Raw genomic sequence first — 54,391 nt, forward strand, 5'->3', positions numbered from 1 at the left:
AATTTCATTCGGCTGAACTACAGCAGCCCGTGGTCGCCGGAGATCGAACGCGCGATCGTCACGGTCGGCAAGCTCGCGTTATGACCTGAATCGCGTCGCGCACGTGATGCGGCGGATAGCCGTCGACCGGGTCGGGATAGAGCACGCATAGAACGGGTCGCCGTCGGGTCGCTCCTCGTGACGGGATGAAGGCGGGGCGGTACGCGGATTGCTCGGCTCGCCGGCCCCCCGCGCACGCGCATGCGGCGTGTTGCGCCGCAGCGTCGATGACGTTCTACGCCGGTCGCGGATCGCGTACAAGCCACAGTCCGTGTTTGAGTGCGCTGCGGGGTCGTCTGCACCTGTTCTTTTCGGGAAGGACGCCGATAATGGGATCGTTACCCCACACTCCGGGAGCCACGCCATGTCCGGAAGCGACGCCTCGTCTTCACGTCCCGATCTCGCGCAGGGGATCGCGCTCGACGACCTCGCCGACGGCGCGATGATCGAGGGCCAGGTCGGCGACGCCACGGTGCTGCTGGTGCGCCGCGCCGACGAACTGTTTGCCGTGGGCGCGCAATGCCCGCACTACGGCGCGCCGCTCGCCGACGGGCTGCTGGTCGGCGATACGATCCGCTGTCCATGGCATCACGCGGCGTTCTGCCTGCGCACCGGCGCACTGCTGCGCGCGCCGGCGCTCGACGGCCTGACGTGCTGGCGCGTCGAGCGGCGCGACGGCCGCGCGGTCGTGCTCGATGCGCGGCCAGCCGCATCGCCGCCCGCGCTGAATGCGGCGGGGCTGCCCGCATCGGTGGTGATCGTCGGCGGCGGTGCGGCCGCGATCGCGGCGGCCGTGACGCTTCGCCAGGAAGGCTATCCGCATGCGATCACGCTGCTGAGCGCGGACAGCGAGCCGCCGTACGACCGTCCGAACCTGTCGAAGGACTATCTGGCCGGCACGGCCGAAGCCGACTGGCTGCCGCTGCGCGGCGCGTCGTTCTATACCGAGCAGCGCATCGACGTGCGCTGCGGCACGCGCGTCACGCGGATCGATCCCGCGCAGCACGCGGTCGAGCTCGCGGACGGCAGCCGCGTCGGCTACGGCGCGCTGCTGCTCGCCACCGGCGCCGAGCCGAACCGGCTGACCGTGCCGGGGGCGGATCTGCCGCACGTGTGCGTGCTGCGTTCGCGGGCCGATTGCGATGCGCTGATCGGCAAGCTGAAGACGGCGCGGCGCTGCGTCGTGGTCGGCGCGAGCTTCATCGGCCTCGAAGCGGCCGCCGCGCTGCGCACGCGCGGGCTCGACGTGCAGGTGGTCGCGCCCGACGCGCATCCGATGGCGCGCGTGCTCGGCGAAGCGCTCGGCGACACGATCCGCGCGCTGCACGAAGCGCACGGCGTGGTGTTCCATCTCGGCGCGACGCCCACGCAGATCGCGCCGGAGCGCGTGACGCTGTCGAACGGCGACACGCTGCCGGCCGATGTGGTGGTGGTCGGCATCGGCGTGCATCCGGACCTCGCGCTCGCGCAGGAGGCGGGGCTCGCCGTCGATCGCGGCGTGACGGTCGACCGTTTCCTGCAGACGAGCGCACCGGACATCTACGCGGCCGGCGACATCGCGCGCTGGCCCGATCCGTTGACGGGCGAACGCATACGCGTCGAGCACTGGGTCGTTGCTGAGCGGCAGGGCATCGCCGCGGCGCGCAACATGCTCGGCCAGCAGCGGCCGTTCGACGCGGTGCCGTTCTTCTGGAGCCAGCACTACGACCTGACGGTCCGTTATGTCGGACATGCGGAGCAATGGGACCGCGTCGAGATCGACGGCGACCTGCGCGCGCATGACGCTTCGGTCGCGTTCTGGCGCGGCAACGCACGGCTGGCGGTCGCGACGATCGGCCGCGATCTCGACTGCCTGCGCGCGGAAGCGACGCTCGAGCAGCAGGGCACGACGCGCGCGTGAACGGGCTGCCGACTGTGCGCTGACCGGTACACGCTCTGGAAAAATAGTTGCGCACACAACTGTCATCGAATCGTCGCGACTTGCACAGAGACCGCCGAACCTGACAGGCGCCCGTGACTCTCGACGGCGGTTTCTCGACCGAGGTGATCGCGGCGCCGTTCGCGATCATGAACCCGAGCGCGAACAATCCGGCATTTCCGGTGCCGACATGGAGGCGCAGTCGACACGATGCGCCGCACGGCCGCGCTGGCCGCCGCAATCGGCGTGTCGATCGACGACGACGCGCCGACGGGCTGATAACCCACCGCACCCACCCCTGCGCGCACGGGCGCGCGCCTTGCTCGAACAGTGTGACGGTACTTGCACCGTTACCGCTTTCGACAAGGAGGGCCTGACATGAAAGCAGTCGTATTTCACGGCATCGGCGACATTCGCATCGATACGGTACCCGACCCGCAAGTCGTCGACGTGACCGATGCGGTCGTGCGCCTGACGGCCAGCGCGATCTGCGGCACCGACCTGCACATGGTGCGCGGCACGCTCGGCGGGATGAAGCCGGGCACGATCCTCGGCCATGAGGGTGTCGGCATCGTCGAGACGGTCGGGCGCGACGTGCGCAACCTGCGGCGCGGCGATCGCGTGCTGATTCCGTCGACGATCGCGTGCGGCAGCTGCGTGTACTGCCGCGCGGGCTACACCGCGCAATGCGACGTCGCGAACCCGGGCGGGCCGCGCGCGGGCACCGCGTTCTACGGCGGCCCGGCCGACACGGGGCCGTTCGACGGGCTGCAGGCCGAATACGCGCGCACGCCGCTCGCGAACGCGAGCCTGATCCGGTTGCCGGACGCGATCGACGACGACCGGGCGATCCTGATGTCCGATATTTTTCCGACCGGCTACTTCGGCGCGCAGCTCGCGGAAGTGAAGCCGGGCGACACGGTGGCCGTGTTCGGCGCCGGGCCGGTCGGCCAGTTCGCGATCGCGAGCGCGAAGCTGATGGGCGCCGGGCGCGTGATCGCGATCGACCGCATCGCGTCGCGGCTCGAGATGGCCTGCGCGCAAGGCGCCGAGACCATCGACTTCTCCGAGGAAGACCCCGTCGACACGGTGCTGCGGCTCACCGGCGGGATCGGGGTGGATCGTGCGATCGATGCGGTGGGCGTCGACGCGATGCGCGCGACGCATGGGCCGGCCGCCGCCGACCACGACGCGGCGCGTGCGTTCGATGCGGAAGTCGACGCCGTCGCGCCGCGCCGCAAGCCCGACGGCCGCTACTGGACGCCCGGCGACGGGCCCTCGCAGGTACTGCAATGGGCGGTACGTGCGGTCGCGAAGGCGGGCACGGTCGCGGTGATCGGCGTGTATCCGCCGCAGGCGCGCGTGTTTCCGGTCGGCGAGGCGATGAACCGGAACCTCACGATCAAGATGGGCAACTGCAATCACCGGACCGTCACGCCGCACCTGATCGAGCTCGTGCGCAGCGGTGCGTTCGACCCGGCGTCCGTGCTGACGCGCTGCGAGCCGCTGACGAACGCGATCGACGCGTATCGCGCGTTCGACGTGCGCGAGCCGGGCTGGCTGAAAGTGAAGCTGACGCCATGACGCTGCGAACCGCAACGAGGAGTGCTGCCATGAACGGGTTCCATGATCTCTACGACAACTGCATGGCCGCGTGTGACGCGTGCGCGCATGCATGCGACGCGTGTACGGCGGGGTGCCTGGCGGACCCCGACACGCACGCGCTGGCCGCTTGCATCGCGCTCGACATCGAGTGCGCGCAGCTGTGCCGCCTTGCCTCGGCCGCGATGGCGCGCGACAGCGTGCTCGCGCCGCAGGTGTGCGCCCTGTGCGCGCGTGCGTGCGAGGTGTGCGCGGCCGAATGCCTGCTGCATGCGCACGACCATTGCCGGCGCTGCGCGCTGGCATGCGATGCGTGCGCGGCGATGTGCCGCGCGATGGCATGAGCGGCTACGGCGCGCCGTGGACCTTGCGCGCGACGCGCTCCAGCAGCGCGTCGAGCACCGCCATCTCGACGGGCTTCACGAGGTGATCGTCGAAGCCCTCGCTCGCGGTGCGCGCGAGATCGGCCGGGCTCGCATGGCCGGACAACGCGACGCAGGTCGTGCCGGCCAGCGCATCGATCGCGCGCAGTTCGCGCAGCAGCGTGAAGCCGTCGACGTCGGGCATCGACAGGTCGACGAGCATCAGGTGCGGAACGATGTCGCGCGCGAGCGCCAGCGCGTCGTCCGCGTGGTACGCGACGCGCGGCGCGTGGCCCTTGATCTGCAGCAGCACGGCGAGCGTGTCGGCGGAGTCGCGGTTGTCGTCGACGATGACGATGCGCAGCGGCGCGCCGGCCGGCGGCTCGGTCGTGCGCGGCGCCGGCGCCGGCGCGTCGCCGGGCGTCGGGCGCATCGCGCGCTCGAGCGGCAGCCGTACCGTGAACGTCGCGCCATGGCCGGGGCCGGCGCTTTCCGCGGCGATCCTTCCGCCATGCAGCTCGACGAATGACCGGCAGATCGCGAGGCCGAGCCCGAAGCCGTCCGACGCGCGCCGGCCCGGCACGCTTTCCTGTTCGAACAGGTCGAAGATCGATTCGAGCGAACCCGGCGCGATGCCGACGCCGTGATCGGTGATGCGAATCGCGACGACCGACCCTTCGGCGCTCGCGCTGACGTCGATGCGCGCGCCCTGCGGCGAGAATTTCGACGCGTTGTCGAGCAGGTTGTGCAGCACCTGCACGAGCCGCGCGGCGTCGCCGCGCACCACCAGCGGATCGGCCGGCAGGTCGACGCGAATGTTCTGCTCGCGTGTGGCCAGCTTCGGCTGGATGCTTTCCACGCCGCGGCAGACCACGTCGCGCACGGTCACCGGCGCGTGGTCGAGTTGGACCTTGCCGGCGGTGATGCGCCCGACGTCGAGCAGGTCGTCGACCAGCCGCGTCAGCTGTCCGACCTGGCGATGCACGGCGTCGCGGCATTGCGCGAGCGCGGGCGCCGGATCGGGCAGGCTCTGCAGCACGCCGACCGAATTGCGCAGCGGCGCGAGATGGTTGCGCAGCTCGTGCGCGAGCATCGCGATGAACACGCTGAGCCGGTGCGTCGACACCTCGAGTTCGGCGAGCCGCTTGCGCTCGGTCATGTCGCGCGTGATCTTGATGAAGCCGGCCAGCTGGCCCGCATGGTCGTGCACGGCCGTGATCGTCACGCTGGCCCAGAACAGCGAACCGTCCTTGCGCACGCGCCAGCCTTCGTCCTCGAAGCGGCCGTGCGCGACGGCTTCGCGGAGCCCGAATGAGGGCCGCCCGGCGGCGATCGCATCGGGCGGATAGAAACGCGAGAAATGGTGGCCGACGATGTCGGCCGTGCGATAGCCCTTGATGCGCTCCGCGCCCGCGTTCCACGTCGCGACGTTACCGTGCGCGTCGAGCATGAACACCGCATAGTCGGTGATCGCCCCGACGACGGTCTCGAAACGGAACTCGGCGAAGCGGTGCAGCAGGTCGCGTGCATCGGCGGGCCCGAGCGGCGGGTGGAGATCGGAAATGGCGTCGTCTTTCTTCATCGGAACGGCAAGTCGGATGCGGGCGGAGGAACGCCGCGCCGCCGCGGCCGGACGAGCCGGCTGCGGCCATTCAAATCGGATTGACACCCCGAAAGCATAAGGGAGGTCGAATCGCCTGATCAATGGGGGCGCATGGCCTGTGCCGCGTCGCGCCCGCAGTGCGAAATCCTGCCGGTGGCGGCCCGGCGACGGCGGCGCGGCATGCCGATTGCGTCGCCCTCCGGTCCGCACGCCGCGGCCGGCCCGGCGCGAAAGCCGGCCTCCGGCGGCGGCGCGCCGCTTCACGGCTACCCGAGGGCATCGACATGAACAGCACCCTGAACCCCGACAACGAACCGGCCGGCCCGGACGACGACAACGTACGGCGCGGCCGCGACGGCCGCGCGCTGGGTCCGAGCGATTCGTCCGACAGCGGCAGCGACACGGCCGGCGCGCGGCGCCATCCGTTCGACGTCGATTCGCCGCTCGACGAGCACGCGCTGGAGCGCGGCGACGCGGCCCTCGACAGCGATACGGACCGCGCGGGCACCGGCGAGCGCGCGTCGGCGGACGGCGACGCGGGGCTCGAGGAAGGCGCCGATATCGAGCCGGATCGCACGGAACGGCTGAGCGAGCCCGGCGGCGCCGAGGATCCGGATGCGCCGGACGAACCGGGTGCGGGCGGCGCATAGGGTCGCCGCACGGCGACCATTCGCGCAAAAACTGCAATTGCGTTGCAGATAGGGGCGTCCGGCCAGGGGCACCGCGCAAAGGGTGCCCGGCCAAGTGCGCCTGGCCAGGGACACCCGCCGAAGCGCGACGATCCGCATTGCCCCCGTCAGCGCGCTGCGCGGCGATCGCGACGTGGACCGCGATCGTCGGCGCGGGCGTGCCGCCCTGGGCTTCGCCGCGCCCCCGCGGTGTGCTGGTCAACGGGCGGCACGCGACTTGCATCAACCTGACCGACGTGCGCCGCGACGCGACATGGGTCCCGGTCCGCACGCGGCACAGGCGCGATCAGCACAGGCGCGATCAAGGAGGGACACGATGCAACGACGATCTCCCGGACGGCAAGCCGAACGGAGCGGCCCGCCCGACTGGCAGGAGCGCGGCGAACGCGCGTACCGGGACACCGGCGAGCGCGATTTTCGCGGGGACGAATCCCGGCGCCACGATGCCGACTACGAATCCGCGTACCGGCGCTTCGCGAGCGAGGACGTCGGCCCGGAAGACTGGGGCAGCGAATGGAGCGAGCGCTCGGCCCGCTCGTCGGCCGAACAGCGCGGCGCAGACGCCGGCGCCGACTGGCGCGGTGCGCCGGGCGGGCCGGGCGGCCCCGGCGGTTCGCGCGATCCGGCGTGGGAGTCCGGGCGCGGCTACGGCAACCGCGGCCGCACAGCGGAAGGCGGCCAGGGACGTGAAGGCGCCCATGCCGACCAGCCGCGGTTCCGCGGCCAGCACCGGACGGGCTGGCATGGCGGCGACGGCGACTACGACGCCTACAACGGGCGCGACCAGCGCCGTGCCGATGCATCCGGCCTGTCGCGCTTCGGCGACGCCGCGCAACGCGAGGCCATGCGGCATCGGCGCGGCCCGAAAGGCTATACGCGTTCGGACGAGCGGATTCGCGAGGACGTCTGCGAGCGGCTCGCGCATGCGCTCGACATCGACGTGAGCGATGTCTCCGTGCAGGTGCGCGACGGCCGCGTCGAACTCGACGGCACCGTGCCGCAGCGCTGGATGAAGCACGACATCGAGGACATCGCCGACGGCTGCATGGGCGTGCGCGACGTCGAGAACCGCGTGCGCGTGCGCCGCGACGGCGAACAACCCGATACGGGCATGGTGCTGCATCCGTCCCAACGCACGGTCACGCCGACGCAGCCTGCGGCGCGCGATCCCGAACCGGGTAGCGGCGCCGGTCGCGAGCGCGATCCGCGCCGTTGACGGTCGATGCGCGGGACGACCCGGCCAAGGCCACGGACACAGCCAATGCGCGCATGACGACCGGCTCTGACGACGGACCGCGTGACGACGGCGACATTCGCGACATTCGCGACGATCGCGACTCGAGCGCCAGCGCGCCGCGCGACGGTCGTGGCCGCGACGCACGTGGCCTGCGCGCGCGCATCGCGGTCGAGCTGTGGCGCGCGATCCGGCATTACCGCGCGCGCGTGCTGGCCGCGCTGGCGCTGCTGCTGCTCGCGAAGGCGGCGGCCGTTTCGGTGCCGCTGCTGCTGAAGGACATCGTCGACGGGCTGGGCCGCGCGGCCGGCCAGCCGATCGCGCTGCCGGTTCTGCTGCTGTTCGCGTATGCGGTCGTGCGCTTCGCGGCGAACGCGCTGAACGAAGTGCGCGACATGACGTTCGTGCAGGTCACGCAGCACGCGGTCGCGTCGTTTACGGTCCGCACGTTCGGTCATCTGCACCGGCTCGGCGCGCGCTTTCATTCGCAGCGCGAGACCGGCGCGGTCGTGCGCGACCTCGAGAAAGGCACGGCCGGGATCGGCTACCTGCTCGGCGTCGCGGTGTTTACCGTCGTGCCGACCGCGATCGAGATCGGCTCGGTGCTGGTGATCGTGATCGGCAAGTACGGCGGCGGCTTCACCGCGATCATCCTCGTCACGTTCGCCGTCTATGCGGGCTACACGACCGTCTTCACGCGCCGGCGGATGCGCTACCAGCGTCGCGTGAACGTGCTCGAGGCCGAATCGAACGCGCGCGTGGTCGACAGCCTGCTCAACGTCGATACCGTCAAGTACTTCGCGCGCGAAGACGTCGAGCGCAGCCGGCTCGAACGCGTGCTCGACGCATGGCGCGAGGCCGGCGTCGACAACCAGTACGCGCTGTCGACGCTGCATATCGGGCAGAGCGCATGCATCGGTGCGGGCATCGCGGCGGTGATGCTGCTCGCCGGCCAGCATGTCGCGCGCGGCACGATGACGGTCGGCGATCTGGTGCTGATCAACGCGTACATCATCCAGATCAGCCTGCCGCTGAATGCGCTCGGCTTCGTGTTCCGCGAGGCGCACGACGCGATGACGAACATCGAACGATTGTTCGGCCTGCTCGACGCCCGCGGCAAGCCGGGCGAGGAGGGCGACGCGCCGGGCGCGCAGCCGCTCGCGGTGCGCGGCGGCGCGATCGAGTTCGAGCACGTCGACTTCGGCTACGAGCCGAGCCGGCAGATTCTGTGGGACGTGTCGTTTCGCGTCGAGCCGGGACAGTCGGTCGCGGTGGTGGGCGGGAGCGGCTCGGGGAAGTCGACGCTCGCGCGGCTGCTGTTCCGGCTGTACCAGCCCGATGCGGGGACGATCCGGATCGACGGCCAGGACCTGCGCCTCGTGACCGAGCGCAGCCTGCGCGATGCGCTCGGCATTGTGCCGCAGGACACGATCCTGTTCAACGACACGCTGGCCTACAACATCGCGTACGGCAAGCGCGACGCGACGCGCGGCGAAGTGATCGCGGCCGCGCGCGGCGCGCAACTCGACGCGTTCATCGAGCGGCTGCCCGATGCGTACGACACGCGTGTCGGCGAGCGCGGCGTGCGGCTGTCCGGCGGCGAGCGGCAGCGTGTCGCGATCGCGCGCGCGCTGCTGAAGGCGCCGCCGATCGTCGTGTTCGACGAGGCGACATCGGCGCTCGACACGCGCTCGGAGCGCGCGATCCAGCAGGAACTGATGCGCGTCGCGCGGCACCGCACGAGTCTCGTCATCGCGCACCGGCTGTCGACGATCGTCGATGCGGACCGGATCCTCGTGATGGAGCATGGCCGGCTCGTCGAGCAGGGCACCCACGACGAACTGCTGGCGAGCGACGGCGTGTATGCGCAGATGTGGTCGCTGCAGGCGAAGCAGCGCGAACTGGAGCGCACCGAGGCGAAGTTCGCGCTGCAGCCGGTGCGGATCAACCCGCTGGTGGCGCAGGTGCTCGATGCGCTGGCGGAAGCCGCCGCGCGCCGCGGCGTGCCGGTGTTCCGCGAGCTGTCGAACGAGGATCTGGTCGTCAAGGCCGATCCGGCCGCACTGCGGCGCTTCGTGTGGGAGCTGTGCCGCGGCGGGATCGATACGAGCGGCGGCGGGCGGGTCGAGGTGCGCACCGCGCGGCACGACCCCGACGCGCGGATCACGATCACGTGCACCGGCGTCGACGCGCCGGAGCTGTCGCTGGCCGATCTCGAACGGCTGCAGGGCGCGATCGAGGACGCGGGCGGCTACGTCGTTCGCGAGCGCGACGACGTCGGCGTGACGTTGCACCTGTCGCTACCGCTGTGCGCGGTCGCGCCGGCGTCGCTGCAACCGGCCGACGCGGCCGCACCGAATTCCGGGCCGGGCGCCGTTGCGGCCGCGGACGTGAAGCCGCTGGACGGCGTGCGCATCGCGTGCGTCGACGATCACGACGAGGCGCGCGAAGCGCTTGCCGCGCTGCTGCAGGTCGCCGGTGCGGAGGTGCGCGTGTTCGCGTCCGGCCACGCGCTGCTCGACGAGATGCGGAACATGCGCCGCGCGGACTGGCCGGCGCTCCTGGTATGCGACATCGACCTCGGCGCCGACGAGGAAGACGGCTACACGGTGATGCGCCGCGTGCGCCAGCTCGACGCCGAGCGTGCGCGCGACGGCCGGGCGCCGCTCGAAGCGCTCGCGTTGTCGGGCCATGCCCGCGAGCGCGACCGCACGCGCGCGGTCGAAGCGGGTTTCCACGCCTATCTGACCAAGCCCGCGGCAGCGGCCGACCTGATCGCGACGCTGCGGGCGCTCGCGCTTTCTTCCGGAGATATCCATGCCGAACCTTTCGAATCCGACGCCCCCCGAAGTCCTGACCGAGCGCCGCGCCGGTAGCGCGTTCGCCGACCGCCAGGCCGCGGTCGCCGCCGTCGAGCTGCTGTTGCCGACGTTGTCGGCCGCGTTGCAGAGCGACTTCGTCGGCGACAGCGGTTGCCTGCACGTCGTGATCATGGACCCGGCGCTCGGGCCGCGCGACGCGGCGTTCGAGGATGCGATCCTGTACGAGTTCTCGCTGCCCGATCCGAAGGACTGGGATGCCGATTATCGTGCGTACGCCCGCGCGAAGGCGCGGCTGTCGTGGGAAACCGGCCGCGACGGCCACGTCGTGCAGGCGCTCGAGCCGTACCGGCTGCGCGCGGGCGACACGAACCTGTGGGGCGGCGTCGCGCAGCACGGCATCGTGGTCGGCGTGTCGGGTGCGCAGCCCTGGTTCGACGAGGCGTTCGCGGGCTGCATCGCGCACTGCCTGCGTGCGCTCGCGAAACACCGCGCGCAGGCGACGCCGGACGCGCTCGCGATCTGAGCGCAGGGCGAGCGGGCCCGTTTTTACAGCCGGTTATAAAAAAGCCAGCGGGCGCGCGGGGGGAGCGCGATGTGGCGCGGGCGTTCGCGCAATGGCACGGTTTTCGCTGTACCTCTGGTACGACGTTTGTCACGACAAGTGTCAACGCCTCGATATTCCGGACGCTTACAGGAGGTGCATGTTGAACGCGACTCACGATCCAGCGCGAGCGTCGCTGGCCGGTCGCACCGCGCTCGTGACGGGCGGCGGTCGCGGCCTGGGCGAGGCCATCTGCGAGGAACTGGCGCAACACGGCGCACACGTGATCGTTGCCGATCTCGACGGCGATCGCGCGGCGGCCGTCGCGCAGCGCCTCGAGCGGCATGGCGGCCGCGCGGTCGGACGGCCGCTCGACGTGCGCGACGAGGCGTCGGTGCTGCAGGTCATGCACGACGCGCGCGAGGCGCTCGGCGACGTCGACGTGATCGTCAACAACGCGGCGATCGACGTGACCGCGCCGATCGACGACGTCAGCGTCGCCGCCTGGCAGCAGGTGATGATGACCAACCTGTTCGGCCCGTACCTGATGTGCCACGCGGCCGTGCCGATGATGAAGGCCCGCGGCAGCGGCCACATCGTCAACATCGCGTCGACCGCATCGAAGCGCGCATGGCCGAATGCGTCCGCGTATCACGCGACGAAGTGGGGGCTGCTCGGGTTGTCGCATGCGCTGCATGCGGAGCTTCGGCCGGCCGGCGTGAGCGTGTCGGCGATCGTCGCGGGCGGGATGCGCACGCCGTTCCTGCTCGATCGCTTCCCCGACATCGACGTGGACACGCTGCAGCCGCCGGAACACGTCGCGGCGGCCGTGCGTTTCGTGCTGACGCAGCCGCCGGGCACCGTCGTGCCGGAACTGATGGTGCTGCCGATGAAGGAGACGTCATGGCCGTGAGTCGCGCGCGACGGCTGCCCGGCGCGGTGCTGCTCGACAAGGACGGCACGCTGCTGGAGGACCTGCCGTACAACGTCGACCCCGCGCGGATGCAGCTTGCGCCGGGCGCCGCGCGCGCATTGCGCACGCTCGGCGCGACGGGCATGCCGATCGCGGTCGTGTCGAACCAGCCGGGCGTCGCGCTCGGCTACTTTGCCGAATCGAAGCTTGGCGCGGTCCGTCAGCGTCTCGCCGAATTGTTCGAAGCGAACGGCGCGGTGCTGGCGGACTTTTTTTATTGCCCGCATCACCCGGCGGGCAGCGTGCCGCGCTACACCTGCGACTGCATCTGCCGCAAGCCGCGCCCGGGGATGGTGCGCCGCGCGATCGCCACGCTCGGCGCGGTCGCCGAGTGGAGCTGGATGATCGGCGACATTCTCGACGACGTCGAGGCCGGCCGCGCCGCGCGCTGCGGCACGATACTCGTCGACCGCGGCAACGAGACGCAATGGCGGCTCGATGCCGCGCGCACGCCGCACCATGTGGTCGACCGGCTCGACCTCGCCGCCGACCTCGTCGCGCGCGAGGCCGTGCGCCGCCACGGCTCGTGGGTGCGGCGATGAGCGCCGCCTGGGATCGCGCGCGACGCATTCTGTGCGTGCGCCTCGACAGCCTCGGCGACGTGCTGATGACGACGCCCGCGCTGCGCGCGCTGAAGGAGAGCGGGCGCGGCCGCCGGCTCACGCTGCTGACGTCGCGCACCGGCGCCGCGCTGGCGAAACACCTGCCGATGGTCGACGACGTGTGGACGTATGACGCGCCGTGGGTCAAGCATCCGGACGTGCGCGGCGATCCGGTCGTCGATCTCGACATGATCGACCGGCTGCTGGCCGGCCGCTTCGATGCGGCCGTGATCTTCACCGTATACAGCCAGAGCCCGTTGCCGGCCGCGATGATGTGCTGGCTCGCGGGCATCCCGCTGCGGCTCGCGCATTGCCGCGAGAACCCCTACGAACTGCTGACCGATCGCGTGCCCGAGACCGAGCCCGATTCGCGCGTGCGCCACGAAGTCGCGCGCCAGCTTGCGCTGGTCCGCGCGATCGGCGCGAAGACGTGCGACTGGCGCATGGCGTTCGAGCCGGGCGATGCGGCGCGACGCGCGCTGCACTCGCGCTTGCGCGCGGCGCTGCTGCGCATCGGCGGCCCGCGCCGGCCGGCGCCGGCGCACACGCGCTGGCTGGTCGTGCATCCGGGCGCGAGCGCGGCGTCGCGGCGCTGGCCGGCCGAGCGCTTCGGCGACGTGGCCGCACGGCTCGCGCCGCTGTTCGACGGCATCGCGGTGACGGGCGGCGCCGACGAGCGCGCGCTCGTGGATGCCGTGTGCGAACGCGCGGGGCCGCGCGCCGTGCCGCTCGCCGGCGTGCTGCCGCTCGGCGAGCTCGGCGCGCTGATCGAGACGGCCGACCTGCTGCTGACGAACAACAGCGGCCCCGTGCATCTCGCGGCCGCGCTCGGCACGCCGGTCGTCGATCTGTACGCGCTGACCAATCCGCAGCACACGCCATGGCGTGTGCCGCACCGCGCATTGAACGTCGACGTGCCGTGCCGCAACTGCTACCGCAGCGTCTGCAACCAGCCCGGCCATCCGTGCCTGCTCGGCGTGAGCGTCGACGATGTCGTCGAGGCGACGCACGGCTTGTTGCGCCGTAGCGCGCGCCATGCGCAACACGCGGCCGCGCGCGCCACCTTGCACGCTGCCGAGCCGGTCGCGGCGAACGCGTCGAGCGTGTCGAACGTGATTCCGTTCGCGCAAGTCATCACGAGGACCTGACGCATGCCTGCTCCGACCTATACGCTCGGCATCAATGCCGCCTTTCACGACAGCGCCGCATGCCTCGTGCGCGACGGCGCGGTGATCGCGGCGGCCGAGGACGAACGCTTCACGCACGTGAAGCACGCGAAGCGGCCGGTGCCGTTCTCGACTTGGGAGCTGCCGTTTCACGCGATCGACTATTGTCTGGCGGAAGCGGGCATCGCGCTCGCGGACGTCGACCATGTCGCGTATTCGTACGATCCGTGGCTCGAACTGGACCGTCACGGCGACGCGCCCGAGCTGACGCTGCCGCTCGCACCGTCCGCGCATGCGCGGCGTGCCGACGGCGCATCGCCGTGGCATCCGTTGTTCCTGTCGTCGATCGTGAACGCGCCGCGCCAGCTCGCGGGCGGCGCGCCGCACCACCTGCAGCGGCGCTTTCGCGGCGTCGCGCACGACGGGCCGTTTCGCTGGCATTTCATCGAGCACCATCTCGCGCACGAGGCGAGCGCGTTTCTCGCGGCGCCGTACGAGCACTGCGCGGTGATGACGATGGACGGGCGCGGTGAACGCGCGACGACGAGCTACGGCGTGTTCGACGGCCAGTCGTACCGGCGGCTCGGCCAGGTCAACCTGCCGCATTCGCTCGGCCTGCTGTACGAGCGCGTGACGCGCTACCTCGGCTTCCTGCATTCGTCGGACGAGTACAAGGTGATGGCGCTCGCGTCGTACGGCAAGCCGGTGTTCGCGGACGCGATGCGCAGGCTGGTGAGCTACCACGGCGACGGGCGCTACGAGGTTGCCGACGGCGATCTCGTCGCGCTGTTCGGCGCGCCGCGCGAGCGCGGCGGACCGATCGAGCCGCATCACTGCGACATCGCGCATGCGCTGCAGCTGGTGCTCGAGGAAACGACGCTGCAGGCGGTCGACTGGCTCGCGGCGGAGAGCGGCGAGCAGCAACTGGCGATGGCGGGCGGCGTCGCGCTGAACTGCGTGATGAACGCGAAGATCCGCGATCGCGGCCCGTTCGACGACGTGTGGGTGCAACCGGCGGCAGGCGACGCGGGCACCGCGCTCGGCGCCGCGCTGTGGACCGATTTCCGGATGCGCGGGATGCGCGGCGACTGGCGGATGGATCACGCGTATCTCGGGCCGTCGTACGGCGACGATGCGATCGAGGCGTTCCTGAAGGAAGCGCGGCTGCCGTACCGGCGGCTCGCGGACGTCGCCAGCCAGACGGCCGCGCTGCTCGCGGCAAACCGCGTGATCGGCTGGTTCCAGGGCCGCATGGAGTTCGGGCCGCGCGCGCTCGGTGCGCGCTCGATCCTCGCGTCGCCGATCGATCCGGACATGCAGCGCAAGCTGAACCGGATCAAGGATCGCGAGGACTTCCGGCCGGTTGCGCCGGTCGTGCTCGAAAGCCATGCACACCACTGGTTCAACGGCGGGCGGCGCACGCCGCTGCGCGCGCCGTTCATGCTGTTCGTGTACGACATCGCGCCCGGCGCCGAGGCGACGATTCCGGCGGTGCGCCACATCGACGGCACCGCGCGCGTGCAGACCGTCGACGCACACCAGCATCCGCTGCTGCATGCGCTGCTGTCCGAGTTCGACGCGCTGACCGGCGTGCCGGTGCTCGTCAACACGTCGTTCAACACGCGCGGCGAACCGATCGTCTGCACGCCGCGCGACGCGCTCGAGTGCTTCTGGACTTCGCCGCTCGACGCGCTCGTGATCGGTTCGTTCCTGCTGGAGAAGCCGAGATGAACATGCGCGACACGCAACTGCCGCCGGTCGTGTCGGTCGTCGTGCCGACGTACCGGCGGCCCCGCCTGCTCGAACGCTGCCTCGACGCGCTGTGCGCGCAGGTGTTCGATCCGACCACCTACGAGATCGTCGTCGTCGACGACGACCCGGCCGGCAGCGCATGGGAAACCGTCGACGCGTGCCGTGCGCGCATGACCGACGTGCCGGTGATCCGCTACATGACCGCGCCCGATACGCAGGGGCCGGCGGGCGCGCGCAACATCGGCTGGCGCAGCGCGCGCGGCGCGCTGATCGCGTTCACCGACGACGACACGATTCCCGATCCGACCTGGCTGCGCCACGGCGCGGCCGCGCTGCTGGCCGAACCGTCGGCGGCGGCCGCGGCCGGGCGCATCGACGTGCCGTTGCGAGCGCGCCCGACCGACCACGAGCGCGACGCGGCCGGCCTCGCGCATGCGGAATTCGCGACCGCGAACTGCTTCGTGCGGCGCGCGGCGCTGGAGCGCGTCGGCGGATTCGACGAGCGCTTCACGCGCGCATGGCGCGAGGACGCCGACCTGATGTTCGCGCTGCGCGAGCACGCGGGGCCGATCGTCGGCGTCGATGCCGCGCGGATCGTGCATCCGGTGCGTCCCGCGCGCTGGGGCGCGAGCATCGGCCAGCAGTCGAAGGTGTATTTCGACGCGCTGCTGTACAAGAAGCATCGCGCGACCTACCGGCGTCATATCCGCGCGATGCCGCCGTGGAATTACTACGCGGCCGTGTTGTTCGCGCTCGGCGCGCTCGGCTGTTTCGCGGCCGGATGGCGCGTGCCGGGCATCGCGTGCGCGACGGCCTGGGCCGTGATCACGGCCGCATTCTGCGCGAAGCGGCTGCGCGGCACGCGGCTCACGCCGTCGCATGTCGCCGAGATGATCGTCACGTCGATCGCGATTCCGCCCGTGTCGCTGTACTGGCGCGTGCGCGGTGCGCTCCACTTCCGGGTGTTCTTCCTATGATGCTCGAATCCGTTTCGTCGTCCCGTCCGATGCGCATCGCGGTGTTCCGCGCGCTGCAGCTCGGCGACATGCTGTGCGCGGTGCCGGCGCTGCGCGCGCTGCGGCGCGGCGAGCCGGATGCGCGCATCACGCTGATCGGCTTGCCGTGGGCGCGCGAGTTCGCATCGCGCTTCTCGGACTACATCGACAACTTCATCGCGTTTCCCGGCGCGCCGGGCCTCGGCGAGCAGCCGGACGCCGAGCCGGCCGCGCGCGAGGCGTTCGTCGCGGAATGCCGCGCGCGCGACTTCGATCTCGCGATCCAGCTGCACGGCAGCGGCGTGCAGACCAACGCGATCGTCGCGTCGCTCGGTGCGACGCGCACCGCCGGTTTCGTGCCGCCCGACGGCGGCACGACCGCGCTCGACTGTGCGCTCGTGTGGCGCGACGGCGAGTCCGAGGTCACGCGCTACCTGGCGCTGACCCGCAAGCTCGGCTATCCGGACTGGGGCGACTACCTGGAATTTCCGCTGGGCGGCCTCGACTACGCGCTATGGCACGTGCTGTGCGACGAGCATGCGCTCGATCCGGGCCGCTACGTGATCGTTCATCCGGGCGCGCGGATGGCGTCGCGGCGCTGGCCGGTCGAGCGTTTCGCGAGCGCGGCACGGCAGCTCGCGGACGACGGCTGGCAGATCGTATTGACCGGCACGCGCGCGGAACTCGCGCTGGCCGGCGCGTTCGTCGAACATCTCGCGCGGCCGTGCGTGAACCTGTGCGGGCGCACGCCGCTCGGCGCGCTGGCCGCGCTGATCGGCCGCGCGCGGCTCGTGCTGTGCAACGACACGGGCGTGTCGCATGTCGCGGCGGCGTTCGGCACGCCGAGCATCGTCGTCGCGTGCGGCAGCGACACGGTCCGCTGGGCGCCGCTCGACGCCGAACGCCATCGCGTGCTCGCGCACTATCCGGCCTGCCGGCCGTGCGCGTTCGACACCTGCCCGTACGGGCACGAGTGCGCGACGGCGATCGGCGTCGACGACGTGATGGAGCGGGCGGGCAAGCTGCTCGCGGAGGAGAGACGTCATGTCACGTAAGCGCTTGCGCGTGCTCACCTGGCACGTGCATGGCAACTATCTGTATTACCTGTCGCAGGCGCCGCACGATTTCTACATCATGACGAAGCCGCAGCATCCGCCCGGTTACGCGGGTCGGGTCGGGCACCTGCCGTGGGGCGACAACGTGTACGAGGTGCCCGTCGAGTGCGTGCGCGACACCGAGTTCGACTGCGTGCTGTACCAGCATCACAATCACTACGCGCACGACCGGTTGCGGCTCCTGAGCGACGCGCAGCGCGCGCTGCCGGCGCTGTTCGTCGAACACGATCCGCCGCGCGAGCACCCGACCGACACGCTGCACCCCGTGCAGGACCCGAACGTGTTGCTGGTGCACGTGACGCCGTTCAACGCGCTGATGTGGGACAGCGGCGTCACGCCGACGCGCGTGATCGAGCACGGCGTGCTGCTGCCCGACGGTGTCGAGTATCGCGGCACGCTGCCCAAGGGCGTGACGGTCGTGAACCACCTCGCGCGACGCGGGCGGCGTCTCGGCGCGGACCTGTTCGAGACCGTGCGTCACAGCGTGCCGCTCGATCTGGTCGGGATGGGCTCGGCCGAACTCGGCGGCATCGGTGAGGTGCCGAATCCGGCGCTGCCGCAGTTCCTGTCGCACTACCGCTTCTTCTTCAATCCGATCCGCTACACGAGCCTCGGGCTCGCGGTGATCGAGGCGATGATGATCGGGCTGCCGATCGTTGCGCTCGCAACGACGGAGATGGCGCAGCTCGTGAGGAGCGGCTGCAACGGGGTCGCCGATACGCGACCTGCCGTGTTGATCGACGCGATGCGCATGCTGCTCCGCGATCCGGACCTCGCGCGCGAGTGGGGCGCGGCGGCGAAGCGCGACGCGTGCGAGCGGTTCGGGATCGAGCGGTTCGTGCGCGAGTGGGACAGCGCGTTGTGCGACGTCGCGGCGTAGACCGGGCGGCCGCCGTCGCGGCCCGGTTACGGGTTCGTTGCGCCCGGCGGCATACCGGCGCTCGGGCTGCCGGCCGCACCGTCGGCACCGGCGGTGCCGCTGGCGCCGCTTGCGCTGCCCGCGGCGGGCGTCGGCGCAGCCGCGCCGCTCGCCGCGTTGCGCTCGTGTTCGGGCAACAGCGCGAGCCGGTTGTACAGCGTCTTCAGGCTGATGCCGAGCGCCTTCGCGGTGCGCGGCTTGTCGCCGTTGAAATGGCGCAGCGACGCGACGATGAAGCGCTGCTGCGTATGCGCGAGCGTCGTGCCGATATGGAGCGTCATCGCGTTGTGACGCACCTCCTCGCGCGGCGGCTGGCGGCGCGGCAGCTGCAGTTCGATCTGCTCGTCGGCGAGAATGAACGCGCGCTCCAGCGCGTTGCGCAGCTCGCGCACGTTGCCGGGCCACGTATAGGCGCGCAGCGCCTTCATCGCCTGCAGCGACAGACGCTTGCGCGTGCGATGCCGCGCATTCAGCCGCTCGACGATCTGCAGCGCGATGTCGCCGACGTCGTCCTCGCGCTGCCGCAGCGCGGGCACGTGCAGCGCGATCGTCGCGATCCGGTAAAAGAGATCCTCGCGCAGCCGGCCGTTGCGCACGGCCTCGACCGGATCGTGATGGGTGGCCGCGACGATCCGCACGTCGAGCGGAATCGCTTCGTGACCGCCGACGCGCACGATCGTGTTCGTCTCCAGCGTGCGCAGCAGTTTCACCTGCAATTCCGCCGGCATTTCCGCGATTTCGTCGAGAAACAGCGTGCCGCCGCGCGCGGCTTCGAACATGCCCACATGTTGCGCGATCGCGCCGGTGAAGCTGCCTTTTTCATGTCCGAACAAATGGGATTCCGCGATGTCCTTCGGAATCGCCCCGCAGTTGACGGGCACGAACGGCCCGCGCCGGCGCGGGCTCATGTCGTGGATGAGCCGCGCGACGATGTCCTTGCCGGCGCCGCTCTCGCCGACCACCAGGACGCTGACGCGCGTCGCGGCGACACGCGCTACCTTCAGCAGCAGGTCTTGAATCGTTGGCGAGCGGCCGAACAGCCGCGCGCCGTCATCGTCGGATTTCGACATGAGTGTATCGAGTTGGAAGTATTGACCGAAACCGTCGAGGAGCAGGCGAAAAAATGACCGCCACGCATCATTTTTTCATGTGGAAAGCATACCTTTTATGCCCGTTTCGCCGGATTGAATCTGGCAATGCGGTGGTCGACGACAGATAGATTTATTCGATGATCGGCGAAGGCACGACGCACTTCTTCTATACTTCCAAGCACACGTTTGTCACTGCAGGACAGCTAATTTGCTCATTCGTGTGCGGTGCGGATGTGCCGCCGGGTTCCGGCGTCGTACCCCGCATCGCACGCCCGCCGCGGTTTCGGCCGACGCCTTGCGCCCGGGCCGCACCCACCAGGAGCTTCGATGCCTTATGTCCTGATCGTCGAAGACGACGCCGATACGCGAACGATGCTCGCGACCCTCGCGCAAGCGCAGCAGCTTGCATGCGACACGGCCGCGACGCTCGAAGAAGCGCGCACGCTCGTCTCGACGCACACTCCCGATCTCGTGTTGTGCGATCTCGTGCTGCCGGACGGCAACGGCATGGATCTGTTCGACGCGTTGCCGAAGCGCGCGCATTGCGAAATGGTGCTGACCACCGGTCACGCGAGCCTCGAAACCGCGATCGACGCATTGCGGCGCGGCGCGACCGACTATCTGGTGAAGCCGATCAACATGCAGCGGCTGAACAGCATCTTCGCGCGCGTGCCGCGCACCACCGCACTGCATGAGGAAATCGCCGAACTGCGCTCCGAACTGAAGCGTCTCGGCCGCTTCGGCCGGATGCTCGGCAGCTCGCCCGCGATGCAGGCCGTCTACGATGCGATCGGTCGCGTCGCGCGAACCGAGGCGTCGGTGCTGCTCACCGGCGAGTCGGGCACCGGCAAGGAACTCGCCGCGCAGACGGTGCACGACCTGAGCCTGCGCCGCCGCGGCCCGTTCCTCGCGGTGAACTGCGGCGCGATCGCCGCGAATCTCGTCGAGAGCGAGATGTTCGGCCACGACCGCGGCAGCTTCACCGGCGCCGAGCGGCAGCACAAGGGCTTCTTCGAACGCGCGGACGGCGGCACGCTGTTCCTCGACGAAATCACCGAGATGCCGGTCGAATCGCAGGTCAAGCTGCTGCGCGTGCTGGAAACCGGGCGGCTCACGCGGCTCGGCTCGACGCGCGAGATCGACGTCGACGTGCGCATCGTCGCGGCGACCAACCGCGATCCGGAAGCCGCGATGGCCGACGGCAAGCTGCGGCCCGACCTCTATCACCGGATCAACGTGTTCCCGATTCCGCTGCCGTCGCTGAGCGAGCGCGGCGACGACATCCCGATGCTCGCCGACGCGTTCCTGCAGCACTACAACGAGGAAAGCGGCCGCAATCTGCGCTTTGCGCCCGCCGCGCGCGAAGCGCTGAAGTCCTACGCATGGCCCGGCAACGTGCGCGAGCTGCGCAACTTCGTGCAGCGCGCGAGCATCTTCGCCGACGCGGACGTGATCGACACGCTGCCGCCGCCGATCATGGACGAACTGTCGAACATGGTCGACGCGCACGAGGATCGCGTGACGGTGCCGTTCGGCACGCCGCTCGAGGAAGTCGACCGCAAGCTGATTCTCGGCACGATCGCGAAATGCGGCGGCGTGAAGGCGCAGGCGGCCGAAGTGCTGGACGTGAGCCTGAAGACGATCTACAACCGGCTCGCGCAACTGGAAGACGAAGCGGAAAAACCGGACTCCTGATGTCGTGCCGGGCGCGCTCATGCGCGCCCGCCCGCGCGGCGACGCGCGTCGTCGTCGAGCCGGCGGCGCATGCGCTCGACGTGCGGCGGCAGCGCGCACCGTTCGCGCAGGATCCACGGCAGGCCCGCGAAGGCGGGCACGATGCCGCGTTCGCGCCACAGGCGCGGCAGCATGCGGACGGTATGCGCGAGCGCGGCGCGGGCCGGCCATCTGAGCCACGCGGTCCACACCGCGTTGCGGGCGGACACGCTCGCGCGCGTCTGCACGTCGCGTTGCTTCGAAGGGTAATGATGAACCGTCAGACGCGGTGCATAGACGAGCCACGCGCCCGCGCGATACAGGTCGAGCGCGAGCAGCGCTTCCTCGCCGCCGAGGAAGTAGCGCGGATGATAGCCGCCCGCGGCCACGAACGCGTCGCGCCGGAATGCGCTCGCGCCGGCCAAGAGCCCGAGGATCGGGCGGCCCGGCAGCGCGACGGGCGCATCGAGCGGGCTGTCGGCCATCAGCCGGCAGGTCGGGTCTTCGCGCCGGTCGGGGCCGACCAGCACGCGCGCGGTGACGGCCGCGACATGCGGGTACGCATCGAGCAGGTTCGCGGCTTCGGCGAGCGAGCCGGGTGCCCACCACGTGTCGTCGTCGCAGAACGCGACGTGGCGCGTGCGGGCGACGGCCGCGCCGAGATTGCGGCCGGCGGCCCCGAGATTGGCCGGCGCATGCACCAGCGTCGCATGAGGAAAGCGGCTGTGCATGAGCGCCGCGGTCGCGTCGTCCGAGCCGTTGTCGACGACGACGATCGCCGGCCGGTCGGGCAGCGCGGAGAGCCGCGCCAGCGTGCGCGCGAGCTCCAGCGAGCGCCGGCAGGTCAGCACCACCGCGGTCACGCGTGGTTCGCGCGGCGGCAGCACGACACGCGCGGGCGTCACGCGGACGTGCCGTCGCATTCGAGCCGCCAGTATGTTTCGGGTTCACGGAGATCGGCACGCATATGAGGCTCCAACAGCGCAATCTGGCTCGCATACGCGTCGACGGCGGCGGCCTTCGCTGCCGCCGTGTCCATGCCATTGCCGGCCGGCGCGCCGACCGGGCGGCCGATCCAGCCGTGCTCGCGCCAGCCGGTCACGCGCCGGGCCATCAACCCGTCGATCCGCCGGTACGGCACATCCTCGTAGAAGCGCCACACGCGCGCTGCGTCGCCGGCCCGGTCGTGATCGCGCAGCAGCGCCAGCACGGCCTGCTGAACCTGCAGGTGATCGCGATGGAACAGGCCGGCCGGCGCCAGCACGCCGAAGCCCGGATGCGCATCGATCACGTCGGCCACGCGCGCGGCGATTGCCGCCGACGCGGCCGGCGTGGCGTACTGGTCGTCGAGGAAGTCGAGCCAGACGGGCCGCGCATCGAGCAGCGCGAGCGCATGACGGTCCTCGTCGCGGCGCGTGCGCATCGCGTCGTCGGCCGTGCGGAATCCCGCGCGACGGTCCCACGGCGGCGCGGCCGTACCGTGTTCCGGAATGCCCGCGAACACCGTGACGACGACCGAGCCCGGTGCCTGCGCGAGCAGCTGCCCGCAACTGAATACGGCGTCGTCGAGGTGCGGCGAGACGACGAGCCAGCGTGTCGGAGCGGTCATGGTGTGAAGGTCTCCCAGGTCAGCACAGGCGGCCGAGCAGGTGACGTGCCCGTCCGGCTGCGCGTGGCCGGCTGCCGCCGGTGGGTCGGCAGGAGCGTGTCCGATGTTTGAATTTGCACGGCCGCAGGTCGGAAATTACGCAACCGCCGTGATGTTCGTCGCGATCGCCACCGTGCTGCAGGCGCTGGCGATCCGCTTCGGCGGCGTGAACCTGTCGCTGATCCTGTACTACCCGATGCTGGCCGGCGCGGCCTGGGTGACGTCGTTCCTGTTCGGGATCGTGTCGACCGTGGTCAGCGGGCTGCTGATCTGGACGCTGTTCCTGTCCGATCCGGCCGCGTACACCGGGCCGCTGTCGGCCCGGCTCGTGCAGCTCTTCGTCTTCCTGCTGGTCGGCATGCTGGTCTGCGCGGGCGCGGCGATGCTGCACCACGCGCGGCTCACGAACGACGTCGCGCGCCGGCGTGACGCGGCCGCGCGGCGGCAGCTCGAAGCCGTGCTGCAGTCGCTGCCGCACGGTGTGATCGCGACCGACGGGAAAGGCCGGGTGACTTACCTGAATGCGGTGGCGGCCGAGCTGGCAGGCTGCGGCGTGGACGAGGCGACGGGCCGGCCCGTGCGCGACGTGCTGCGCCTGTTCGATCACGATGGCCGGCGCGTGCAGGCGACGCCGCTCGAGCGGGCGCTCGGCGGCGCGCATGCGTTGTCCGACCGGCACTGGCTGCACGGCGCCGCCGGCAGCACGCCGGTGCCGATCGCCGAGGCGGCGGCGCCGATCGCCGATGCGCACGGCAACATCGACGGCGCGGTGCTGCTGTTCTGCGATGCCGGCGTGGCGCGTACGCGCGCCGACAAGTCGCGGCTGCAGCTCGCGGTCATCGAGGCATCGCCGGACGCGATCGTCGGCGTCGACGGCGAGGGCCGCATCGTCAGCTGGAACCCGGCCGCGCAGCGGATCTTCGGGTACGACGAGTCCGAGGCCTACGGGCGCCCGTTCGAATCGCTCGTCGCGATGCGCTGGCTGCAGCGCAATCCGTTGGCCGAAACGTTCGACGCGATGCGCGAACCGGTCGGCCCGCTCGAACTGCTGTGCGTGCGCCGCGACGGCCGGCGCTTTCGCGCAACGGTGTCCGCATGCCCGGTGCGCGGCGACCTGCGCGCCAGCGTCGCGCTGTCGCTGACGCTGCGCGAGACCGGCGCGCAGCGCCGCCGCGACCTGCGCGCGCACCGCTCGCTGCAGGGCGCGCGCGACGCGCGCGACCAGGCCGATACGTCGAACCGCCTGAAGGACGAATTGCTCGCGACCGTGTCGCACGAACTGCGCACGCCGCTGAACGTGATCTACGGCTGGGTCGAGGTGCTGCGCAATTCGCGCGAAGACGGATTGCAGCAGCAGGCGATCGACGCGATCGACCGCAGCGCGCGCTCGCTTACGCGCATGGTCGGCGACATCCTCGACGCCTCGTCGCTCGCGACCGGCAAGCTGCGGATCGATTCGATGCCGGTGGACGTGGTGCGGCTGTTCGCCGATGCGACGGGCACGTTCCAGACGGCTGCGTCGTCGGCCGGCATCGCGCTCGAATTCGACTGCGCGACGTCCGCATGCGTGGTGTCGGGCGACGCGGAGCGCTTGCGGCAGATGCTGTCGAACCTCGTGTCGAACGCGCTGAAATTCACGCCGGCCGGCGGCGCGGTGACGGTCACGCTGTCGCGCGACGCCGGGCACGCGATGCTGACCGTCGCCGATACCGGGCAGGGCATCGCGCCGGATTTCATCCCGTACGTGTTCGACATGTTCCGCCGCGCGGAAGAGTCGCCTGCCTCGTCGCGGCGCGGGCTCGGGCTCGGCCTGTCGATCGTGCGGCATATCGCCGAGCTGCACGGCGGCACGGTCAGCGTCGCAAGCCCGGGCCGCAATCGCGGCGCCACGTTCACCGTGACGTTGCCGGCCGGCTGGCAGCCGGCGGGGGCGATGGCGTGGAGCGTCACGCCGGACGACGTCGCGCGCGGTACGCCGATGCTCGAGTCGCAGCGCATCCTGATCGTCGACGACGACCCGACCACGCGTGCGAGCCTGACCGCCGCGCTGGCGACGCTCGGTGCGGTCGTCGCGGTCGCGTCGTCGGGCCGTGACGCGCTCGCCATCGTCGCGGAGGTGAAGCCGACCGTCGTGCTGTCCGATCTGGCGATGTCCGACGGCGACGGCTTCTGGCTGCTCGATGCATTGCGCCGCGGCGGCGCGAACGGCGGCAGCCCGCCCAACCTGCGCGTGCTCGCGGTCACCGCGCACGCGGGCCTCGGCGACGAACGCCGCGCGCTCGAAGCGGGCTTCGACGGCTATCTGTGCAAGCCGGTCGACGTGCGCGAGCTCGCCCGCCGCATCGCGCGCGTGACGACGCGCGACGGCTGATGCGCGTCGGCTGATGCGCGGCGCCCGTCGCCCCGGACACGCGACGACGCAGCGTCGTGTCACGTCGTGCCGTTCACGTCGCCGCCCCCGGCCGGTTCTGTGTGCTGATCTGCGCGAGCATGTGCGACGCGATCCGCGTGCTGCGCACGAGATCGCCCGGCGTGTGATTCGCGACCTGCCGATGGATGAAATACCGCGCGGTATGCGCGAGCCCGCTCGCGAGCGGCGTCGTCGCGCGCCAGCCGAGGCGCCGGTGCGCGGCGTCGAGATCGGGCCGGCGCTGACGCGGATCGTCGGACGGCAACGGACGGAACTCGATCGCGACCGTCGCGCCGACGATCCTCACGACCTCGCGCGCCACGTCGATCATCGCGATCTCGTCGTCGCTGCCGAGGTTCACCGGCTCGCAGGCGTCGCCGGGTTCGTCCATCAGCCGGATCAGCGCATCGACCATGTCGTCGACATAGCAGAACGAGCGCGTCTGCCTGCCGTCGCCGTAGACGGTCAACGCTTCGCCGGCCAGCGCCTGCGTGATGAAGTTCGACACGACGCGCCCGTCGGCCGGATGCATGCGCGGCCCGTACGTGTTGAAGATCCGCGCGATCCGCACGTCGACGCCGTACTGGCGGTGATAGTCCATGAACAGCGTTTCCGCGCAGCGCTTGCCTTCGTCGTAGCACGCGCGGATGCCGATCGGGTTCACGCGGCCGCAGTAGCGCTCGTCCTGCGGATGCACGTCGGGGTCGCCGTACACTTCGCTCGTCGATGCCTGCAGGATGCGCGCCTTCACGCGCTTCGCGAGGCCGAGCAGGTTGATCGCGCCGTGCACGCTGGTCTTGGTCGTCTGCACCGGGTCGCGTTGATAGTGCACGGGGGACGCCGGGCATGCGAGGTTGTAGATTTCATCGACCTCGACGTACAGCGGAAACGTCACGTCGTGCCGCATCAGCTCGAAGTTCGGCGCATCGCGCAGGTGCGCGATGTTGTCCTTCGCGCCCGTGTAGAAATTGTCGACGCACAGCACGTCGTGCCCGGCCGTCACGAGGCGTTCGCACAGATGCGAACCGAGAAACCCGGCGCCGCCGGTGACGAGTACCCGTTTGCGATCATAGCCCTTCATCATGCATTCTCCTTGCGGTGGGCGAGTACGCCCGGCGTGGTCGCGACGGGCGTGCGGCGGCTGCCGGCCGCCGTGCCGGCACGTTGCGGATGCGCGACGTCGCGGTAGATGTCGACGAGGCGGTCGGTCACGCCGCGCCATGTGTAGAAGCGGTGGGCGCGCAGATAACCGGCCCGGCCGAGCGCATCGCACAGCGCCGGTTGCGCGCGCAGCTGCACGAGCCGCCCGGCGAGCGCGGCCGGGTCGCGCGGCGGCACCAGGTAGCCGGTGACGCCGTCGTCGACCGTCGTGCGGATGCCGCCGACGTCGCTGCCGATCACCGGCGCGGCACATGCCATCGCCTCGACCGGCGTGATGCCGAACGGCTCGTACCACGGCGTCGTCACGAAGACGTCCGCCGCGCTGTAGTACAGGTGCAGCGCGTCGCGCTCGCGCCGGCCCACGAACGTCACGCGTTCCGCGATGCCGGCGTCGTGCGCGAGCGCGGCGAGGCGTGCGAGTTCCGGATCGCGCGCCGGGTCGGGCGTCGCGTGGCTGCCGCCGACGATGTAGAGCCGCGTCGGCCGGTTCGGGTCACGTGGCATCCGCGCGAGCGCGTCGATCACGGTGTCGATGCCCTTGCGCGGCACGAGCCGCCCGAGCTGCAGCACGACGAATGCATCGTGGGGCCAGCCGAGCCGCGCACGCGCATCGACGCGCGGCACCGGCCGGAATTCACCCGCATCGAATCCGCAGGGCACGATCTCGATGCGCGCGGCATCGGCGCGATAGTGCGTGGTCAGGTCGAGCGCATCCTGCGGGCACTCGGCGATCAGCCGGTCCGAGCGGCGCGCGAGCGTGTCCTCGATCGCGAAGCGTTCGTCGGGGAAACCGTCGGCCGCGCCCTGATGCAGCCGGCGCACGCGGCCGAGCGCATGGAACGTCATGACGAGCGGGATCCCGAGACGCTGCTTCACGCGCAGCGCGGCCTCGCCCGACATGAAGAAGTTCGCGTGCATCACGTCGACCGGGTCGGGCTCGCGCCGCATGCGCGCGGTCATGTAGTCCGCGAACGCACCCATGTACGGCAGCAGCCGTTCCTTCGGCACGGCGGCGGGCGGCCCGGCCGGGACGTGGATCACGCGCATGCGCGGGCCGATCTGCACGACTTCCGGCAGGTGCGGATCGTCGCAGCGGGTGTAGACGTCAACGTCGAGGTCGCGCTCGGCCAGCTGCTTCGCGACGTTCGCGACGTAGATGTTCTGGCCGCCCGCGTCCACGCCGCCGATCACCCCCAGCGGCGACGCATGTTCACTGATCAACGCGATTCTTTGCATGGTATTGCTCCCGAGGTCGGGGCCGCGCCGGCGAGCCCCGTTGCGTCCCTCTGCGGCAATCGCCATGCCCGTCACTTTGCGGGCGGCACGCCCGGCCCAGGTGCCGAAAAAATTACAACGGGTTGGATGAAAGGGCGTCCGATCGGCGGGCCGCGCGTGGATTCGGCCGGTTGCGCGCGGCACGCGATTTGCGACACCCGGACGTCCGCCGGCCACGCCGGCCTCACGATAGGAGGTCACGATGAAGGTATTCCCGCTGCAAGCCCGCGCACCGCGATTCCGCCGTCATCCCGCCAGCCGTCTCGGCATGGCGGTCGCGATCGCCGCGGCCACCGCCTGTATCGCCGTCGCGCCGAACGTGTTCGCCGCCGGAGACGACGGCTCGGCATCGTCATCCATGTCGTCATCGTCATCGTCGTCGATGACGCATTCGAGCACCGGCACGAAGATCCGCGACGCGACCATCACGACCAAGGCGAAGGCCGAGCTGGTCGGCACGAGCGGCCTGTCGGCCGGCGACATTCACGTGAAGACGCGTCACGGCGTCGTGATGCTGACCGGCAGCGTGCCGGACGAGCAGCAGCGCACGCAGGCCGTCGGTGTCGTCAGGCAGATCGACGGCGTGCAGGACGTGCGCGACCAGCTGACCATCCGCCCGAAATAACCGGCCCCGCAGAAGGAGTCCAGTGATGAACTGCATGCTCAAACCGGTCGGCGAGCAGACGATCGTGATCACGGGCGCCACCAGCGGCATCGGCCTCGTCACCGCGCGCAAGGCGGCACGGCGCGGGGCGAAGCTGGTGCTGTTCGCGCGCAACGCGGACGCGCTGAACACGCTGTGCGACGAAATCCGCCAGCACGGCGGCCTCGCGGTGCCGGTCGCCGGCGACGTCGGCATTCTCGAGGACCTGCAGCGCGCGGCTGCGACGGCGGCCGATACCTATGGCGGCTTCGACACCTGGGTCAACAACGCGGGCGTGTCGATCTTCGGCACGGCGGCGGCGGTGCCGCTCGAGGATCAGCGCCGGCTGTTCGACACCAACTACTGGGGTGTCGTGCACGGCTCGCTCGTCGCGTCGGACCATTTCCGGCGCAAGAGCGATTTCCACGGCGGCGCGATCATCAACATGGGCAGCGAAGCGTCCGACGCGCCGGTGCCGCTGCAGAGCGCGTATGCGGCATCGAAGCACGCGGTGAAGGGTTTCACCGATTCGCTGCGTCTCGAGCTCGAGTCCGATCGCCTGCCGGTGTCCGTCACGCTGATCAAGCCGGCCGCGATCGACACGATGTTCGTGATGCACGCGAAGAACTACATGAACGTCGAGGCGAGGCTGCCGCCGCCGATCTACGACCCGGAGCTCGTCGCCGACGCGATCCTGTTCGCGGCGGCGCACCCGCGCCGCGCGCTGTTCGTCGGCGGTGCCGCGAAGCTCACGTCGGCCGGCGCGTATCACGCGCCGCGCCTGTTCGATCGCATCGCGGCCACGCTGTTCTCGCGCGGCCAGCGCACGGTGCGCCCCGCGCGACCGCGCGACGACAACGCGCTGTACGAGTCCCGCCATGCGCTGCACGAGCGCGAAGGAATGGACGGGCCCGTGCTGCGCGCTTGCGCATACAACGCGGTGGTGCAGCGGCCGAAGGTCGCGGGCGCGGTCGCGCTGGGCGCGGCGGCGCTGATGGTGGCCGCGTTCGCGCGGTCGCGGCGCAGCCCGACGTAATGGCGTGCCTTTCCGTTTTTCAATCGAAGGAGGTTTCCATGTCATCCCGACAACATACGGGCCACGAATACAGCCACGCGCGCGCGCATGAAGGCGAGCGCGAGCAGCAGGATCACGACAAGGGCGGCCACCAGAGCGGGCACGGCAAGGCGCCGAGCCCGGTCGACGTGCAGAAGGCGCTGAAGGGGATGGACTATCCGGCGAGCAAGGCGAAGGTGGTCGAGTGCGCGGAGCGCTCGCACGCCGACCCGCGCGTACTCGACATGCTCAGGCAGATCCCCGATCGGGAATACGGCACGCCGGCATCGGTATCCAAGGAACTCGGGCGGCTGATGTGAGCGCACCCGCGTCGCGTCGCGCCCGCGCTCGCGCTCGCGTGCGCGGCACCTTACGGCCACGAGGAGCACGACCATGGCGATGATCGTCGCAGGCCGCTTCACGACGTTCGATGAAGCGGAAGGTGGGGCGCGCCACCTTTACGAGCGCGAGTTCGGCCCGGACGACGTGTCGATCTTCTTCCTGAACCCGGGCGGCCAGCACGCGCGCTTCCCGATCGGCGGCGACGTGTATGCCGATACGGCCGCGAAGCCCGGCGGGCGCGGCGCGCTGGTCGGCGCGCTGCGCGGGCTGCTGCTCGGCGCGATCGCCGGGCTGATCGTCTATGCGTTCGGCGTGCGCTACTGGTTCGTGCCGGCCGCCGGTGCGCTCGCCGGTGCCTATCTCGGTGCGTTTGGCGGCGCGCTCGGCCGGATGCGCGGCGAGCAGGCCGAAGGCAAGGGCGCGCTCGCGAAGACCGAAACCGGCGTGATCCTGGCCGCGCGCGTGACGTCGACGACCGCGGCCACCGCGGAAGACGTGCTGCGTGCGACCGGCGCGCAAGCGATCGAACGTGTCGAAGGCGACTGGCAGGACGGCGAATGGCGCGACTTCGATCCGGTGCGCCGGCCGGACGGCACCACGCAGGGCACGCCGCGCTGAGCATGCCGTTTCTGCACGCGCTTGCAACGCGGCGTGCGGCGTGCGGGCATCGCGCGTGCATCGGGCCGGGCCGCCGCGCGGCATGCCGCTTGCGACGTCTCGCCGACACCCGTTCAAGGAGGAACCCATGACGACGGCAAAGACCCTGCCACCCCAGGAACAGGCCCGGCAGCCGGGCACCGAGCGGGACATGCATCCGAAGCCGCGCGACGAGGCGGCCGACTACGTCGGCAGCGGCAGGCTCGCCGGCAAGGTCGCGCTCGTGACGGGCGGCGACAGCGGGATCGGCCGCGCGGTCGCGATCGGTTTCGCGAAGGAGGGCGCGGACGTCGCGATCGTCTACCTGAACGAATCGGACGATGCCGCGCACACGAAGCGCCTGATCGAGCAGGCGGGGCGGCGCTGCGAGGCCATCGCATGCGACATCGGCGACCGCCGGCAGGCGCGCGACGCCGTCGCGCGCACGGTCGAGCGGCTGGGGCGCCTCGACGTGCTGGTCAACAACGCGGGCGAACAGCATCCGCAGCCGGGCATCGAGGACGTGACCGAGGAGCAGCTCGAGCGCACGTTCCGCACGAACGTGTACGGCATGTTTTTCTGCACGCAGGCCGCGCTGCCGCACATGAAAGCGGGCGGGCGCATCGTCAACACCGCGTCGGTGACCGCGTATCACGGCAGCCCGAAGCTGCCCGACTACTCGGCGACCAAGGGCGCGATCGTCGCGTTCACGCGTTCGCTGTCGATCGAGCTGGCCGAGCGCGACATTCGCGTTAACGCCGTCGCGCCGGGGCCGATCTGGACGCCGCTGATCCCGTCGACCTTCACCGCCGAACAGGTCGCGACGTTCGGCTCGAACGTGCCGCTCAAGCGGCCGGGGCAACCGGACGAGCTGATCGGCTGCTATGTGCTGCTCGCGTCGGACGGCGCGAGCTACATGACGGGACAGACCTTGCATCCGAACGGCGGCTCGATCGTCGGCGGGTGACGATGCCCGCCACACCAGGAGAAAGCGCATGAAACAACCCAACTGGACGATCGCGGCGCTCGCCGCGGGCGTACTCGCCATGGCGGGGCTCGCGCAGGCACAGGCGCCGAGCGAGCCGCCCGCGTCGAATTCGCATGTGCCGGGCGGCGTGATCAACCCGTCGTCGGGCGCCGCCGGCGCGGGCGATCCGGGCATCGCGAAGGCGCCGCAGCGCGGCGATGCGGAATTCGTCGACAAGGCCGCGCTGGCCGGCAAGGCCGAAGTGCAGGCGAGCCAGCTCGCGTTGAAGCAGGCGCAGTCGCCGGACGTGCGCGCGTTCGCGCAACGCATGGTGGCCGACCACGGCAAGGCGAACGCGAAGCTCGACGAGGTCGCCGCGCGCGCGGGCATGAAGCCGCAGGTCGAGCAGATCCACGACCCGGACGTCGAGGCGCTGCGCGGCAAGAGCGGACACGACTTCGACACGGCGTATGTGGCCGCGGCCGGCCCGGACGCGCACAAGAAGGCGGTCGCGCTGTTCGAAGACGAGGCGCGCGGCGGCCAGGACGCGCAGCTGCGGGCGTTCGCGACCGCCGCGCTGCCGACGCTCAGGCATCACCTGAGCATGGCGGAAGCACTCCAGCGCAAGGTGGGCGCGCAGTAACGCGTGCCCGGTTCAACCCTAGGGCCGCGCGGGCGGCCCGTTTTTTCGGAGAAGCAGTCATGGGCCAACGGCAATCGAAGCACGAAGGCATCCTGGCGTTGCTGTGCCAGGCATACGAAACCGAGCTCGGCGGCGCGAAGATCTACGAGGCCGCGCTCAAGTGTGCGACCGACGAGGACCTGCACAAGGAATGGGAGAAGTACCACCGCGAAACGATGCATCACCAGGAAGTGCTGCGCAAGGTATTCGACACGCTCGGCCTCGATCCGGATACGCAGTCGCCGGGGCGCGCCGCCGTGGCGGCGACCGGCAAGTCGCTCGTCCAGGTGATCGAGCAGGCGAAGAAGCAGGCCGACCCGGCGGTCGCGCAGATCGTCGCGGCCGAGTGCGTGGTGCTCGCCGAGACGAAGGACCACCTGAACTGGGAGCTGATCGGCTATGCGGCCGACCAGTTGCGCGATAGCGACGCGGCGAAGGCGCTGAAGGCCGCGCACGACGAGGTGGAGGCGGACGAGGACCATCACCTGTATCACACCCGCGGCTGGGCGCGCGAGATGTGGATCGACTCGATGGGCTTCAAGGCGGTGCTGCCGCCGCCGGAGGAAGTGAAGAAGGTCGAGTCGGCGGCCGATGCGGCGCGGGCCGAAAAGTCGCGCGGCAAGATGATGTGACGCTGCCGGTCGGGCAGCCGGGCGACGCCGCTCGCGCGGCGTGCCCGGTTGTCACCCGATCGTCAGGGTCGTTCGCTTTCCACGCCGTCCGTCACGCCTGAACGGTTGCAGGCGCAACCATGCCTCCCTGATCAGCTCAGCATGTCCGCGGCCATCACGACCACCGATGCCGCCATCAGCGTGACCGCCAGCCACCCGAACACCTTCGACGCGATGCCGCTGCCCGGCTGGCCGGCCGCATCGCGCCGCTGCGACAGCAGCATCACGAGCACCAGCATCGGCACCGCCGCGACGCCGTTGAGCACCGCGCTCCAGTACAACGCCTTGATCGGATCGACCGGGCTGAAGCAGATCGCGATGCCGACGATCACGCAGCCGGCCAGTACCGCATAGAACGCGGGTGCGCGCCGCACCGGCTCGTTCAGCCCTTCGCGGAACCGCCACGCCTCCGCGCAACCATATGCGGCGCTGCCCGCGAACGCGGGGATCGCGAGCAGCCCGCAGCCGACGATGCCGAACGCGAACACGACGAATGCCGCCTCGCCGGCGATCGGGCGCAGCGCCTCGGCAGCCTGCGCGGTGGAGCCGATGTCGTGCTTGCCGTGCGAGAAGAACACCGCCGCGCCGATCACCATGATGCAGAACGACACCGCGTTGGTGACGATCATCCCGGTCCAGGTGTCGAACGTGATGCGCCGTCCGGTTTCACGGCGCGCGCCGGGCGTGCACGCGGTGTCGCCGTTGCGGCGCTCGACCTGGGTTTCCTCGACCTCGAGCGCGGCCTGCCATACGAACAGGTACGGGCTCAGCGTCGTGCCGAGCACCGCGACCGCCGTGGTCGCATAGTCGTGCGTGAACGCGATGTGCGGCAGGACGATCGCGTGCAGCAGGCCGCGCCAATCGATGTGCACGAAACCGAGTTCGAGCACGTAGGCGAGCAGGCCGAACGTCATCCATTTGAGCCAGCGCGCGTAGCGTTCGTAGGACAGCAGCACCTGCAGCGCGAGCGACGCGATGCCGTAGACGGGCGCATACCAGTAGCTGCGGCCGCCGGCGACGAGCGCGGTCGCATCACCCATCGCGGCGAGGTCGGCGCCGACGTTCACGACGTTGACGATCACCACCATGACGATCAGGGCCTTGGCGAGGCGGCTGGAGAACTGCTCGCGGATGCCGGCCACGAGGCCTTCGCGGTTGGCGCGTCCGATGAATGCCGCCGCAAGCTGCACGGCCACCATCATCGGCAGCGTGATCACGATCATCCACAGCATGTGGAAGCCGAACTGGCTGCCGGCCTGCGCATAGACGGCGACGTTGCTCGGATCGGCGTCGGACGCGCCCGCGAGCAAGCCGGGGCCGAGCCGACGGTACCAGGGCTTCGCGGCGGTGGTGGCGGCCGGGTCGGTTGTGGCGGCCGGGGTGTCGCGCGACGCGCCGCCGCGCAGGTTGCTCATTCGGCGTCTCCGGATGCCTCGTGCGCGCCGCCGTTGCCGCGCGCGAGGCGCGACGCGGTGCGCAGCGCGTCGACGAGCGTCCGGTACGCATGCTCGCGCGAATCGGCGCCGCGTGTGCGCAGCACGTAGGACGGGTGATAGGTCGCGACGACGAGACAACCGTCCGGCGAGCGCACCGGCTTGTGCGTACGCTCCAGCGTCGCGTCGTTGTCCTGCAGCACCGCGCGCAGCGCCGTCGCGCCGAGCGCGACGATCACGCGCGGGCTCACCGCGTCGAGCTCGCGTTCGAGCCAGTAGCGGCAGGCGGCGACCTCGCGCTGCGCGGGCGTCTTGTGCAGCCGCCGCTTGCCGCGCGGTTCCCATTTGAAGTGCTTGACCGCGTTGGTCAGGTAGACGCTCGTGCGCGCGATGCCGGCCTCGTCGAGCGCGCGGTCGAGCATGCGGCCGGCGGCGCCGACGAACGGAATGCCCGCGCGGTCCTCCTGGTCGCCCGGCTGTTCGCCGACCAGCATGATGCGCGCGTCGACAGGCCCGGCGCCGGGCACCGGCTGCGTCGCATGTTCCCACAATGCGCAGCGGCGGCAGGCGTCGAGCGTGGCCGGTGTGTCGGCGGCGGCCGGGACCGCCGCCGGTTTCGTGCTCGCGTCGCGCTTCATGCCAGTCCTCCGGTGCAGGCCGACGCCGCGCGCGCGAAGCGGCATGCTCGGGCGCGCGCGACAGGCCGATCGAAGGCGTTGCCGGGGCGGAACATCGGCAGTGTGTGCATCGGCGGCTCCCGTATCGACGATATCGACGACATGCAGCAACCGGCATGCCGCGTTCGGTCGCGATGGACGCGTCGTGGGTTGGGGCCGCATGCGGTGATGGCGGGGGACAGGGGATGCAAGCAGCCCCGGCGATGCTCCAGCCGCCTTGCACGGTACGACTTGCAAAACGGCATCGAGCGGCCCGGAGCGGCCTAGAGCGGCGTCGTGCGGTGCTCAGCCACCTGCCGTGCGCGCCGCGGCGGCGCGTCCCGCCGCGAACGCCGCCACGCCGGCGCAAACGAGCAGCGCCGCACTCATCGCGAAGGTCGCGCAATAGCCGTGCAGGTCGTACAGCAGGCCGCCCGTCGTCGCGCCGAGCGCGATCGCGAGCTGCACGACCGCGACCATCAGCCCGCCGCCGGCTTCCGCGTCATGCGGCAGCGTGCGCGCGAGCCAGGTCCACCAGCCGACGGGCGCGGCCGTGCCGGTCAGTCCCCACAGGGCAAGCAGGCCCGCGGTGGCGGCGGTCGACGCGCCGCACCACACGAGCGCGACGGCGATCGCGGCCATCAGCAGCGGGATGACGCCGAGCGTGCGGTACAGCCCGTTCTTCAGGCACGCATCGATCAGGATCGTCCCCGCGACCCCGGCCACGCCGATCGCGAGCAGCATCAGCGACAGCGTGGCATTGCCGACGTGGGTCACCGTTTCGAGGAACGGCCGCAGGTACGTGAACAGCGCGAACTGTCCCATGAACAGCAGGCTGACGGCCGCCATGCCGAGCGCGACCGGCACGCGGCCGAGCAGCGCGAGCGCATTGGCCGGCGCCGCGTGCGATGCGGCTTTCATCGGCGGCAGGCTGACGAGTTTCCAGCCGAACGCGAGCGCCGCGACCGGCACGACGCAGAAGAATGCCCAGCGCCAGCCGACGATGCCGCCGAGAAAGCTGCCGAGCGGCGCCGCGACGACGGTCGCGAGCGCGTTGCCGCCGTTCACGATCGCCAGCGCGCGCGGCACCTCGCCATCGGGCACCAGCCGCATCGCGGTCGCGGCCGACATCGACCAGAACCCGCCGATCGCAACACCGATCAGTGCGCGCCCCGCGATGAAGGCAACGTAATTCGGTGCGAACGCAACGATCGTGCCGGAGACGATCGTCAGCAGCGTCAGCACGAGCAGCAGCCGCTTGCGATCGCGCCGTCCGGCCAGCGACGCGATGAACAGGCTCGTCACGAGCGCGAAGGCGCCGGACACGGAAATGGCCTGGCCCGCCTGGCCTTCGCTGACGTGCAGGTCGGTGGCGATCGGCGTCAGCAGGCTGACCGGCATGAATTCGGACGCGACGAGCGCGAACGCGCCGAGCGCCATCGCGAGGACGGCGCCCCATGCGGCGGTTTGAACGGGCGCGGGGCGCCGGTCGGAAGTGGCAACGGCTTGCATCGTCGAAGCGGTGCGGATCGTGGGCGAAAGGGGCGGCGTCGGTCAGTCGCAGCGCGCGGCGGCCGCGCCGCGATCGGCCAGGTGCGTGCGGGCGCCGGCATCGTGCGCGGCCATGACGCGTACGGACGCGGCCTGAGCATCGTCCACCCACGTGCGAGGATTCGCGCGTGCCGGATTGAAGCCGGCGGCTTCGTAGCGAATCATGTCCTCGCGCACCTGCTCGCGCGTCAGGCCCTGCGCATGGGCGAACCACGGGCCGGACACGGCAAGTGCGGCGACGAGAAGGCGAAGAGCGGATTTCACGAGACGGACTCCGGAAAGGAATGCAGGGGAGATCCCCAAAAGTCGGCTACGGCCGCACGGGGACCCGAAGGCTTCGCAGTCTATCGACCCACGATCGATCGATTAAGTAGCGCACTGCGCTTGGACTTATAAGTCAGGCTAATGAATAGACGGAAGCCGTACCGGGTGGCGCGCGGCGGCGTCGGTGCTAGGATGGGCGTCCGTTTCGACAGGAGCTGCCCGACATGCCGCGCGAAAACCTCAACGATCTGCTGGCGTTTCTGGCGGTGGCGCGCGACCGGAGCTTCACGCGCGCGGCGGCGCGCCTCGGTGTGTCGCAATCGGCGCTGAGCCAGACGGTGCGCGATTTCGAAGCGCGGCTCGGCGTGCGGCTGCTGACGCGCACGACGCGCAGCGTGTCGACGACCGACGCGGGCGAGGAACTGTTCCGGACCGTCGCACCGCGCATCGACGAGATCGAAACGAAGCTCGCCGCCGTGGCCGATTTCCGCGACAAGCCGGCCGGCGTCGTGCGGATCACGGCCACCGAGCATCCGATCGACACGATCATCTGGCCGAAGCTCAGGAAGGTGCTGCCCGACTACCCCGACATCCGCGTCGAGTTCTCGGTCGACTACGGGCTGTCGAACATCGTCGAGGAGCGCTACGACATCGGCGTGCGCTACGGCAACCAGGTAGCGAAGGACATGATCGCGGTGCGCATCAGCCCGGACATCCGGATGGCGATGGTTGCGTCGCCGGCCTATCTCGACGGCCGCAAGCCGCCGAAGACGCCGCAGGACCTGCTCGATCACGATTGCGTGACGCTGCGGCTCGCGACCGCGAAGGGCATCTATGCATGGGAGCTGAAGAAGGGCAGGAACGAGATCCAGGCGCGCGTGAACGGGCGGATCACCTGCAACACGCAGCCGCAGATGCTGCAGGCGGCGCTCGACGGATTCGGCATCGCGTTCGTCACCGAGGACATCGTGCTCGACCACGTGCACGCCGGCAGGCTGCGCATCGTGATGCCGGACTGGTGCCCGGTCTTTCCCGGCTATCACGCGTACTACCCGAGCCGCCGCCAGGCGTCGCGCGCGTTTTCGATCGTGATCGATGCGTTGCGGCATCGCGCGTAGCGGGGCGGCGCCGCCGGGCATCTCCGGGCTGGGTGTGCCTGCCCGAATCATGCAAAATACCGGGCATTCGAGATGCGGAGACACGGCCCGTGGGAATCAACTTCGATTTGACCGATTTGCAGGCGTTTCGCGCGGTGGTGGAGCTGGGCAGCTTCCGGAAGGCCGCCGAGGCGATCAGCATTTCGCAGCCCGCGTTGAGCCGCCGGATCGACAAACTGGAGGAAGCGCTCGGCGTACGTCTGTTCGAGCGCACCACGCGCAGCGTCTCGCTGACCACCGTCGGCCGCGTGTTCGCGCCGAGCGCCGAGCAGTTGCTGGACGATCTCGACGTCGCGCTGCTCGGCATCCGCGACGTTTCGTCGAGCCGGCTCGGTCACGTGACGATCGCGTGCGTGCCGTCGGTCGCCTACTACTTTCTGCCGAACGTGATCGCGAGCTATCACCGCCGCTTTCCGCGCATCCGGGTCAAGCTGCTGGACGCGAGCGCGAACGAGGTGCTGAGCGCCGTCATCAGCGGCGAGGCCGATTTCGGCGTGAGCTTCATGGGCAGCCAGGAGCCCGAGGTCGAATTCAAGCTGCTGCTGCAGGAGCGGTTCGTCGCCGCGTGCCGGCGCGACCATCCGCTCGCGCGCAAGAAGCGCGTGACCTGGAACGAGCTTTACGAGTACGAGTACGTGTCGGTGGACAAGACGTCCGGCAACCGCCTGTTGCTCGACCAGGCGCTGACGAGCGTCGCGCCGCGGGCGCCGAGCGTGTGCGAGACGCGCCACGTGACGACCATGCTCGGGCTGGTCGAGGCAGGGCTCGGCGTCGCCGCGGTACCGTCGATGGCGATGCCCGGGCACGACCATCCGCTGCTCACGAGCGTGCCGCTCGTCGAGCCGGCGGTCAAGCGCCGCGTGGGCATCGTGAAACGGCGCGGACGCCCGCTGACACCGGCCGCGGAAGCGTTCCACCAGGCGGTCGTCGATGCGAAGCGCGGCGATGGATCGAAACAGGTGACGCGTACGGCGAATACGGCCGGAACATCGGGCAAGACCGCATCGTGACGCTGGCAAGACCGCTTCGTTCGCTCTACGTGCAGGTTCTGCTGGCGATGGTGCTCGGCGTGAGCGTCGGCCATTTCTGGCCGTCGGCGGGCGCAATGCTCAAGCCGCTCGGCGATGCCTTCGTCGGCCTCGTGCGGATGATGATCGCGCCGGTCGTGTTCTGCACGATCGTGTCGGGCATCACGTCGCTGGCGAACGGAACGGCCATAGGTCGCACGATCGTCCGCGCGCTGGTGCTGTTCTATCTGCTGACCGCCGCCGCGCTCGCCTTCGGGCTCGTCGCCGCGTTCGTGCTGCAGCCGGGCGCCGGCATGCACGTGGACGTGCGCCATCTCGATGCGAGCGTCCTTGCGCCCTATACGCGGCATGCGCCGCCGCGCGGCTTGGTCGAGTTCGCGTTGAGCGTGATCCCGGACACGATGCTCGGCGCGTTCCAGCAGGGCGAGGTGCTGCCGGTGCTGCTGCTGGCGCTGCTGTTCGGCTTTTCGCTCAATGCGGCTCCGCAGGCGGGCCGGCCCGTGCTGGCGCTGATCGACGGCGTCGCGCAGATCGTGTTTCGCGTGCTCGCGCTGGTCATGCGGCTCGCCCCGCTCGGCGCATTCGGCGCGATGGCCTTCACGGTGGGCCGCTTCGGCATCGGCTCGGTCGGCTCGCTCGCGCGGCTGATGATGTCGTTCTACGTGGCCTGCGGGCTGTTCGTCGCGCTGGTGCTCGCACCGCTCGCGCGGTTGCACGGATTCGCGTTGTGGCGGCTGCTGCGCTACCTGCGCGAGGAGCTGCTGATCGTCCTCGCGACCTCGTCAACGGAGCCGGTATTGCCGCGGCTGATCGTCAAGCTGGAGTCGCTCGGTTGCGACAAGGGCGTGGTGGGGCTCGTGCTGCCGGCCGGCTACTCGTTCAACCTGGACGGCACCGCGATCTATCTGACGCTCGCGGCATTGTTCATTGCGCAGGCGTGCGACGTGCCGCTGTCCGCGCCGCAGATCGCGGCGATGCTGGCCGTCATGCTGCTGACGTCGAAGGGCGCGGCCGGCGTGTCCGGCAGCGGGCTCGTCGCGCTCGTCGCGACGCTTGCCGTGATGCCCGACCTGCCGGTTGCGGGGGTCGCGCTGCTGGTCGGCATCGATCGCTTCATGTCCGAGGCGCGTGCGCTGACGAGCGTGATCAGCAATGCGTGCGCGGTGATCTTCGTATCGTCGTGGGAAGGGGCGTGCGATCGTGCGCGTCTCGTGCGGGTGCTGAACGCGGCCGGGCCGGAAGGCCCGAATGGCGCCGACGATGCCGGGGCCGGCGCCGGGCGCGACGGGAAGGCGGTCTGACGCGCGCCTTCCCGGGTTGCGCGCTCAATGCGCGGAGACGGAATCCAGCCCGGTCGATTTCACTTCCGGCTGCACGTCGGGCGACGCGAGATAGTCGAGGAGCGCCTTCGCTTCCTCCGGATGCTGCGCGCCGACCGGGATGCCGGCCGCGAAGCGCGTGACGGACTGCAGCGCTTCGGGAATCTTGCCGACGAAGGTCGCGCCCTTCACGGGCAGCAGTTCGCTCACCTGCTGAAAGCCGATTTCGTAGTCGCCGTTCGCGACCACGGAGGCGACCGGGATCCGCGGGATCATCTTCGCCTTCGATTTCACCTGGTCTTCGATGCCGAGCTTCTTGAACAATTCCCGCTCGATGTAGACGCCGCTCGCGCTGTCCGAGTAGGCGATCGACTTCGCATGCAGCAGCACTTCCCTGAGGCCGTCGGCCGAGCTGATGTCGGGTTTCGCCGCGCCGTCGCGCACGACCATGCCGATCCGCGAATCGGCCAGCTCGACGCGCGATCCGGGGATCACCTTGCCTTGCTTGATCAGGTCGTCGAGCGCGTAGCCGACCATGATCACCGCGTCGGCCGGCTCGCCGCGCGCCAGCCGGTTCGGAATCGCTTCGGGCGACTTGCCCATCGACGGGCCGAGCGCCGTGTCGAGCGTGTTGCCCGTGCGGGCCGCGAACTGCGGGCCGAGCCGCTTGTAGGCGGCGGTGAAGCCGCCCGAGCTCATCACGTGCAGCTCGGCGGCCTGCACGTTCGCGGCGATTGCGGAGGTGGCGACGAGTGCGGTCGCGCACAGTTTCAGGAGCAGATTCTTCATGGTCGTGGTCGTGGCCTGGGTCGTGCGAAGTCGGGGCAGGGGTTCGGAATGCGGCGTCAGTGCGCCGGTGTCAGCGTCGCCGGATGGCGGCGATAGAGTACGAACGTCGCGAGCAGCGCGCACACCGCGGCGAGGCTCATCCAGTAACCGGGTGCGGCCTTGTCGCCGGTCATGTGAATCAGCGCCGTGGAGATGGCGGGCGTGAAGCCGCCGAACACGGCCGTCGCGAGGCTGTAGGCGAGCGAGAAGCCAGCCACGCGCACCTCGACGGGCATCACTTCCGTCAGCGCGACGACCATCGCGCCGTTGTAGATCCCGTACATGAACGACAGCCACAGCAGCACGAGCAGCATGTTGATGAACGACGGCGCATGTGCGAGCAGCGACAGCGCGGGGTACGCGGTGGCGATCGCGAGGACCGTCATGCCGACCAGCAGCGGCCGGCGGCCGATGCGATCGGACAGCGCGCCGCCGATCGGCAGCCACACGAAGTTCGACACGCCGACGCACAGCGTGACGAGCAGGCTGTCGGCGGTGCTCAGGTGCAGGACCGTCTTGCCGAACGTCGGCGCGTAGACGGTGATCAGGTAGAAGCTCGTGGTCGTCATCGCGACCAGCATCATGCCGGCGACCACGACACCCCAGTTGTGCGCCAGCGTGCCGAACACTTCCTTCATGCTCGGGCGGTGCCGGCGCGCCTTGAACTCCTGCGTTTCCTCGAGGTTGCGGCGCAGCATGAAGATGAACGGTACGATCATGCAGCCGACGAAGAACGGCACGCGCCATCCCCACGCGGCGATCGCCGATGCGCTCAGCCATTGATTGAGCGCGAAGCCGAGGCCGGCCGCGACGACGATCGCGACCTGCTGGCTGGCCGACTGCCAGCTCGTGAAGAAGCCCTTGCGGCCGGGCGTGGCCATTTCGGCGAGGTAGACCGACACGCCGCCCAGTTCCGCGCCTGCCGAAAAGCCCTGCAGCAGTCGCCCGATCAGCACGAGCGCGGGCGCGAGCAGGCCGATCGTCGCATAACCGGGGACGAACGCGATCAGGATGGTGCCGCTCGCCATGATCGCGAGCGTGACGATCAGGCCCTTGCGGCGGCCGACGTCGTCGATGTACGCGCCCAGCACGATCGCGCCCAGCGGCCGCATCAGGAAGCCGGCGCCGAAGACCGCGAAGGTCATCATCAGCGAGGCGAACTCGTTCGCGGTGGGAAAGAACACGGCGGCGATCTGCGTCGCGTAGAAGCCGAACAGGAAGAAGTCGAACTGCTCGAGGAAGTTGCCGGCCGTCACGCGGAATACCGCGGCGGCCTTCGAACGTCCGGTCGAAAGGCTGGGCGAGGGGTGCATCAGGGTGTCTCCAGAGAATGCGGGAATGGCGCGGGGCGCGACCGATTGTCGTTTTGGCAATGTTCGCCCGGAGACGGGGAAACGTTAAGTGCGAATTTTGGAAGGATTGATGTTGTCTGGTTATCAATCGGGCGGCGCGCGCCACGACTGTCGCGCGCCCCGGCAGGTGGCCGCGACGCCGGCTTCACAGCACCGGGCCGGCCCGGCGTTCCGTCACAAAGCCAAAAAAAGCCCCGCTTTCGCGGGGCACGTCGGCTAATACACCGGCAAATCGAGAGCGATCAATGCTGGTCGCGCGCGCGCGGATCGTTCAGGTCCTCGGTCGGATCGGTCAGCCCGAGCTCGTCGCCCGCGCTCCAGTACGGCGTGCTGCCGTAGTACTCGTGCAGCGGCTCGGCCCATTGCGGGTCGGCCATCGCCGGCCAGTGATCCTTGTCGAAGCCCGGCGCGTTGCGGATTCGCTCGGATGAGACCGACAGCAGGAAACACTTGCGCTCGGTATCGAGCGTGAGCGCGCTCCACGGAATCGCAAGCAGCTTGTCGCCGATGCCGAGCAGGCCGCCGCTCGACAGCACGGCGTACGCGACGCGGCCCGAGCGCACATCGAGCATGATGTCCTTGATCTTGCCGACGTCGTCGCCATCGGTCGTATAGACCTTGTCGCCTTCCAGCGTGTCGGCTGCCATCACGTCCGGGCCGGGCCCGGCCGCGGTTGCGGCCCCCTTGCCGACGATGCGGGTCTGTCCTTGAGTCTGCATGGTTGTCCTCCTGGCTGCGTGGAGCGCGACCGTGCCCGGGATGGGCCCTGCGGGTCGCGCGGGTAGTCGGGGCGGGGCGCGAATGGCCCCGTCACGTCTGCTTCGGTTGCGACACGCCTTCGAGCGTGTTCGCGACGTCGTCGCGTGCGGGGCCGGCCGTGCGCGTCGCGATGTCCGCGAGCGACAGCATGCCGACGAGCCGCTTGTCGTGATCGACGACGGGCAGGCGGCGCAGTTGCGCGTCGGCCATGTAGTGCTGGATCTCTTCCAGCGAATCGTCCTCGAAACACCATTCGATCGGACCCGACGCGACTTCGTGGATCCGCGTTTCCGGCGGCTTGCCGGCCGAGATCGCGCGCACCGCGAGATCGCGGTCCGTGACCATGCCGATCAGCCGGTTGTTGTCACATACGGGCAGCGCGCCGATGTCATAGCGCTCCATCAATTGCGCCGCATGACGGATCGAGTCGGTCGGCGCGATGCGCACGACGTCCTGCGACATGATTTCGTTGACGCGTTGCATGAAGTCCTCCTTGCGGGTTGAATCCGGGCCGTGTGAGTCGGCGAGTCCGGGCCGTGCGGGGCAACAAGCGGGGCAGCAAGCGGCGTGCCGTTCGGCAGCGGTGTCCGTCGAGTGCCGGCCGTCATTCGTCGCGGCGTCGGGCGTGGTCCTGCCACGGGCCGTCGTCGTGCGTGCCCGGCGGCGTGTCGGGCTCGATGCGCGTGACGCCGCCGGTCGCGGGCGGATCGCTCGCGGGGAACGTGTCCTCGAGCTGCTTGTCAATATGGCGCTCCGAGTGGCGCGTCTTCGTTTGATCCTGGTTCTTCAACGGCGGCGACGGATCGCGCTGCGGTTGGTGCGGCGCGTCGCGGCCGGTTCGGGTCGATTCCTTCATGGCTGGGCTCCGAGGCGGTGACGATGACGCGGTGATCGCGCAACGGCCGTGCCTGTCGCGACCGCGCGGCACGGGACTTGCCGCTTCTTCGATGGATGATCACGCAGGACGACGACGCAGGATGCCGGCTACAACGCGCGGTGCAATGCTCCGCACACACACGCAAATCAAGCGGGATGCACGATGACGATTCCCAAACGGCGGCCAGGGGTGCGCTATGAGATCAACGTATGCGGCGGCGGGTTCGAGTCGGTGAAGAGCCATTTCAGCGCGTGGAAACAGGAGCCGCTGATCTACCGGCCCGATCGCCGGATGTTCGAAGGCAAGGCCGACGTGCGGCCGCTTGGCGACGAGACGTTCGGCTCGACCGAGCCGGCGCGGTTCGCGCTGCAGCGCGCGTGCGAGCCGGCCGATCCGTATGCGCTCGCCGCGCGGGTGCGCGACGACGACCACGAGCTGTGGCTCGTGATGGCCGCGTACGACGCGTAGCGCGCTGCCCTTGAAAGAATTGCAGCGCGCGGTGTAGCGAAGGCACGGCGTACGGCGGGGTGGCGCGCGCGGCCGTGCGCCGGCGCGAGGAAAGGCGGCGTGCGAGGCGGCGTGCACACCGGCACGCAGACGGCACGCAGCTTGCGGCCCTGCCTTTCGTGGACGATCGGGCGGCGCACGCCGCGCCAATCGATCAGGCCCCGCGAGGACGACGCAACGATCGAATGCCCCCGATGAACCGAGACCCCGCCCAGTCGCTGCACCGGCCCGAACCGCCGATACCCGACGTCGAACCGGACCCCGAGCCGCCCGCGCCGGATGACCTGCCGCCCGGCACGCCGGAGCCTTATCAGGATCCGGAAGGCGACCCGCCCGGGCATCCGCCTCCGGAGCGCGAGCCGCCGACGCGGGCACCGCCGATTCACGCGCGGCCGAACCACGGGCTGCCGATTCCTGTGCGGCCGATTCACGCGCTGCTGTTTCTTGTGCCGCCGATTCCTGTGCGGCCCGTTCACGCGCCGCCGATTCACGCGCCGCCGATTCACGCGCCGCCGATTCACGCGCCGCCGACCGGCGTGCCGCCGATTGCGTCCATCCCACCCACGGAGAGCCCACGATGAGCATCAGCGTGAAACCCGGCATGCTGCGCGACGTGGCCGAGACGCTCGGCCGTCATTTCGAGGCGCGCGCGATGCCGTTCCATGCCGAGGAGCAGCCGGCCGGCGCGCTGCATTTCGGCTTTCGCGTCGACGGTCATCCGGCGTCGCTGACCGTGACCTTCGACGCCGACGCGTTCGCGGCGCTCGAGCAGGCCGGTATCGAGCGGCAACGGGGCGCACTGATGCGCGTCGCGGCCGAATTCGACACGATGATGGCCCGTCGCGCACCGAACGCGTATGCGGGCGATTTCCATTTCAACCGGCTCTGAGCCGCGCCGTCACGGCCGGCCCGGTGCCGCGCACCGCACTTCACGGAGGAGGTTCCGATGAAACCGATCCAGACGATACGCGTGTGCGCCTGTGCGTTCGCCGCTGCGTGCGCGCTGGGCGCATGCACGCAACCGCAGGGCCCCTACGGCACGCGTGGCGCACCGCCGGCGCCGCCGGACGGCCACGGCGCGTCGCCGACCACGACGATGCCGGACGCGAATACGCGTTACGACACGCGCCCGTCGCCGTACAACACGCTGCCGCCGGGCGCGACCGGCGGCGAGCCGGTCGACGTGCCGCCGCCGGGGCCGAACGGCGTGCAGGGCGGTCAAACGCTGCCGGGCACGCCGCCGCCGATGCAGTACTGACCGCGGCGCCCTGCACGGATGCCGCGCAACGATACTGCCTGCGAGGACATATTCGCGCGACGGCGACGGCGTATCCGCGCGGAGCGAATGCCGTGCCCCCTAACTTGCTGGCGCTTGTAAAAAAGGGGGCGCCCGGGGCCGCGGCCGACGGGGTACGAACCCGCGAGAGCCCCGCCGGACGGCGCTTCGCCTCCCTGGCACGGTAGCTGCATGGATTCGCATAAACGCATTCCGCACACCGTCAGGAGGGCATCGATGTCCGTCACGCTTGCGCTCCAGATGCGACAGCATCTGGCACTCACGCCGAGGCTTCAGCAGTCGCTTCGCCTGCTGCAGTTGTCTTCGCTCGAATTCCAGCAGGAATTGCGACAGGCGCTCGACTCGAATCCGTTTCTCGAAGACGGGCAGGGCGACGAAGAAGTCGCCGACGCGCCCGAGCCCGAGGCCGAAGCCGCACCGCCCGAGCCGCCACCCGAGCACGAGGAAGTGCGCCCGCCGGACGGCGACGTGTCGTACACGGCCGCGCCGACGACGCGCGGCACCGGGCGACAGGCCGACGACGCGGGCGACCAGTCGCCCGGCGAGTGGATGGCCGCCGAGCCGTCGCTGCACCAGCAGCTGCACGACGCATTGCGGCTCTATCCGCTGAACCGGCGCGACCGCGAGGCCGCGCGCATCGTGATCGACGCGCTCGACGAGGACGGCTACCTGCGTCAGGAGCTGGGCGAGCTGCTGGTCGCGGCCGATCCGGCGCGGCTGCTGTCGGAACAGGATCTCACGGTCGCGCTGCGGCTTGTGCAGATGCTGGACCGGCCGGGCATCGCCGCGCGCTCGCTGTCCGAATGCCTGCTGCTGCAGCTCAACGCGATTCCGGCCGGCACGCCGGCGCTCGCGGAAGCGAAGGCCATCGCGCGCGACCATCTCGAACGGCTCGCGCGCCGCGAGACGGCGGAGATCCAGCGGCGCCTCGGCTGCAACCAGGCGACGATGCAGGCCGCCTGCGCGCTGGTGCGCGCGCTCGATCCGCGCCCCGGCAATCACTACGGCAGCACGCGCGGCGACTACGTGATACCCGACGTGATCGTGCGCCAGGTGCGCGACGAATGGATCGTGACGATCAACCCGGCCGTGCTGCCGCGCGCGCGGCTGCACGAGCGCTACGCGACGCTGTTCGCGCAGTCGAGCGGCGAGCGCGATTCGCCGCTGGGCCAGCAGCTGCAGGAAGCGCGCTGGCTGATCCGCAACGTGCAGAAGCGCTTCGACACGATCCAGCGGGTCGGCGAATGCATCGTCGCCCGGCAGCGCGACTTCTTCCGCTACGGCGAGATCGCGATGAAGCCGCTCGTGCTGCGCGACATCGCCGAGGAGCTCGACCTGCACGAATCGACGGTCTCGCGCGCGACGGGCAACAAGTACATGGCCACGCCGCACGGCACGTTCGAGTTCAAGCATTTCTTCCCGCGCAAGCTTGAGGCGGCCGGCAAGGGCGTGTGCTCGGCGTCCGCCGCGAAGGTGCTGATCCGCGACATGATCGCCGCCGAGCGCCATAACGATCCGCTGTCCGACGTCGCGCTCGCGCAGAACCTCGCGGGCCGCGGCATCCTTCTTGCGCGTCGTACCGTCACGAAGTATCGCCAGGCGATGAAGATTCCGCCGGCCGACCTGCGCCGGCGCGACGCCGCATGACGATACCGTCCGAACCGCGCGCGGCCCGCCCGTGAGCCACACGGACGTCGCGCGCCACCGAGAGGAGGAAAGCCATGCCAGCCAAGTCCCAGGCACAGCAACGCGCCGCAGGAGCCGCCCTGTCGGCCAAGCGCGGCGACACGAAAATGAAGGACCTGAAGCCGCCTGCGAAGTCGATGGCCAAGTCGATGAGCGAAAAGGAACTCGAAAAAATGGCTTCGACGCCGGTCCACGGCAAACCCGGGCACAAGCACGATTCGTGATCGACGGCGACACGCATCGGCGATCACCGTTCTTCAGGACTCCAGGAGGCATTCATGCTTCGTTACGCCATCATCTTCCTCATCATCGCGCTCGTCGCCGCCTTGTTCGGCTTCGGCGGCATCGCGGCCGGCGCGGCCGAGATCGCGAAGATCCTGTTCTACATCTTCGTCGTGATCTTCCTGGTCACGCTGCTGCTGGGGGTTGTCAGGCGATGACGACCGCCCCCGACCGTTCGCAGCGCATCGCGGAAATCGAGCATGCGCTCGCGAACGGCTTTCCGTCGCAGTCGACCGTCGTCGTGCATGCGGACGACGCGTCCGGGCGGCTGACGATCCAGGTGTCGTGGGTGCGCGTGCCGTCCGATGAAGACGCGCGTCAATGGCGCTGCGCGGTCGACCTGCGCTTCGATCCCGACGTGCTCACGCGCTATGCGTCGCTCGGCGCGGCCGACCGGCTGCGCGTGCGCACGCAGCTGTGCGACCTCGCGCGGCGCGCGGTCGACGAGCACAAGCCGCGCGTCGAGGACGCCGAGATCGAATGCAGCGTCGCGCTCGACGTGACGCGCGCCGAACTCGACCGCGCGTTGCGCGCGCCCTGACCGACGTAACCCGCATCGACGCTTTAGCCGCCGTCGCGACACGCGCCGTGCGGCGCGTCCATGCCCGTGACGGCTTCTGGTGTGTGCCGCCACGCGCTCGCGCACCCGGCAAAGGAGAACACGCATGGCATCGCGGATGATCTGGAAAGGCGCGATCAGCTTCGGGCTCGTTCACGTGCCCGTGCAGCTGTTTCCCGCGACGCGCACCGTGAAGCCGTCGTTCCGGCTGCTCGACAAGCGCTCGATGGACCCGGTCGGCTATCGGCAGATCAACAAGCGCACCGGCAAGGAGGTCGCGCGCGAGGACATCGTGCGCGGCTACGAGTACGAGAAGGAACGCTACGTCGTGCTGACCGACGAGGAGATTCGCGCGGCCAATCCGGAATCGACGCAAACCGTCGACATCCTGACGTTCGTCGACGCGGACGCGGTATCGTTCCTGTATCTCGACACGCCGTACTACCTCGTACCGGACCGCAAGGGCGAGAAGGTCTATGCGCTGCTGCGCGACGCGCTGAAGGACAGCGGCAAGATCGGCATCGCGCTCGTGGTGATGCGCGACCGCCAGCATCTCGGCGCGCTGATTCCGGTCGGGCCGCTGCTCGCGCTCGACACGCTGCGCTGGCAGGAAGAACTGCGGCCGCTCGACGAACTGACGGTGCCGGCCGACGACGCGAAACACGCGGGCGTGACCGCGCGCGAGCTCGGGATGGCGAAGAAGCTGATCGACGAGATGGCGGGCAAGTGGACGCCGGACGAGTATCACGACACGTTTCGCGACGACATTCTCGAGCTGGTCGAGCGCAAGGTGCGCGCGGGCAAGATCGAGGAGATCGAGGAGCGGCCTGCGCAGACGGGCCGCGCGGCGACCAACGTGGTCGACCTGACCGAGCTGCTGAAACGCAGCCTGAAGGGCGGCGGCGGCGCGCGCGCGGCGGGCCCGCGCAATACGGACGACGACGAGGGCGCGGAGGCGGAAGCGTCGTCTTCCTCCGCGTCGTCTTCTTCTGCGTCGTCGCGCGGTGGCGCGCGCCGCAAGCCGGCTTCGAAGGCCGCGCCGAAGGGCTCCGCCGAGAAGACGCCGGCGGCGAAGCGGCCGGCCGCGAAACGTGCCGCGACCGGCGAGCATGCGGCGAAGAAAACCGCCGCGCGCCGCAAGCACGCCGCATGATGCGCGGCGACGCGAGGTGACACGATGGCCGGCAAGCTCGATCCCTATCGCCGCAAACGCCGCTTCGACGCGACGCCGGAACCCGAAGGCGCGCAAGGGCGGCGGCGCGCGAAGGCGAACGCGACACCTTCCGGGCGGGCGACCCGGCGTGCCGGCCACCCGCTGCGCTTCGTGATCCAGGAGCACCACGCGCGGCGCCTGCATTACGACTTCCGGCTCGAACTCGACGGCACGCTGAAGTCGTGGGCCGTGCCGAAGGGGCCGAGCGTCGATCCGTCGGTGAAGCGCCTCGCCGTGCAGGTCGAGGATCATCCGCTCGAATACGCGTCGTTCGAAGGCGAGATTCCGGCCGGGCATTACGGCGCGGGGGCGGTCATCGTATGGGACGAAGGCACGTGGACGCCCGACGGCGGCGTCGCCCAGGCACGCGACGGCTATCGCGCGGGCAAGCTGACGTTCCGGCTCGACGGAGAAAAGCTGCACGGCGGCTGGGCGCTCGTGCGCAGCGGACGGCAGGAGGGGCGGCAGGTGCAGTGGCTACTGATCAAGGAGCGCGACGACGACGCGCGCAGCGAGGCCGAATTCGACGTCGTCGGCGAACTGCCGGGGAGTGTGCATGACGGGGCGGCGTCGGCGACGCGTGCGGATGCCGCGGGCCGCTCGACGCGCGCGCGCGGAGCGCAACGCGGCCGGCGCGACTCGACCGACACGCGCGCCGCAGCGCATGACGATCATGGCCGCGACAGCCGAGACAGCCGAGACAGCCGAGACAGCCGAGACAGCCGAGAAAGCCGAGAAAGCCGAGAAAGCCGAGAAAGCCGAGAAAGCCGAGAAGAAAGCCGCGCCCGCCGGCCCGCCGATCCGTCCGAGATCGACGGTGCGGTACGCGCGCCGCTGCCCGAGCGCGTCGCGCCGCAACTCGCGACGCTGGTCGACGGCCCGCCGACGCAGGGCGACTGGCGCTACGAACTGAAATTCGACGGCTACCGGATCCTCGCGCGCATTGCGGGCAAGGGCGCCCGCCGACACGTGAAGCTGATGACGCGCGAAGGCCGCGACTGGACCGCGAAGCTGCGCGCGCAGCGCGACGCGCTCGCGGCGCTCGACGTCGACGACGCCTGGCTCGACGGCGAGGCCGTCGTGCTCGGCAGGAACGGTCTCCCCGACTTCCAGGCGCTGCAGAACGCGATCGGCGCCGGACACTCGGATGCGATCACGCTGTTCGTGTTCGACCTGCCTTGTCTCGACGGTTACGACTTGCGCGACGCACCGCTCACCGCGCGCCGCGCCCTGCTCGAACCGCTGCTCGCCGACAGCGACCCCGCGCGGCTGCGCTTTTCGCCGGATCTCGGCGACGACGTCGCATCGCTGATCGCGAGCGCCTGCGATACCGGCCTCGAAGGGCTGATCGGCAAGCGCGCGGAATCGCGCTATCGCGGCGGTCGCTCGCCCGCGTGGATCAAGCTCAAATGCCGGCGCCGCCAGGAGTTCGTGATCGGCGGTTACACCGAGCCGTCGGGCAGCCGGCACGGCTTCGGCGCGCTGCTGCTCGGCGTGCACGAGCCGGCAGCGGCCGGCAAGCGGCGGCGCGGGCCTGCGCCGCTGCGCTATGTCGGCCGCGTCGGCACCGGCTTCGACACGCGGATGCTCGACCAGCTCGCACCGATCCTGCGCAAGCAGCAACGCGATACGACGCCGTTCGATCCGCCGCCGCGCGAACGCTCGCGCACGCGCGTGCACTGGATCGAGCCGACGCTCGTCGCCGAATGCGAATTCGCCGAGTGGACCGGCGACGGCATCGTGCGGCAGGCCGCGTTCATCGCGCTGCGCGAGGACAAGCCGGCGTCGCAGATCGTCCGCGAAGTGCCGAAGCAACCGGAAACGGAGGGGGTGATGGAGCGACGCCAGACCACGCATCACGAAAAGCGCGAACGCAAGCACGCGGCGCACGTCGATCGCACGTCGCATACGTCGCATACGTCGCACGCCGAGCACGCCGAGCACGCCGAGCACGCCGAGCACGCCGAGCATGCCGAGCATGCCGATCACGCAGATCGCGCCAAGCACGACCCAAGCGATCGCAAGCACCACGCACGTTCACGCCCGTCCCCCCACGCAGCACGCGACGATACCGGTTCCGACATGCTCGGCCGTGTGCGCATCACCCATCCCGAGCGCGTGCTCGATCCGCAGAGCGGCACGCGCAAGATCGATCTCGCGCATTACTGGCAATGGGTCGCGCCGTGGCTGCTGCCGGACCTGAAGGGCCGGCCCGTGGCGCTCGTGCGCGCGCCCGGCGACATCGCGGGCGAGCTGTTCTTCCAGAAGCATGCGGAGCGCCGCGAGATCCCGTTCGTCACGCAGCACGCAGGACTCGATCCGGGCCACGGTCCGCTGCTGTCGCTCGACAGCGTCGACGCGCTGCTCGGCGCCGCGCAGATGGGCACGATCGAGCTGCATACATGGAACGCGCACGCGTCGAACATCGAGCGGCCGGACCGGATCGTGTTCGACCTCGATCCCGATCCGGCGCTGCCGTGGCGCGCGATGACCGACGCCGCGCAGCTCGTGCGCGGGCTGCTCGACGAACTGGGCCTCGCGTCGTTCTGCAAGACGAGCGGCGGCAAGGGGCTGCACGTCGTCGTGCCGATCGCGCGGCACCTGGGCTGGGACGACGCGAAGGACTTCTCGCGCGCGCTCGCGCGGCATGTCGCGGGCGCGCTGCCCGACCGTTTCACCGCGACGATGGGCGCGCGTCACCGGCGCGGCAAGATCTTCATCGACTACCTGCGCAACGGCCGCGGTGCGAGCACAATCGCCGCGTATTCGGTGCGTGCGCGGCCCGGGCTGGGCGTGTCGGTGCCGCTGCGCTGGGACGAGGTGCCAACCACCACGGGCGGCGCGCAATGGACGATCGACACGCTGCACGAGCGGCTCGACCGGCTGAAGCGCGACCCTTGGGAAGACTATGCCGGCACGCGGCAGCGGATCACCGCGCAGATGCGTGCGCGTCTCGGCATGTCGTGACGGTGTCGTCAGCGCCGACGCTGCTGCAGGTGGTGATACCAGTCCATCAGCGGCGTCGCGGACACGCCGTGCGCGATCACCGACGCCGACACGACGGCCAGCACCGGCGCCGCGAGCGGCCGCACCGCGCTGGACGGCCCGTGCTCGAGCGCGAACAGCAGGTAGTAGAACGAGCCGATCCCGCGTATCCCGAACCATGCCAGCAGCCGGCGCTGCGCCGGCGTCGCGCGCGAGCCGGCGAGCGCCGGCAGCACCGCGAGCGGCCGCACGGCGACGAACAGCGCGACGGCGAGCGCGGCCGAGCCCCACGTGAAGAGCGGCGTCGTCAGCGTGGCGAGCACGCCGCCGATCATCGTCATCACGAGCGCCTCGGCGATCCGCTCGAGCTCGATCGTGAAGTCGAGCACCGATTCGGTCATGAACGCATGCGCTTTCTCCGGGTGTTTCTCGGTCGCGACCACGTCTTCCGAATCCACCCGGCCGATCACTTCGCGCGGCCGGCGGTCACCGCTCGCGCGATGCTCGACGCGGCGCATCGCGACGCCCGCGGCGAACGTCGCGATGAAGCCGAACGTATGCGCGAGCTGCGCGGCACCGAACGACAGCACGATCAACGCGAGCGCGAAGAAGCCTTCGAAGCCGAGTGCCTGCGCATGACGGGTGCGCAGCCAGCCGATCGCGGTGGTGGTCGCCGCGCCGAGCATGCCGCCGATCGCGGCCGCGCCCGCGATGCCCCACAGCGCGGCCAGCGCGAACGCGCCCGACAGCGGTGGCGGCCCATGCGGCGCATCGGACGCGCCGCACAGCGCGAGGCCCGCGAGCGCGAACGGCAGCGCGATGCCGTCGTTCAGCCCGCCTTCGCCGGACAGCGCGAAGCGCACCAGGTCGCGATCGCCGGGATCATGCACCTGCACGTCGTGCGCGAGCACCGGGTCGGTCGGCGCGAGGATCGCCGCGAGCAGCAGCGCGGGGCCCCAGCCGAGCCCGAGCGTCAGGACCGCGCAGCCGGCGAGCAGCGGCACCGTGACGATCATCGCGAGCAGGCCGAGCCGGCACGGCACGCGCCACAGCGGGTCGGACAGCGGCACGCGCAGCCGCAGCCCGATCGCGAACAGCGATACCAGCAGCGCGACCTCGACGATCTCGCGCAGCAGCGGCGCGTCGCGCTGGATGTCGAGATGCAGGAGCCCGGCGCCGGACGGGCCGAGCGCGACACCGAGTGCAAGATAGATCATCGCGCTGCTGCACGGCAGATGACGCAGCGCCGACGTCACGATGCCCATGCCCATCAGCACCGCGCCGATGATCAGATACCACAGCGTTTCATGCATGCGGGCAGGCCGGGCAGGTCGACGGCGAACCGGCGGGGGCCGTCACGGCTTGCGGCCGAACGCCTCGCGCAGTTTGCGCTTCGCACGTTCGAGCGTCGCGCGGCGCGTTTTCGGCAGGTTGCGGCCCGCGCGGTTCACGTAGAAGTTCAGCATCGACATCGCCGACTGGAACGGCGTCCCCTTGCGGCGGCGGCTGTGTTCGGCCGAGCGCTTGAGCGACGCGGCGATTTTGCCCGGGTCGTCTGACTTGAAGATCTCGGGCTCGATGTCGAGCGCATCGCTTCTTTGCATGACATCGGCGGACCAGCGCTTGCGGTGCTGCGGATCGTTGCTGCGCGCACGGCCCGGGCGGCGCGTCGCGCGTTTGCCGTGCGGATGGGAAGCGGAAGCTGAAGGCATGGCAGGGCTCTCCCTATGGAATCGGGATGGATCGCGGGTCTCGGGTGTCCGGGTGGTGCCGCAATTCGCGTGCCGCCTGTCGGTGGCGGCACGGGCCTTGCTGAATCGAAGGCGCAGGCCATTCCACTACGGCGATTCCATTGAGGGAGAGCGCTCCATGAAGCCAGCATCCGAATCGAAATCTGCCGCGCGCCGGATCCTCGCGTGCGCGGCCGTCGCGCTCGTCGCGGCCGCACCGGCCGCGTGGGCACAGAACTCGCAGCGTTCCGACGAGGGCACCGGTGCGCCGATCCTGTCGCCG

54 protein-coding genes (1 of these 54 cut by a window edge) are annotated in these 54,391 nt (G+C 70.2%); 37 read left to right on the forward strand and 17 right to left on the reverse strand.

The window, feature by feature from the left end; translation table 11 throughout:
• The first annotated feature begins 403 nt into the window (after nt 1-403).
• From U4Z31_RS04795 to U4Z31_RS04805, 3 genes are all read left to right on the forward strand, one after another.
• The gene (locus U4Z31_RS04795) at nt 404-1,939 is read left to right on the forward strand and encodes an FAD-dependent oxidoreductase (protein WP_321809599.1); all 1,536 of its coding nucleotides are present in this window, start codon (nt 404-406) and stop codon (nt 1,937-1,939) included.
• 396 nt (nt 1,940-2,335) lie between these two features.
• Complete coding sequence (locus U4Z31_RS04800) at nt 2,336-3,541, forward strand: zinc-dependent alcohol dehydrogenase (RefSeq protein WP_321809600.1); 1,206 nt, start codon at nt 2,336-2,338, stop codon at nt 3,539-3,541.
• A 29-nt stretch (nt 3,542-3,570) separates the two neighbouring features.
• The gene (locus U4Z31_RS04805; RefSeq protein ID WP_044848162.1) at nt 3,571-3,903 is read left to right on the forward strand and encodes a ferredoxin; all 333 of its coding nucleotides are present in this window, start codon (nt 3,571-3,573) and stop codon (nt 3,901-3,903) included.
• A 4-nt stretch (nt 3,904-3,907) separates the two neighbouring features.
• On the opposite strand, the gene U4Z31_RS04810 is transcribed toward U4Z31_RS04805, so the two are convergent.
• Entirely contained in the window at nt 3,908-5,503 is a 1,596-nt protein-coding gene (locus U4Z31_RS04810) for an ATP-binding protein (RefSeq protein ID WP_321809601.1), read from the reverse strand.
• Nucleotides 5,504-5,808: 305 nt separating this feature from the next.
• Between U4Z31_RS04810 and U4Z31_RS04815 the strand changes: the two genes are divergently transcribed.
• The 11 genes from U4Z31_RS04815 to U4Z31_RS04865 all read left to right on the forward strand — a co-directional run bounded on the left by U4Z31_RS04815 (nt 5,809) and on the right by U4Z31_RS04865 (nt 18,293).
• Nucleotides 5,809-6,174 carry a chemotaxis protein gene (locus U4Z31_RS04815; protein ID WP_124891825.1) on the forward strand — a complete coding sequence of 122 codons (366 nt, stop codon included), beginning with the start codon at nt 5,809-5,811 and terminating at the stop codon, nt 6,172-6,174.
• A gap of 355 nt (nt 6,175-6,529) precedes the next feature.
• A complete protein-coding gene (locus U4Z31_RS04820; RefSeq protein ID WP_321809602.1) occupies nt 6,530-7,429 on the forward strand; it encodes a BON domain-containing protein in 900 nt (299 codons plus the stop codon).
• 53 nt (nt 7,430-7,482) lie between these two features.
• On the forward strand, nt 7,483-10,323 hold the full coding sequence (locus tag U4Z31_RS04825; protein WP_321809603.1) for an ABC transporter transmembrane domain-containing protein: 2,841 nt from the start codon (nt 7,483-7,485) through the stop codon (nt 10,321-10,323).
• Nucleotides 10,265-10,792: a hypothetical protein gene (locus tag U4Z31_RS04830; RefSeq protein ID WP_082088721.1), complete on the forward strand. Its 528-nt coding sequence runs from the start codon at nt 10,265-10,267 to the stop codon at nt 10,790-10,792. The genes U4Z31_RS04825 and U4Z31_RS04830 overlap by 59 nt, the downstream gene beginning before the upstream one ends.
• Nucleotides 10,793-10,970: 178 nt before the next feature.
• Nucleotides 10,971-11,723 (forward strand): SDR family oxidoreductase, encoded by a 753-nt coding sequence (locus U4Z31_RS04835; RefSeq protein WP_124485774.1) that lies wholly within the window; start codon nt 10,971-10,973, stop codon nt 11,721-11,723.
• Nucleotides 11,714-12,325, forward strand: coding sequence for a D-glycero-alpha-D-manno-heptose-1,7-bisphosphate 7-phosphatase (locus tag U4Z31_RS04840; protein ID WP_044848165.1), 612 nt, complete (start codon nt 11,714-11,716; stop codon nt 12,323-12,325). Before U4Z31_RS04835 ends, U4Z31_RS04840 begins: the two co-directional genes overlap by 10 nt.
• On the forward strand, nt 12,322-13,533 hold the full coding sequence (locus U4Z31_RS04845) for a glycosyltransferase family 9 protein (RefSeq protein ID WP_124528768.1): 1,212 nt from the start codon (nt 12,322-12,324) through the stop codon (nt 13,531-13,533). The genes U4Z31_RS04840 and U4Z31_RS04845 overlap by 4 nt, the downstream gene beginning before the upstream one ends.
• 3 nt (nt 13,534-13,536) lie before the next feature.
• Nucleotides 13,537-15,282 (forward strand): carbamoyltransferase, encoded by a 1,746-nt coding sequence (locus U4Z31_RS04850; RefSeq protein ID WP_321809604.1) that lies wholly within the window; start codon nt 13,537-13,539, stop codon nt 15,280-15,282.
• On the forward strand, nt 15,279-16,280 hold the full coding sequence (locus tag U4Z31_RS04855) for a glycosyltransferase family 2 protein (protein ID WP_044843354.1): 1,002 nt from the start codon (nt 15,279-15,281) through the stop codon (nt 16,278-16,280). The genes U4Z31_RS04850 and U4Z31_RS04855 overlap by 4 nt, the downstream gene beginning before the upstream one ends.
• Complete coding sequence (locus U4Z31_RS04860; protein WP_321809605.1) at nt 16,277-17,353, forward strand: glycosyltransferase family 9 protein; 1,077 nt, start codon at nt 16,277-16,279, stop codon at nt 17,351-17,353. The genes U4Z31_RS04855 and U4Z31_RS04860 overlap by 4 nt, the downstream gene beginning before the upstream one ends.
• Nucleotides 17,343-18,293, forward strand: a complete 951-nt coding sequence (locus U4Z31_RS04865; protein WP_124528762.1) for a glycosyltransferase — start codon at nt 17,343-17,345, stop codon at nt 18,291-18,293. The genes U4Z31_RS04860 and U4Z31_RS04865 overlap by 11 nt, the downstream gene beginning before the upstream one ends.
• Nucleotides 18,294-18,319: 26 nt before the next feature.
• Here the strand turns inward: U4Z31_RS04865 and U4Z31_RS04870 are convergent, their stop codons facing one another.
• Nucleotides 18,320-19,402, reverse strand: a complete 1,083-nt coding sequence (locus tag U4Z31_RS04870; protein ID WP_321809606.1) for a sigma-54 dependent transcriptional regulator — start codon at nt 19,400-19,402, stop codon at nt 18,320-18,322.
• 348 nt (nt 19,403-19,750) lie between these two features.
• Here U4Z31_RS04870 and U4Z31_RS04875 point away from each other — a divergent pair, with 348 nt between their 5' ends.
• Entirely contained in the window at nt 19,751-21,118 is a 1,368-nt protein-coding gene (locus tag U4Z31_RS04875) for a sigma-54-dependent transcriptional regulator (RefSeq protein WP_044843358.1), read from the forward strand.
• 17 nt (nt 21,119-21,135) lie between these two features.
• On the opposite strand, the gene U4Z31_RS04880 is transcribed toward U4Z31_RS04875, so the two are convergent.
• Together U4Z31_RS04880 and U4Z31_RS04885 are read right to left on the reverse strand one after the other, a co-directional pair.
• Nucleotides 21,136-22,059 (reverse strand): glycosyltransferase family 2 protein, encoded by a 924-nt coding sequence (locus U4Z31_RS04880; RefSeq protein WP_044843359.1) that lies wholly within the window; start codon nt 22,057-22,059, stop codon nt 21,136-21,138.
• Nucleotides 22,038-22,745, reverse strand: coding sequence for a PIG-L deacetylase family protein (locus U4Z31_RS04885; RefSeq protein WP_321809607.1), 708 nt, complete (start codon nt 22,743-22,745; stop codon nt 22,038-22,040). The genes U4Z31_RS04880 and U4Z31_RS04885 overlap by 22 nt, the downstream gene beginning before the upstream one ends.
• Nucleotides 22,746-22,848: 103 nt before the next feature.
• Here U4Z31_RS04885 and U4Z31_RS04890 point away from each other — a divergent pair, with 103 nt between their 5' ends.
• Entirely contained in the window at nt 22,849-25,155 is a 2,307-nt protein-coding gene (locus U4Z31_RS04890; protein WP_321809608.1) for an ATP-binding protein, read from the forward strand.
• A 73-nt stretch (nt 25,156-25,228) separates the two neighbouring features.
• Here U4Z31_RS04890 and U4Z31_RS04895 read toward each other — a convergent pair whose 3' ends face one another.
• Complete coding sequence (locus tag U4Z31_RS04895; RefSeq protein WP_124485945.1) at nt 25,229-26,275, reverse strand: UDP-glucuronic acid decarboxylase family protein; 1,047 nt, start codon at nt 26,273-26,275, stop codon at nt 25,229-25,231.
• Complete coding sequence (locus U4Z31_RS04900; RefSeq protein ID WP_044843363.1) at nt 26,275-27,591, reverse strand: glycosyltransferase family 4 protein; 1,317 nt, start codon at nt 27,589-27,591, stop codon at nt 26,275-26,277. Before U4Z31_RS04900 ends, U4Z31_RS04895 begins: the two co-directional genes overlap by 1 nt.
• A 241-nt stretch (nt 27,592-27,832) precedes the next feature.
• Here U4Z31_RS04900 and U4Z31_RS04905 point away from each other — a divergent pair, with 241 nt between their 5' ends.
• The 7 genes from U4Z31_RS04905 (at nt 27,833) to U4Z31_RS04935 (ending at nt 32,586) form a co-directional block, all read left to right on the forward strand.
• A complete protein-coding gene (locus tag U4Z31_RS04905) occupies nt 27,833-28,255 on the forward strand; it encodes a BON domain-containing protein (RefSeq protein ID WP_044843364.1) in 423 nt (140 codons plus the stop codon).
• Nucleotides 28,256-28,280: 25 nt separating this feature from the next.
• Nucleotides 28,281-29,309: an SDR family oxidoreductase gene (locus U4Z31_RS04910; RefSeq protein ID WP_044843365.1), complete on the forward strand. Its 1,029-nt coding sequence runs from the start codon at nt 28,281-28,283 to the stop codon at nt 29,307-29,309.
• A gap of 38 nt (nt 29,310-29,347) precedes the next feature.
• On the forward strand, nt 29,348-29,647 hold the full coding sequence (locus U4Z31_RS04915; RefSeq protein ID WP_321809609.1) for a DUF2795 domain-containing protein: 300 nt from the start codon (nt 29,348-29,350) through the stop codon (nt 29,645-29,647).
• A gap of 73 nt (nt 29,648-29,720) precedes the next feature.
• Nucleotides 29,721-30,287, forward strand: coding sequence for a hypothetical protein (locus tag U4Z31_RS04920; protein WP_321809610.1), 567 nt, complete (start codon nt 29,721-29,723; stop codon nt 30,285-30,287).
• 127 nt (nt 30,288-30,414) lie between these two features.
• Entirely contained in the window at nt 30,415-31,272 is an 858-nt protein-coding gene (locus U4Z31_RS04925; protein ID WP_321809611.1) for an SDR family oxidoreductase, read from the forward strand.
• Between the two features lie 28 nt (nt 31,273-31,300).
• Nucleotides 31,301-31,915: a DUF4142 domain-containing protein gene (locus U4Z31_RS04930; protein WP_124528750.1), complete on the forward strand. Its 615-nt coding sequence runs from the start codon at nt 31,301-31,303 to the stop codon at nt 31,913-31,915.
• A 59-nt stretch (nt 31,916-31,974) separates the two neighbouring features.
• Nucleotides 31,975-32,586: a DUF892 family protein gene (locus U4Z31_RS04935; protein ID WP_321809612.1), complete on the forward strand. Its 612-nt coding sequence runs from the start codon at nt 31,975-31,977 to the stop codon at nt 32,584-32,586.
• Between the two features lie 131 nt (nt 32,587-32,717).
• Here the strand turns inward: U4Z31_RS04935 and U4Z31_RS04940 are convergent, their stop codons facing one another.
• From U4Z31_RS04940 to U4Z31_RS04955, 4 genes are all read right to left on the reverse strand, one after another.
• The gene (locus tag U4Z31_RS04940; protein WP_321809613.1) at nt 32,718-34,040 is read right to left on the reverse strand and encodes a divalent metal cation transporter; all 1,323 of its coding nucleotides are present in this window, start codon (nt 34,038-34,040) and stop codon (nt 32,718-32,720) included.
• Nucleotides 34,037-34,696, reverse strand: a complete 660-nt coding sequence (locus U4Z31_RS04945; protein ID WP_321809614.1) for a UdgX family uracil-DNA binding protein — start codon at nt 34,694-34,696, stop codon at nt 34,037-34,039. The genes U4Z31_RS04940 and U4Z31_RS04945 overlap by 4 nt, the downstream gene beginning before the upstream one ends.
• A gap of 324 nt (nt 34,697-35,020) precedes the next feature.
• Nucleotides 35,021-36,226, reverse strand: a complete 1,206-nt coding sequence (locus U4Z31_RS04950) for an MFS transporter (protein WP_321809615.1) — start codon at nt 36,224-36,226, stop codon at nt 35,021-35,023.
• A 42-nt stretch (nt 36,227-36,268) separates the two neighbouring features.
• Nucleotides 36,269-36,529: a DUF4148 domain-containing protein gene (locus U4Z31_RS04955; protein WP_124528742.1), complete on the reverse strand. Its 261-nt coding sequence runs from the start codon at nt 36,527-36,529 to the stop codon at nt 36,269-36,271.
• Nucleotides 36,530-36,753: 224 nt separating this feature from the next.
• Here U4Z31_RS04955 and U4Z31_RS04960 point away from each other — a divergent pair, with 224 nt between their 5' ends.
• The 3 genes from U4Z31_RS04960 to dctA all read left to right on the forward strand — a co-directional run bounded on the left by U4Z31_RS04960 (nt 36,754) and on the right by dctA (nt 40,015).
• A complete protein-coding gene (locus U4Z31_RS04960) occupies nt 36,754-37,647 on the forward strand; it encodes a LysR family transcriptional regulator (protein WP_321809616.1) in 894 nt (297 codons plus the stop codon).
• Nucleotides 37,648-37,736: 89 nt separating this feature from the next.
• Entirely contained in the window at nt 37,737-38,696 is a 960-nt protein-coding gene (locus U4Z31_RS04965; RefSeq protein WP_321809617.1) for a LysR family transcriptional regulator, read from the forward strand.
• Entirely contained in the window at nt 38,693-40,015 is a 1,323-nt protein-coding gene (gene dctA, locus U4Z31_RS04970) for a C4-dicarboxylate transporter DctA (RefSeq protein WP_321809618.1), read from the forward strand. Before U4Z31_RS04965 ends, dctA begins: the two co-directional genes overlap by 4 nt.
• Before the next feature lie 24 nt (nt 40,016-40,039).
• Here the strand turns inward: dctA and U4Z31_RS04975 are convergent, their stop codons facing one another.
• From U4Z31_RS04975 to U4Z31_RS04995, 5 genes are all read right to left on the reverse strand, one after another.
• Entirely contained in the window at nt 40,040-40,822 is a 783-nt protein-coding gene (locus U4Z31_RS04975; RefSeq protein ID WP_321809619.1) for a substrate-binding domain-containing protein, read from the reverse strand.
• A 56-nt stretch (nt 40,823-40,878) separates the two neighbouring features.
• Nucleotides 40,879-42,174, reverse strand: a complete 1,296-nt coding sequence (locus U4Z31_RS04980; RefSeq protein ID WP_321797456.1) for an MFS transporter — start codon at nt 42,172-42,174, stop codon at nt 40,879-40,881.
• Between the two features lie 281 nt (nt 42,175-42,455).
• Nucleotides 42,456-42,932, reverse strand: a complete 477-nt coding sequence (locus tag U4Z31_RS04985) for a PRC-barrel domain-containing protein (protein WP_044843379.1) — start codon at nt 42,930-42,932, stop codon at nt 42,456-42,458.
• 91 nt (nt 42,933-43,023) lie between these two features.
• Entirely contained in the window at nt 43,024-43,455 is a 432-nt protein-coding gene (locus U4Z31_RS04990) for a CBS domain-containing protein (protein ID WP_044843380.1), read from the reverse strand.
• 121 nt (nt 43,456-43,576) lie between these two features.
• Complete coding sequence (locus tag U4Z31_RS04995) at nt 43,577-43,828, reverse strand: hypothetical protein (RefSeq protein ID WP_321809620.1); 252 nt, start codon at nt 43,826-43,828, stop codon at nt 43,577-43,579.
• A gap of 183 nt (nt 43,829-44,011) precedes the next feature.
• Between U4Z31_RS04995 and U4Z31_RS05000 the strand changes: the two genes are divergently transcribed.
• The 10 genes from U4Z31_RS05000 to ligD all read left to right on the forward strand — a co-directional run bounded on the left by U4Z31_RS05000 (nt 44,012) and on the right by ligD (nt 52,360).
• Complete coding sequence (locus U4Z31_RS05000) at nt 44,012-44,317, forward strand: hypothetical protein (RefSeq protein ID WP_044843382.1); 306 nt, start codon at nt 44,012-44,014, stop codon at nt 44,315-44,317.
• 224 nt (nt 44,318-44,541) lie between these two features.
• Nucleotides 44,542-44,937, forward strand: coding sequence for a hypothetical protein (locus U4Z31_RS05005; RefSeq protein WP_321809621.1), 396 nt, complete (start codon nt 44,542-44,544; stop codon nt 44,935-44,937).
• Nucleotides 44,934-45,245 carry a hypothetical protein gene (locus U4Z31_RS05010; RefSeq protein ID WP_044843383.1) on the forward strand — a complete coding sequence of 104 codons (312 nt, stop codon included), beginning with the start codon at nt 44,934-44,936 and terminating at the stop codon, nt 45,243-45,245. Before U4Z31_RS05005 ends, U4Z31_RS05010 begins: the two co-directional genes overlap by 4 nt.
• A 57-nt stretch (nt 45,246-45,302) precedes the next feature.
• Nucleotides 45,303-45,614, forward strand: coding sequence for a hypothetical protein (locus U4Z31_RS05015; RefSeq protein ID WP_124485798.1), 312 nt, complete (start codon nt 45,303-45,305; stop codon nt 45,612-45,614).
• A gap of 255 nt (nt 45,615-45,869) precedes the next feature.
• Complete coding sequence (locus U4Z31_RS05020; RefSeq protein WP_321797447.1) at nt 45,870-47,300, forward strand: RNA polymerase factor sigma-54; 1,431 nt, start codon at nt 45,870-45,872, stop codon at nt 47,298-47,300.
• Nucleotides 47,301-47,374: 74 nt separating this feature from the next.
• Nucleotides 47,375-47,563: a DUF3008 family protein gene (locus U4Z31_RS05025; RefSeq protein ID WP_321809622.1), complete on the forward strand. Its 189-nt coding sequence runs from the start codon at nt 47,375-47,377 to the stop codon at nt 47,561-47,563.
• Between the two features lie 54 nt (nt 47,564-47,617).
• A complete protein-coding gene (locus U4Z31_RS05030) occupies nt 47,618-47,779 on the forward strand; it encodes a DUF1328 domain-containing protein (protein WP_044843387.1) in 162 nt (53 codons plus the stop codon).
• Nucleotides 47,776-48,162: a DUF3022 domain-containing protein gene (locus U4Z31_RS05035; protein WP_044843388.1), complete on the forward strand. Its 387-nt coding sequence runs from the start codon at nt 47,776-47,778 to the stop codon at nt 48,160-48,162. The genes U4Z31_RS05030 and U4Z31_RS05035 overlap by 4 nt, the downstream gene beginning before the upstream one ends.
• A gap of 124 nt (nt 48,163-48,286) precedes the next feature.
• A complete protein-coding gene (locus tag U4Z31_RS05040; RefSeq protein WP_321809623.1) occupies nt 48,287-49,333 on the forward strand; it encodes a Ku protein in 1,047 nt (348 codons plus the stop codon).
• A gap of 24 nt (nt 49,334-49,357) precedes the next feature.
• Nucleotides 49,358-52,360: a DNA ligase D gene (ligD, locus tag U4Z31_RS05045; protein ID WP_321809624.1), complete on the forward strand. Its 3,003-nt coding sequence runs from the start codon at nt 49,358-49,360 to the stop codon at nt 52,358-52,360.
• An 8-nt stretch (nt 52,361-52,368) separates the two neighbouring features.
• Here ligD and U4Z31_RS05050 read toward each other — a convergent pair whose 3' ends face one another.
• Nucleotides 52,369-53,691 carry a cation:proton antiporter gene (locus U4Z31_RS05050; RefSeq protein ID WP_321809625.1) on the reverse strand — a complete coding sequence of 441 codons (1,323 nt, stop codon included), beginning with the start codon at nt 53,689-53,691 and terminating at the stop codon, nt 52,369-52,371.
• 42 nt (nt 53,692-53,733) lie between these two features.
• Nucleotides 53,734-54,090, reverse strand: a complete 357-nt coding sequence (locus tag U4Z31_RS05055) for a DUF3175 domain-containing protein (protein WP_044843392.1) — start codon at nt 54,088-54,090, stop codon at nt 53,734-53,736.
• Nucleotides 54,091-54,247: 157 nt separating this feature from the next.
• Here U4Z31_RS05055 and U4Z31_RS05060 point away from each other — a divergent pair, with 157 nt between their 5' ends.
• A protein-coding gene (locus tag U4Z31_RS05060) for a hypothetical protein (RefSeq protein WP_321809626.1) crosses the window boundary here: on the forward strand, nt 54,248-54,391 show its 5' portion. The gene runs 414 nt beyond the window's last position; the window shows 144 of its 558 coding nt (coding positions 1-144); it begins with the start codon at nt 54,248-54,250; its stop codon lies off the right edge, out of view.

Origin of the sequence: Burkholderia sp. BCC1985, from assembly GCF_905339915.1 — a bacterium.
In the GTDB taxonomy this organism is placed as follows: domain Bacteria; phylum Pseudomonadota; class Gammaproteobacteria; order Burkholderiales; family Burkholderiaceae; genus Burkholderia.

What these genes read in the sequence shown, in the direction of transcription:
- U4Z31_RS04795 (WP_321809599.1), top strand. Translation starts at nt 404, where the DNA reads ATGTCCGGAAGCGACGCCTCGTCTTCACGTCCCGATCTCGCGCAGGGG.
- U4Z31_RS04800 (WP_321809600.1), top strand. Translation starts at nt 2,336, where the DNA reads ATGAAAGCAGTCGTATTTCACGGCATCGGCGACATTCGCATCGATACG.
- U4Z31_RS04805 (WP_044848162.1), top strand. Translation starts at nt 3,571, where the DNA reads ATGAACGGGTTCCATGATCTCTACGACAACTGCATGGCCGCGTGTGAC.
- U4Z31_RS04810 (WP_321809601.1), bottom strand. Translation starts at nt 5,503, where the DNA reads ATGAAGAAAGACGACGCCATTTCCGATCTCCACCCGCCGCTCGGGCCC.
- U4Z31_RS04815 (WP_124891825.1), top strand. Translation starts at nt 5,809, where the DNA reads ATGAACAGCACCCTGAACCCCGACAACGAACCGGCCGGCCCGGACGAC.
- U4Z31_RS04820 (WP_321809602.1), top strand. Translation starts at nt 6,530, where the DNA reads ATGCAACGACGATCTCCCGGACGGCAAGCCGAACGGAGCGGCCCGCCC.
- U4Z31_RS04825 (WP_321809603.1), top strand. Translation starts at nt 7,483, where the DNA reads ATGACGACCGGCTCTGACGACGGACCGCGTGACGACGGCGACATTCGC.
- U4Z31_RS04830 (WP_082088721.1), top strand. Translation starts at nt 10,265, where the DNA reads ATGCCGAACCTTTCGAATCCGACGCCCCCCGAAGTCCTGACCGAGCGC.
- U4Z31_RS04835 (WP_124485774.1), top strand. Translation starts at nt 10,971, where the DNA reads ATGTTGAACGCGACTCACGATCCAGCGCGAGCGTCGCTGGCCGGTCGC.
- U4Z31_RS04840 (WP_044848165.1), top strand. Translation starts at nt 11,714, where the DNA reads ATGGCCGTGAGTCGCGCGCGACGGCTGCCCGGCGCGGTGCTGCTCGAC.
- U4Z31_RS04845 (WP_124528768.1), top strand. Translation starts at nt 12,322, where the DNA reads ATGAGCGCCGCCTGGGATCGCGCGCGACGCATTCTGTGCGTGCGCCTC.
- U4Z31_RS04850 (WP_321809604.1), top strand. Translation starts at nt 13,537, where the DNA reads ATGCCTGCTCCGACCTATACGCTCGGCATCAATGCCGCCTTTCACGAC.
- U4Z31_RS04855 (WP_044843354.1), top strand. Translation starts at nt 15,279, where the DNA reads ATGAACATGCGCGACACGCAACTGCCGCCGGTCGTGTCGGTCGTCGTG.
- U4Z31_RS04860 (WP_321809605.1), top strand. Translation starts at nt 16,277, where the DNA reads ATGATGCTCGAATCCGTTTCGTCGTCCCGTCCGATGCGCATCGCGGTG.
- U4Z31_RS04865 (WP_124528762.1), top strand. Translation starts at nt 17,343, where the DNA reads ATGTCACGTAAGCGCTTGCGCGTGCTCACCTGGCACGTGCATGGCAAC.
- U4Z31_RS04870 (WP_321809606.1), bottom strand. Translation starts at nt 19,402, where the DNA reads ATGTCGAAATCCGACGATGACGGCGCGCGGCTGTTCGGCCGCTCGCCA.
- U4Z31_RS04875 (WP_044843358.1), top strand. Translation starts at nt 19,751, where the DNA reads ATGCCTTATGTCCTGATCGTCGAAGACGACGCCGATACGCGAACGATG.
- U4Z31_RS04880 (WP_044843359.1), bottom strand. Translation starts at nt 22,059, where the DNA reads ATGCGACGGCACGTCCGCGTGACGCCCGCGCGTGTCGTGCTGCCGCCG.
- U4Z31_RS04885 (WP_321809607.1), bottom strand. Translation starts at nt 22,745, where the DNA reads ATGACCGCTCCGACACGCTGGCTCGTCGTCTCGCCGCACCTCGACGAC.
- U4Z31_RS04890 (WP_321809608.1), top strand. Translation starts at nt 22,849, where the DNA reads ATGTTTGAATTTGCACGGCCGCAGGTCGGAAATTACGCAACCGCCGTG.
- U4Z31_RS04895 (WP_124485945.1), bottom strand. Translation starts at nt 26,275, where the DNA reads ATGAAGGGCTATGATCGCAAACGGGTACTCGTCACCGGCGGCGCCGGG.
- U4Z31_RS04900 (WP_044843363.1), bottom strand. Translation starts at nt 27,591, where the DNA reads ATGCAAAGAATCGCGTTGATCAGTGAACATGCGTCGCCGCTGGGGGTG.
- U4Z31_RS04905 (WP_044843364.1), top strand. Translation starts at nt 27,833, where the DNA reads ATGAAGGTATTCCCGCTGCAAGCCCGCGCACCGCGATTCCGCCGTCAT.
- U4Z31_RS04910 (WP_044843365.1), top strand. Translation starts at nt 28,281, where the DNA reads ATGAACTGCATGCTCAAACCGGTCGGCGAGCAGACGATCGTGATCACG.
- U4Z31_RS04915 (WP_321809609.1), top strand. Translation starts at nt 29,348, where the DNA reads ATGTCATCCCGACAACATACGGGCCACGAATACAGCCACGCGCGCGCG.
- U4Z31_RS04920 (WP_321809610.1), top strand. Translation starts at nt 29,721, where the DNA reads ATGGCGATGATCGTCGCAGGCCGCTTCACGACGTTCGATGAAGCGGAA.
- U4Z31_RS04925 (WP_321809611.1), top strand. Translation starts at nt 30,415, where the DNA reads ATGACGACGGCAAAGACCCTGCCACCCCAGGAACAGGCCCGGCAGCCG.
- U4Z31_RS04930 (WP_124528750.1), top strand. Translation starts at nt 31,301, where the DNA reads ATGAAACAACCCAACTGGACGATCGCGGCGCTCGCCGCGGGCGTACTC.
- U4Z31_RS04935 (WP_321809612.1), top strand. Translation starts at nt 31,975, where the DNA reads ATGGGCCAACGGCAATCGAAGCACGAAGGCATCCTGGCGTTGCTGTGC.
- U4Z31_RS04940 (WP_321809613.1), bottom strand. Translation starts at nt 34,040, where the DNA reads ATGAGCAACCTGCGCGGCGGCGCGTCGCGCGACACCCCGGCCGCCACA.
- U4Z31_RS04945 (WP_321809614.1), bottom strand. Translation starts at nt 34,696, where the DNA reads ATGAAGCGCGACGCGAGCACGAAACCGGCGGCGGTCCCGGCCGCCGCC.
- U4Z31_RS04950 (WP_321809615.1), bottom strand. Translation starts at nt 36,226, where the DNA reads ATGCAAGCCGTTGCCACTTCCGACCGGCGCCCCGCGCCCGTTCAAACC.
- U4Z31_RS04960 (WP_321809616.1), top strand. Translation starts at nt 36,754, where the DNA reads ATGCCGCGCGAAAACCTCAACGATCTGCTGGCGTTTCTGGCGGTGGCG.
- U4Z31_RS04975 (WP_321809619.1), bottom strand. Translation starts at nt 40,822, where the DNA reads ATGAAGAATCTGCTCCTGAAACTGTGCGCGACCGCACTCGTCGCCACC.
- U4Z31_RS04980 (WP_321797456.1), bottom strand. Translation starts at nt 42,174, where the DNA reads ATGCACCCCTCGCCCAGCCTTTCGACCGGACGTTCGAAGGCCGCCGCG.
- U4Z31_RS04985 (WP_044843379.1), bottom strand. Translation starts at nt 42,932, where the DNA reads ATGCAGACTCAAGGACAGACCCGCATCGTCGGCAAGGGGGCCGCAACC.
- U4Z31_RS04990 (WP_044843380.1), bottom strand. Translation starts at nt 43,455, where the DNA reads ATGCAACGCGTCAACGAAATCATGTCGCAGGACGTCGTGCGCATCGCG.
- U4Z31_RS04995 (WP_321809620.1), bottom strand. Translation starts at nt 43,828, where the DNA reads ATGAAGGAATCGACCCGAACCGGCCGCGACGCGCCGCACCAACCGCAG.
- U4Z31_RS05000 (WP_044843382.1), top strand. Translation starts at nt 44,012, where the DNA reads ATGACGATTCCCAAACGGCGGCCAGGGGTGCGCTATGAGATCAACGTA.
- U4Z31_RS05005 (WP_321809621.1), top strand. Translation starts at nt 44,542, where the DNA reads ATGCCCCCGATGAACCGAGACCCCGCCCAGTCGCTGCACCGGCCCGAA.
- U4Z31_RS05010 (WP_044843383.1), top strand. Translation starts at nt 44,934, where the DNA reads ATGAGCATCAGCGTGAAACCCGGCATGCTGCGCGACGTGGCCGAGACG.
- U4Z31_RS05015 (WP_124485798.1), top strand. Translation starts at nt 45,303, where the DNA reads ATGAAACCGATCCAGACGATACGCGTGTGCGCCTGTGCGTTCGCCGCT.
- U4Z31_RS05020 (WP_321797447.1), top strand. Translation starts at nt 45,870, where the DNA reads ATGTCCGTCACGCTTGCGCTCCAGATGCGACAGCATCTGGCACTCACG.
- U4Z31_RS05025 (WP_321809622.1), top strand. Translation starts at nt 47,375, where the DNA reads ATGCCAGCCAAGTCCCAGGCACAGCAACGCGCCGCAGGAGCCGCCCTG.
- U4Z31_RS05030 (WP_044843387.1), top strand. Translation starts at nt 47,618, where the DNA reads ATGCTTCGTTACGCCATCATCTTCCTCATCATCGCGCTCGTCGCCGCC.
- U4Z31_RS05035 (WP_044843388.1), top strand. Translation starts at nt 47,776, where the DNA reads ATGACGACCGCCCCCGACCGTTCGCAGCGCATCGCGGAAATCGAGCAT.
- U4Z31_RS05040 (WP_321809623.1), top strand. Translation starts at nt 48,287, where the DNA reads ATGGCATCGCGGATGATCTGGAAAGGCGCGATCAGCTTCGGGCTCGTT.
- ligD (WP_321809624.1), top strand. Translation starts at nt 49,358, where the DNA reads ATGGCCGGCAAGCTCGATCCCTATCGCCGCAAACGCCGCTTCGACGCG.
- U4Z31_RS05050 (WP_321809625.1), bottom strand. Translation starts at nt 53,691, where the DNA reads ATGCATGAAACGCTGTGGTATCTGATCATCGGCGCGGTGCTGATGGGC.
- U4Z31_RS05055 (WP_044843392.1), bottom strand. Translation starts at nt 54,090, where the DNA reads ATGCCTTCAGCTTCCGCTTCCCATCCGCACGGCAAACGCGCGACGCGC.